The organism is Vibrio qinghaiensis, assembly GCF_002257545.1.
Lineage (GTDB): Bacteria > Pseudomonadota > Gammaproteobacteria > Enterobacterales > Vibrionaceae > Vibrio > Vibrio ordalii.
On sequence record NZ_CP022741.1, the window covers coordinates 345,615 to 402,921 of the forward strand.

52 protein-coding genes, 9 tRNA genes and 1 pseudogene (2 of these 62 only partly in view) are annotated in these 57,307 nt (G+C 44.7%); 18 read left to right on the top strand and 44 right to left on the bottom strand.

The annotated features are described in order from the left end of the window. The 3 genes in view from pdxA to lptD are tightly spaced (at most 54 nt apart) and all read right to left on the bottom strand, a layout consistent with a single transcriptional unit that may run on beyond the window. Nucleotides 1–511, bottom strand: partial view of a 4-hydroxythreonine-4-phosphate dehydrogenase PdxA gene (pdxA, locus tag CCZ37_RS01720; RefSeq protein ID WP_094499596.1) — the 5' portion only. The gene continues 482 nt to the left of window position 1, outside the view; the window shows 511 of its 993 coding nt (coding positions 1–511); the start codon lies at nucleotides 509–511; its stop codon lies off the left edge, out of view. Further along, the gene (gene surA / locus CCZ37_RS01725; protein WP_094499597.1) at nucleotides 501–1,796 is read right to left on the bottom strand and encodes a peptidylprolyl isomerase SurA; all 1,296 of its coding nucleotides are present in this window, start codon (nucleotides 1,794–1,796) and stop codon (nucleotides 501–503) included. The genes pdxA and surA overlap by 11 nt, the downstream gene beginning before the upstream one ends. 54 nt (nucleotides 1,797–1,850) lie before the next feature. Continuing rightward, entirely contained in the window at nucleotides 1,851–4,208 is a 2,358-nt protein-coding gene (gene lptD / locus CCZ37_RS01730) for an LPS assembly protein LptD (protein WP_094499598.1), read from the bottom strand. Nucleotides 4,209–4,357: 149 nt separating this feature from the next. Between lptD and djlA the strand changes: the two genes are divergently transcribed. Beyond that, on the top strand, nucleotides 4,358–5,212 hold the full coding sequence (gene djlA, locus CCZ37_RS01735) for a co-chaperone DjlA (RefSeq protein ID WP_010320632.1): 855 nt from the start codon (nucleotides 4,358–4,360) through the stop codon (nucleotides 5,210–5,212). Between the two features lie 121 nt (nucleotides 5,213–5,333). Here djlA and CCZ37_RS01740 read toward each other — a convergent pair. From CCZ37_RS01740 to mutY, 12 genes are all read right to left on the bottom strand, one after another. Further along, nucleotides 5,334–5,409, bottom strand: a tRNA-Asn gene (locus CCZ37_RS01740). Between the two features lie 31 nt (nucleotides 5,410–5,440). Then, a tRNA-Thr gene (locus CCZ37_RS01745) sits at nucleotides 5,441–5,516 on the bottom strand. Nucleotides 5,517–5,550: 34 nt separating this feature from the next. After that, nucleotides 5,551–5,626: transfer RNA gene (locus tag CCZ37_RS01750), tRNA-Asn, on the bottom strand. Nucleotides 5,627–5,641: 15 nt separating this feature from the next. Then, nucleotides 5,642–5,717 (bottom strand) — tRNA-Thr (locus CCZ37_RS01755). Between the two features lie 55 nt (nucleotides 5,718–5,772). After that, nucleotides 5,773–5,848 (bottom strand) — tRNA-Phe (locus CCZ37_RS01760). A gap of 401 nt (nucleotides 5,849–6,249) precedes the next feature. Further along, nucleotides 6,250–6,325, bottom strand: a tRNA-Asn gene (locus CCZ37_RS01765). A 36-nt stretch (nucleotides 6,326–6,361) separates the two neighbouring features. Next, a tRNA-Phe gene (locus tag CCZ37_RS01770) sits at nucleotides 6,362–6,437 on the bottom strand. Nucleotides 6,438–6,443: 6 nt separating this feature from the next. Beyond that, a tRNA-Thr gene (locus CCZ37_RS01775) sits at nucleotides 6,444–6,519 on the bottom strand. Between the two features lie 55 nt (nucleotides 6,520–6,574). Beyond that, nucleotides 6,575–6,650, bottom strand: a tRNA-Phe gene (locus CCZ37_RS01780). A 106-nt stretch (nucleotides 6,651–6,756) separates the two neighbouring features. Next, entirely contained in the window at nucleotides 6,757–7,887 is a 1,131-nt protein-coding gene (mltC, locus tag CCZ37_RS01785; RefSeq protein WP_094499599.1) for a membrane-bound lytic murein transglycosylase MltC, read from the bottom strand. Nucleotides 7,888–7,965: 78 nt separating this feature from the next. Further along, the gene (locus CCZ37_RS01790; protein ID WP_010320634.1) at nucleotides 7,966–8,238 is read right to left on the bottom strand and encodes an oxidative damage protection protein; all 273 of its coding nucleotides are present in this window, start codon (nucleotides 8,236–8,238) and stop codon (nucleotides 7,966–7,968) included. A gap of 21 nt (nucleotides 8,239–8,259) precedes the next feature. Continuing rightward, on the bottom strand, nucleotides 8,260–9,315 hold the full coding sequence (mutY, locus tag CCZ37_RS01795) for an A/G-specific adenine glycosylase (protein ID WP_094499600.1): 1,056 nt from the start codon (nucleotides 9,313–9,315) through the stop codon (nucleotides 8,260–8,262). A 175-nt stretch (nucleotides 9,316–9,490) separates the two neighbouring features. Here mutY and trmB point away from each other — a divergent pair, with 175 nt between their 5' ends. Both trmB and glsB read left to right on the top strand, forming a co-directional pair. Further along, the gene (trmB, locus tag CCZ37_RS01800; RefSeq protein WP_026027213.1) at nucleotides 9,491–10,210 is read left to right on the top strand and encodes a tRNA (guanosine(46)-N7)-methyltransferase TrmB; all 720 of its coding nucleotides are present in this window, start codon (nucleotides 9,491–9,493) and stop codon (nucleotides 10,208–10,210) included. Nucleotides 10,211–10,353: 143 nt separating this feature from the next. Next, on the top strand, nucleotides 10,354–11,274 hold the full coding sequence (gene glsB / locus CCZ37_RS01805; RefSeq protein ID WP_094499601.1) for a glutaminase B: 921 nt from the start codon (nucleotides 10,354–10,356) through the stop codon (nucleotides 11,272–11,274). Nucleotides 11,275–11,357: 83 nt separating this feature from the next. Here glsB and hemW read toward each other — a convergent pair whose 3' ends face one another. The 7 genes from hemW to CCZ37_RS01840 form a co-directional block, all read right to left on the bottom strand. Then, a complete protein-coding gene (hemW, locus tag CCZ37_RS01810) occupies nucleotides 11,358–12,515 on the bottom strand; it encodes a radical SAM family heme chaperone HemW (RefSeq protein ID WP_094499602.1) in 1,158 nt (385 codons plus the stop codon). Further along, nucleotides 12,515–13,114 (bottom strand): XTP/dITP diphosphatase, encoded by a 600-nt coding sequence (locus CCZ37_RS01815; RefSeq protein ID WP_094499603.1) that lies wholly within the window; start codon nucleotides 13,112–13,114, stop codon nucleotides 12,515–12,517. Before CCZ37_RS01815 ends, hemW begins: the two co-directional genes overlap by 1 nt. Nucleotides 13,115–13,126: 12 nt before the next feature. Continuing rightward, nucleotides 13,127–13,558, bottom strand: a complete 432-nt coding sequence (locus CCZ37_RS01820; RefSeq protein ID WP_094166176.1) for a DUF4426 domain-containing protein — start codon at nucleotides 13,556–13,558, stop codon at nucleotides 13,127–13,129. Between the two features lie 42 nt (nucleotides 13,559–13,600). Further along, nucleotides 13,601–13,891, bottom strand: coding sequence for a DUF167 family protein YggU (gene yggU, locus CCZ37_RS01825; protein WP_010320642.1), 291 nt, complete (start codon nucleotides 13,889–13,891; stop codon nucleotides 13,601–13,603). Next, on the bottom strand, nucleotides 13,891–14,448 hold the full coding sequence (locus tag CCZ37_RS01830; protein ID WP_010320643.1) for a YggT family protein: 558 nt from the start codon (nucleotides 14,446–14,448) through the stop codon (nucleotides 13,891–13,893). Before CCZ37_RS01830 ends, yggU begins: the two co-directional genes overlap by 1 nt. 70 nt (nucleotides 14,449–14,518) lie before the next feature. Beyond that, nucleotides 14,519–15,337 carry a pyrroline-5-carboxylate reductase gene (proC, locus tag CCZ37_RS01835; protein ID WP_094499604.1) on the bottom strand — a complete coding sequence of 273 codons (819 nt, stop codon included), beginning with the start codon at nucleotides 15,335–15,337 and terminating at the stop codon, nucleotides 14,519–14,521. Nucleotides 15,338–15,398: 61 nt separating this feature from the next. After that, nucleotides 15,399–16,100 (bottom strand): YggS family pyridoxal phosphate-dependent enzyme, encoded by a 702-nt coding sequence (locus CCZ37_RS01840; protein WP_094499605.1) that lies wholly within the window; start codon nucleotides 16,098–16,100, stop codon nucleotides 15,399–15,401. Nucleotides 16,101–16,125: 25 nt separating this feature from the next. On the opposite strand from CCZ37_RS01840, the gene CCZ37_RS01845 reads away from it, so the two are divergent. Next, entirely contained in the window at nucleotides 16,126–17,163 is a 1,038-nt protein-coding gene (locus tag CCZ37_RS01845) for a type IV pilus twitching motility protein PilT (RefSeq protein ID WP_010320646.1), read from the top strand. Between the two features lie 10 nt (nucleotides 17,164–17,173). Next, on the top strand, nucleotides 17,174–18,280 hold the full coding sequence (locus CCZ37_RS01850; RefSeq protein ID WP_094499606.1) for a PilT/PilU family type 4a pilus ATPase: 1,107 nt from the start codon (nucleotides 17,174–17,176) through the stop codon (nucleotides 18,278–18,280). A gap of 68 nt (nucleotides 18,281–18,348) precedes the next feature. On the opposite strand, the gene ruvX is transcribed toward CCZ37_RS01850, so the two are convergent. The 7 genes from ruvX to metK form a co-directional block, all read right to left on the bottom strand. Next, nucleotides 18,349–18,777, bottom strand: a complete 429-nt coding sequence (gene ruvX, locus CCZ37_RS01855) for a Holliday junction resolvase RuvX (RefSeq protein ID WP_010320648.1) — start codon at nucleotides 18,775–18,777, stop codon at nucleotides 18,349–18,351. 82 nt (nucleotides 18,778–18,859) lie between these two features. Further along, nucleotides 18,860–19,423 carry a YqgE/AlgH family protein gene (locus CCZ37_RS01860; protein ID WP_010320649.1) on the bottom strand — a complete coding sequence of 188 codons (564 nt, stop codon included), beginning with the start codon at nucleotides 19,421–19,423 and terminating at the stop codon, nucleotides 18,860–18,862. Between the two features lie 46 nt (nucleotides 19,424–19,469). Beyond that, nucleotides 19,470–20,423, bottom strand: a complete 954-nt coding sequence (gene gshB, locus CCZ37_RS01865; RefSeq protein WP_040122940.1) for a glutathione synthase — start codon at nucleotides 20,421–20,423, stop codon at nucleotides 19,470–19,472. Between the two features lie 13 nt (nucleotides 20,424–20,436). After that, a complete protein-coding gene (rsmE, locus tag CCZ37_RS01870) occupies nucleotides 20,437–21,168 on the bottom strand; it encodes a 16S rRNA (uracil(1498)-N(3))-methyltransferase (RefSeq protein ID WP_094499607.1) in 732 nt (243 codons plus the stop codon). Between the two features lie 108 nt (nucleotides 21,169–21,276). After that, a complete protein-coding gene (endA, locus tag CCZ37_RS01875) occupies nucleotides 21,277–21,984 on the bottom strand; it encodes a deoxyribonuclease I (protein WP_013857813.1) in 708 nt (235 codons plus the stop codon). 133 nt (nucleotides 21,985–22,117) lie between these two features. Continuing rightward, nucleotides 22,118–22,618, bottom strand: a complete 501-nt coding sequence (locus tag CCZ37_RS01880; protein ID WP_094499608.1) for a SprT family zinc-dependent metalloprotease — start codon at nucleotides 22,616–22,618, stop codon at nucleotides 22,118–22,120. A 67-nt stretch (nucleotides 22,619–22,685) separates the two neighbouring features. Continuing rightward, nucleotides 22,686–23,840, bottom strand: coding sequence for a methionine adenosyltransferase (metK, locus tag CCZ37_RS01885; RefSeq protein ID WP_010320654.1), 1,155 nt, complete (start codon nucleotides 23,838–23,840; stop codon nucleotides 22,686–22,688). Nucleotides 23,841–24,169: 329 nt separating this feature from the next. Between metK and tkt the strand changes: the two genes are divergently transcribed. Continuing rightward, nucleotides 24,170–26,179, top strand: coding sequence for a transketolase (gene tkt, locus CCZ37_RS01890; protein ID WP_094499609.1), 2,010 nt, complete (start codon nucleotides 24,170–24,172; stop codon nucleotides 26,177–26,179). Between the two features lie 103 nt (nucleotides 26,180–26,282). Here the strand turns inward: tkt and CCZ37_RS01895 are convergent, their stop codons facing one another. Further along, nucleotides 26,283–28,535: a TonB-dependent receptor domain-containing protein gene (locus CCZ37_RS01895; protein ID WP_094499610.1), complete on the bottom strand. Its 2,253-nt coding sequence runs from the start codon at nucleotides 28,533–28,535 to the stop codon at nucleotides 26,283–26,285. 314 nt (nucleotides 28,536–28,849) lie between these two features. Here CCZ37_RS01895 and CCZ37_RS01900 point away from each other — a divergent pair, with 314 nt between their 5' ends. The 3 genes from CCZ37_RS01900 (at nucleotide 28,850) to herA (ending at nucleotide 32,889) form a co-directional block, all read left to right on the top strand. After that, on the top strand, nucleotides 28,850–29,362 hold the full coding sequence (locus CCZ37_RS01900; protein WP_000213748.1) for an RNA methyltransferase: 513 nt from the start codon (nucleotides 28,850–28,852) through the stop codon (nucleotides 29,360–29,362). Between the two features lie 429 nt (nucleotides 29,363–29,791). After that, on the top strand, nucleotides 29,792–31,057 hold the full coding sequence (locus CCZ37_RS01905) for an SIR2 family anti-phage-associated protein (protein WP_094499611.1): 1,266 nt from the start codon (nucleotides 29,792–29,794) through the stop codon (nucleotides 31,055–31,057). After that, a complete protein-coding gene (gene herA, locus CCZ37_RS01910; RefSeq protein ID WP_094499612.1) occupies nucleotides 31,054–32,889 on the top strand; it encodes an anti-phage-associated helicase HerA in 1,836 nt (611 codons plus the stop codon). Before CCZ37_RS01905 ends, herA begins: the two co-directional genes overlap by 4 nt. A 174-nt stretch (nucleotides 32,890–33,063) precedes the next feature. Here the strand turns inward: herA and CCZ37_RS01915 are convergent. From CCZ37_RS01915 to CCZ37_RS01940, 7 genes and pseudogenes are all read right to left on the bottom strand, one after another. Beyond that, nucleotides 33,064–33,231, bottom strand: a pseudogene (locus tag CCZ37_RS01915) (AbrB family transcriptional regulator); the annotation flags it as partial. Nucleotides 33,232–33,256: 25 nt separating this feature from the next. Then, nucleotides 33,257–34,789 carry an IS66 family transposase gene (gene tnpC, locus CCZ37_RS01920; RefSeq protein ID WP_094499613.1) on the bottom strand — a complete coding sequence of 511 codons (1,533 nt, stop codon included), beginning with the start codon at nucleotides 34,787–34,789 and terminating at the stop codon, nucleotides 33,257–33,259. 59 nt (nucleotides 34,790–34,848) lie between these two features. Next, on the bottom strand, nucleotides 34,849–35,202 hold the full coding sequence (gene tnpB / locus CCZ37_RS01925) for an IS66 family insertion sequence element accessory protein TnpB (protein ID WP_094499614.1): 354 nt from the start codon (nucleotides 35,200–35,202) through the stop codon (nucleotides 34,849–34,851). Then, nucleotides 35,199–35,519 (bottom strand): IS66 family insertion sequence element accessory protein TnpA, encoded by a 321-nt coding sequence (tnpA, locus tag CCZ37_RS01930; RefSeq protein ID WP_094499615.1) that lies wholly within the window; start codon nucleotides 35,517–35,519, stop codon nucleotides 35,199–35,201. Before tnpA ends, tnpB begins: the two co-directional genes overlap by 4 nt. Before the next feature lie 215 nt (nucleotides 35,520–35,734). After that, complete coding sequence (locus CCZ37_RS01935) at nucleotides 35,735–36,322, bottom strand: Fic/DOC family protein (protein ID WP_094499616.1); 588 nt, start codon at nucleotides 36,320–36,322, stop codon at nucleotides 35,735–35,737. Continuing rightward, nucleotides 36,312–36,467: a hypothetical protein gene (locus CCZ37_RS18995; protein ID WP_167372366.1), complete on the bottom strand. Its 156-nt coding sequence runs from the start codon at nucleotides 36,465–36,467 to the stop codon at nucleotides 36,312–36,314. Before CCZ37_RS18995 ends, CCZ37_RS01935 begins: the two co-directional genes overlap by 11 nt. Nucleotides 36,468–36,698: 231 nt before the next feature. After that, on the bottom strand, nucleotides 36,699–37,739 hold the full coding sequence (locus CCZ37_RS01940) for an AbrB family transcriptional regulator (protein ID WP_094499617.1): 1,041 nt from the start codon (nucleotides 37,737–37,739) through the stop codon (nucleotides 36,699–36,701). Nucleotides 37,740–38,061: 322 nt separating this feature from the next. On the opposite strand from CCZ37_RS01940, the gene epd reads away from it, so the two are divergent. From epd to mscS, 4 genes are all read left to right on the top strand, one after another. After that, complete coding sequence (epd, locus tag CCZ37_RS01945) at nucleotides 38,062–39,087, top strand: erythrose-4-phosphate dehydrogenase (protein WP_010320748.1); 1,026 nt, start codon at nucleotides 38,062–38,064, stop codon at nucleotides 39,085–39,087. A gap of 148 nt (nucleotides 39,088–39,235) precedes the next feature. Then, the gene (locus CCZ37_RS01950) at nucleotides 39,236–40,399 is read left to right on the top strand and encodes a phosphoglycerate kinase (protein WP_047688188.1); all 1,164 of its coding nucleotides are present in this window, start codon (nucleotides 39,236–39,238) and stop codon (nucleotides 40,397–40,399) included. A 153-nt stretch (nucleotides 40,400–40,552) separates the two neighbouring features. Then, on the top strand, nucleotides 40,553–41,629 hold the full coding sequence (fbaA, locus tag CCZ37_RS01960) for a class II fructose-bisphosphate aldolase (protein WP_010320746.1): 1,077 nt from the start codon (nucleotides 40,553–40,555) through the stop codon (nucleotides 41,627–41,629). A 296-nt stretch (nucleotides 41,630–41,925) separates the two neighbouring features. Beyond that, nucleotides 41,926–42,789 (top strand): small-conductance mechanosensitive channel MscS, encoded by an 864-nt coding sequence (gene mscS / locus CCZ37_RS01965; RefSeq protein WP_010320745.1) that lies wholly within the window; start codon nucleotides 41,926–41,928, stop codon nucleotides 42,787–42,789. A gap of 72 nt (nucleotides 42,790–42,861) precedes the next feature. Here the strand turns inward: mscS and CCZ37_RS01970 are convergent, their stop codons facing one another. After that, nucleotides 42,862–43,494 (bottom strand): LysE/ArgO family amino acid transporter, encoded by a 633-nt coding sequence (locus CCZ37_RS01970; protein WP_094499618.1) that lies wholly within the window; start codon nucleotides 43,492–43,494, stop codon nucleotides 42,862–42,864. Nucleotides 43,495–43,616: 122 nt separating this feature from the next. Between CCZ37_RS01970 and CCZ37_RS01975 the strand changes: the two genes are divergently transcribed. The 3 genes from CCZ37_RS01975 (at nucleotide 43,617) to CCZ37_RS01985 (ending at nucleotide 47,339) form a co-directional block, all read left to right on the top strand. Further along, the gene (locus CCZ37_RS01975) at nucleotides 43,617–44,513 is read left to right on the top strand and encodes a LysR family transcriptional regulator ArgP (RefSeq protein WP_029626876.1); all 897 of its coding nucleotides are present in this window, start codon (nucleotides 43,617–43,619) and stop codon (nucleotides 44,511–44,513) included. Between the two features lie 102 nt (nucleotides 44,514–44,615). Beyond that, nucleotides 44,616–45,308, top strand: a complete 693-nt coding sequence (locus tag CCZ37_RS01980; protein ID WP_010318402.1) for an oxidative stress defense protein — start codon at nucleotides 44,616–44,618, stop codon at nucleotides 45,306–45,308. A 165-nt stretch (nucleotides 45,309–45,473) separates the two neighbouring features. Continuing rightward, nucleotides 45,474–47,339: a sensor domain-containing diguanylate cyclase gene (locus CCZ37_RS01985; RefSeq protein WP_094499619.1), complete on the top strand. Its 1,866-nt coding sequence runs from the start codon at nucleotides 45,474–45,476 to the stop codon at nucleotides 47,337–47,339. A gap of 393 nt (nucleotides 47,340–47,732) precedes the next feature. Here CCZ37_RS01985 and pykF read toward each other — a convergent pair whose 3' ends face one another. Further along, the gene (gene pykF, locus CCZ37_RS01995) at nucleotides 47,733–49,145 is read right to left on the bottom strand and encodes a pyruvate kinase PykF (protein WP_026027602.1); all 1,413 of its coding nucleotides are present in this window, start codon (nucleotides 49,143–49,145) and stop codon (nucleotides 47,733–47,735) included. Between the two features lie 424 nt (nucleotides 49,146–49,569). Between pykF and CCZ37_RS02000 the strand changes: the two genes are divergently transcribed. Then, on the top strand, nucleotides 49,570–50,331 hold the full coding sequence (locus CCZ37_RS02000; RefSeq protein ID WP_010318405.1) for a DeoR/GlpR family DNA-binding transcription regulator: 762 nt from the start codon (nucleotides 49,570–49,572) through the stop codon (nucleotides 50,329–50,331). Nucleotides 50,332–50,416: 85 nt separating this feature from the next. Beyond that, the gene (gene glmS / locus CCZ37_RS02005; protein ID WP_094499620.1) at nucleotides 50,417–52,249 is read left to right on the top strand and encodes a glutamine--fructose-6-phosphate transaminase (isomerizing); all 1,833 of its coding nucleotides are present in this window, start codon (nucleotides 50,417–50,419) and stop codon (nucleotides 52,247–52,249) included. A gap of 371 nt (nucleotides 52,250–52,620) precedes the next feature. Here the strand turns inward: glmS and CCZ37_RS02010 are convergent, their stop codons facing one another. The 5 genes from CCZ37_RS02010 to arfB form a co-directional block, all read right to left on the bottom strand. Beyond that, the gene (locus tag CCZ37_RS02010; protein ID WP_094499621.1) at nucleotides 52,621–53,973 is read right to left on the bottom strand and encodes a Fic family protein; all 1,353 of its coding nucleotides are present in this window, start codon (nucleotides 53,971–53,973) and stop codon (nucleotides 52,621–52,623) included. Nucleotides 53,974–54,368: 395 nt separating this feature from the next. After that, on the bottom strand, nucleotides 54,369–54,668 hold the full coding sequence (locus CCZ37_RS02015; RefSeq protein WP_094499622.1) for a type II toxin-antitoxin system RelE/ParE family toxin: 300 nt from the start codon (nucleotides 54,666–54,668) through the stop codon (nucleotides 54,369–54,371). A gap of 8 nt (nucleotides 54,669–54,676) precedes the next feature. After that, nucleotides 54,677–54,919: a type II toxin-antitoxin system Phd/YefM family antitoxin gene (locus CCZ37_RS02020; RefSeq protein WP_010318194.1), complete on the bottom strand. Its 243-nt coding sequence runs from the start codon at nucleotides 54,917–54,919 to the stop codon at nucleotides 54,677–54,679. 154 nt (nucleotides 54,920–55,073) lie between these two features. Continuing rightward, nucleotides 55,074–56,825, bottom strand: coding sequence for a lysophospholipid acyltransferase family protein (locus CCZ37_RS02025; RefSeq protein ID WP_094499623.1), 1,752 nt, complete (start codon nucleotides 56,823–56,825; stop codon nucleotides 55,074–55,076). Nucleotides 56,826–57,204: 379 nt separating this feature from the next. After that, nucleotides 57,205–57,307, bottom strand: the end of a protein-coding gene (arfB, locus tag CCZ37_RS02030; protein WP_010318196.1) for an alternative ribosome rescue aminoacyl-tRNA hydrolase ArfB. It continues 311 nt past the right edge of the window; 103 of the gene's 414 nt are visible here — the last part of the coding sequence; its start codon lies beyond the right edge, outside the window; it ends in the stop codon at nucleotides 57,205–57,207.

Below are 57,307 nucleotides of genomic sequence, written 5' to 3' on the forward strand. Positions count from 1 at the left end.
CATGAGCTAGTGGAATATGTGTTGTCGCTAGTGCGACTCTCAGCCCTTCTGTTGCAAGCATCATAACCACAAGTGGGGTATTGGACTGTTCAGCAAAAAACTCAGTGTGGCCACTAAATGTCACGCCAGCTCGATTTATCACCCCCTTATGCACGGGGCCGGTGACAATAGCATCAAATTCATTATTCATACAGCCTAAAGCGGCTCTTTCTAATGTATTTAATACATAATGACCATTGGCCTCATCCAATTTTCCGGTTATGACCGGAGCACCGAGCGGAATATGATTCACTACTAACCGCCCCGCTTGCTGTGGTTTTGGTGCAGAGGTGACTAAGTAGTCTTCCAATATAACGTCAATATTGAGCTCTTTAGCGCGCTCTGCAAGCAAGCTTTTGTCTGCGCATACCACTAGTTGATGTGCCCAATCTTCTTTCGACAAAGCCAGCACTAAATCTGGGCCAATGCCAGCGGGTTCACCTGCCGTGACAACAATACGTTTAATTGTCATCTTGCTCATCCTTTAATACTTCGACAAAGGCACTGGCACGCATCTCTTGTAGCCAAGCACTCGCTTCTTCATTAAATTTACGATTGAAAAGAATGCGATAAGCTTTGTTTTTCAGTGCTGAATCGGTACGGTCGACTTCACGGCGATCAAGTACTTCGACAATGTGCCAACCATGAACGGTTTTGAAGGGTTCGCTGATTTGCCCAACCGATAATGTTTCGATTTGATGTTGAAACTCTGGCACGTACAGATCTGGTGTTTGATAACCCAGTTCACCATTTTGCGCCGCAGAGCCGGGGTCTTGGCTGTATTGCTGCGCAAGTTCGCCAAAGCTCGCTTCACCAGCCTTAATGCGACGAATGAAGTCATTGAGCTCTTTTTGTACGCCGTCATCACTTAAAATAACGGTCGGTTTAATCAATATATGACGGGCATTAACTTCTGTGACTGCGACGGTTTCTAACCCTTTGACATCATCAATTTTAAGAATGTGGAAACCGACGCCACTGCGAAATGGCCCAATAATAGAGCCTTTGTTTTGCATTTTGATTTGGTCGGCAAAAATTGTCGGCATTTCTTCTTTGCGCATCCAGCCCCAATCACCACCTTGCAGTGCTTTCGGACCTTTTGAATAGGTGTAAGCCATGGTGCTGAAATCCGCGCCTTGGTTGAGTTTTTCGACTAAGGTTTTGGCTTGTTGTTCTACTGCCGTTTTATCTTGAGTGTCGTCAACGCGCAGTTGGATATGGCTGATTTTATATTGCACCGTTGCATTGGTTTCTTGCGCAAGAATATTAGCTAAGTTGTCCACTTCGTCCGGTAAGATATTGATCCGGCGACGAACCAAAGCATTACGTGCTTCACTTGAGGCAATTTCATTACGCACTTGTTCACGAAATTCCGCGTAAGTCAGCCCTTCTGCGGTCACAGAGGCGTTGAGCTGTTCGAGGGTTTGATTATTGTTTTTCGCAATCTCAGCGATCGCATCATTGAGCCGATTATCGTCAATGCGTACACCAATACGTTGTGCTTCTTGTTGCTGAATGGTGTCAATAATCAATTTTTCAACCACTTGCTCACGCAGCACAGTCTCTTCTGGTAGCGTTTGGCTATTTTTCTTTGCATTAATGGTCAAGGTTTTTAATGCACCATCAATATCACTCTGTAAAATAACGCCACTATTGACGATGACGGCGACGCGATCGAGCTCAACAGGAGCAGCAGATGCGGTGTTTAGGCTTAATGTTGCCATCAAGCCAATCAGTGTGTGTTTCCACGATTTCATTTGTAGTCCTATCAAAATGAGCAAGGGCCTTGGCTTGAGCGAAGGCCAAATAAATTAGTTGTTTAGGAAAAATGGACGACCATAACCCAATGCATTTCCAGCGCTGTCTACACCCGTCATTCCGGAACCTGCGCCAATCGTGGTGCCAAAACCGACAATACCAAAGTTTAAACTAAAGTTATTTTCGTAAAGTGGTGTCGCATCCGGGTCCGTTGCAAAATTACCATTCCATCTTCGCAATTGATTACTGTATGTAAAACCGATGTACCAGCAGTCAGAGGTGTAGCTTAGGTTAGCGAGCCACTCTAGATTATTATCTGTGGTTAAATCGTAGAAGTACTGTCCGCTGGCATTCCACTTTTTGGAGATTTGATATCCGGCCAGTAAACCCGCTTGAGAGATCCCATCTTCGGTTATCCCGCTAGTACTAAAGTCAACGGTATTTTCTATATAGTCTTTAGTAACATAGCGATAGTTAGTTTGAATGTATCCAGAACCCACTCGGTACTCTAGGGTACTGTTGGCCAGTTGCATCGTATTGCTATCAATGTCGTACTGAACTCCGCCGTGGTAGAACAGAAAATCGCCATAGTTGAAGTCCATTTCGACGGCCCAAGCCGAGTAGTTGGAGCTACTGTCTGAATTTTCAGTCTCATTGGGTGAGGAGTTCTTGAGATTTTTTTTGAGATAAAATATCTGACCAAAAGAGATGTTTAAACGCTCTTTATACTGATCATCGAAAAACCGTGAAGAGGCGCCGTAGCTGATTTGATTTGCTGGGGCAATATAATCGACACCACTGTACTTACGGCTGCGGAATAAACCATAGTAATCGGTTTGCAGTAATGTAGTGTCATATAGCCCGATGCTGCGCTGATCTTCTCTCGGTACATATAAGTATTGAATTTGCGGTTCAAGTGTTTGCGTATAATTATCAAACAGAACCGTATCTCTCTCTAGCACCAAACCAGCATGAGTTCTAAATTCCGGAATGATGCGTGAAACGTTCTCTTTCAGGTCTTTATTATTACCCGAACTGAGCTCAACCCCGCTAAGATCTTGTTGGTAATAGGTTCCTAGAATGCGCGCTTCGGTTGTCCAAGTTCCCCAAGTGTTGCTAATAGGGATGGTAAATCCAGGCTCAATGTGCGCTCTGGTTGCTGCAGGTTTTCCTTTTGCATCGGTTTCAAAACGCGATAGATGGCTCACCATATCAAAGTTCAAATAGGGCAATACTTCGGGAGCGTAGTAATTAAACGCAATCTGTGGCATCAGGCGATAAGGTTGGTTGATGCTGGTTTTATCTTCAGTAAGCAGTTGAAAGTCACGAACCAGTATCGATGAGTCCCAATTGAGGGTCCGGTAGGTGGCTTTTCCTTGTTGGATAAGCTGACCATCTTCTCGGTTACCTATGCCGGAATCCACATCACTAAAATAACTAACGTCACTGACCTGAGAGTAATCAATCTCAAACTTCCAAGCTTGGTTGAAAATACCACTGTGTTGGTATTGGAAGCCCCAACGGTCTCCTTTCTCTAGGTATTTCTGATCATCAGGTAAATATTCAGATTTAATGTTACCTACGCCAAAATCATTCAGATAACGGAATTCACTGTTTAATTGAGTTCCGCGTTCTTGCATATATTTGACGGTTGTTTTTAGGTCATAGTTTGGCGCTAAGTTCCAATAAATAGGCACTTGGGCTTCAAAACCATCGCTAGAGCCGTAAGAAACGGTAGGGTATAAAAATCCCGTTTTTCGTGTGTCGCCAATCGGCACCGTAAGAAATGGCAGATAAAAGATCGGAATATTTTGAATTTCGAAGCGTGGATTATAAAAAGTGGCTTGCTCTTCATTTTGGTCGATATCAATACTGGATGCTTTCATTCGCCATGCATTGTCGCCTTCAGGGCAAGAGGTAATCGAGCCATCTTCAATCTCATAAACGGCTTTACCCGTTTTGGAAATATACACAGCTTCACCACGGCCAGGTTCACACAAAAATTGATATTTTGTGTTCTCTAATGTCATTAAATCTGTGTTGAGGTTGTTGGTTGCTTTGTCAGAAATGGTCTTTACTTGACCGTCACTGAAGTTGACATTACCTTGCGCAACCACAATATTGTCTTTTTGGTGTAGGGTCACGGTATCAGCCAGAATACGCTTTTTCCCTTGAACAACGACCACATTGCCTGAGTAGTTTGCGCGTTCACCGTTCACGGCTTCTAGCGTATCAGCCTCGATATTAATCGGTTGCTGACCATTTTCTACTTCAGGTTGGTTGATCAAACATTGATCTATAGCGGGCATTTCCTGCACACTATTGTCTAACATAGCTTCTGCTTGAGTCTGTGGCACAAAAAGAGCTGCGCTAATTGAAGCGGCTAACAAGGTGCGGGAAAAACATGACATCGAGTTGTACTATCCTGTTTGAACTTGATTGATTCGGAAGATGGATGGCCGAATGTAAAATAAAACGTTTCTTATCATAAAGGAAATTGAAGCTCCCGGCACTATCAGACCGCTTTACTCCTGAAAAATTCATAGATTGAGAGCACATAATGCATATTTTTGGCAAAATTCTTGGCGCTTTTTTTGGCTTCTTATTTGGAGGACCGTTTGGCGCATTTTTTGGTTTGTTTCTCGGGCATCAGTTTGATAAAGCTCGTCGTTTGAATCAGGCAGGGTTTAAAACTGGCTCATTTGGTTCAGGGCCAAGCCAAACTGAACGACAAGACGAATTTTTTAAAGCGGCTTTCGCTGTCATGGGCCATGTCGCTAAAGCGAAAGGGCAAGTCACCAAAGAGGAGATTCAGCTAGCTACCATCATGATGGGGCGTATGAACTTACATGGTGAGCAACGTAAAGCGGCTCAAGATGCATTTCGTGAAGGGAAGGAGAGTGGCTTTCCTTTAGAGGAAGTGTTGGAGCGTGTGCGCCTTTCGACGGGTGGACGCTTTGACTTGTTGCAATTTTTCCTCGAATTGCAAATATCAGCCGCGTTTGCCGATGGGGATGTTCACCCTAGCGAGCGCAATGTACTGCACAAAATCGCTCGCAGTTTAGGTTTCTCATCCGATCAACTGGAAAGACGTCTGCGTATGCAAGAAGCGGCTTTTCGTTTTCAACAAGGCGGAGGTTTTGGTGGGCAACAGCAAGGTTATCAGCAATCGGGGCAGTGGCAGCAAGCATCACAAGCTTCTCGACTCTCGGATGCCTACGATGTGTTAGGTGTGAGTGAAGATGCGGATGCTAAAGAGATTAAACGTGCCTATCGCAAATTGATGAATGAACATCACCCAGATAAATTGATGGCCAAAGGCTTACCACCAGAGATGATGAACGTTGCGAAAGAAAAATCGCAAGAGATCCAAAATGCGTACGATTTGATTAAGAAAGAGAAGGGTTTTAAGTAACCGACTATCGTGAATTACCGCGAATGTTCCAATCGATTGAGCTGGTGAAAACTGGCTCTTTTTATTATGAGCATACGCAAGACACAAAAAAAGCCAAGTTTGAAAACTTGGCTTTAGAAAGTGGCTCCCCCTGCAAGACTTGAACTTGCGACATACGGATTAACAGTCCGCCGTTCTACCGACTGAACTAAGGGGGAACAGAATATTTGCTTATCTTATGCAGATAAATGGTGCCGACTACCGGAATCGAACTGGTGACCTACTGATTACAAGTCAGTTGCTCTACCTACTGAGCTAAGTCGGCGCCGAATCAATAAGCAGTGCTCATTGATGAAAAGTGGCTCCCCCTGCAAGACTTGAACTTGCGACATACGGATTAACAGTCCGCCGTTCTACCGACTGAACTAAGGGGGAACAGGTTTTAAAGAATGGTGCCGACTACCGGAGTCGAACTGGTGACCTACTGATTACAAGTCAGTTGCTCTACCTACTGAGCTAAGTCGGCACATTTTTATCTTTAAATTTATTGTCTGTGCTAGGCACCAACAATTTAGAAACTGTGGTGCCCGGAGGCGGAATCGAACCACCGACACGAGGATTTTCAATCCTCTGCTCTACCGACTGAGCTATCCGGGCGACGGGGTGTATTAAAAGGTTTTTCGCATTTAACGTCAACAGTAAAATGCAAAAAAAATGTCGTTTGTTGTTTTTCTATACTTAGTGACTCGTTTTTGCCCATTTTCGTTAAAAATTAGTGTCAGATTAGATAGTGAAAGAAGCGTTGAAAAGAAAATAGGAGCTTTGAATGGAGCAAATAGCGAATAAAAGCGCGTTGAAAAACACACGTTTATCCGTTTGGTTACACTAAAGGAGCAAACTCACCGAACTTGTTTTAGTTTTTGACGGAAAATGGACCTATTCATAACTTAATCGTTGTAGAGGTAATCGTTGTAGAGGTAATCGCTGTAGAGGTAGAAGGGGTTGGATAAATATGACAGGCAATAAAAAAGCCAAGTCGTTAGACTTGGCTTTAAAAGTGGCTCCCCCTGCAAGACTTGAACTTGCGACATACGGATTAACAGTCCGCCGTTCTACCGACTGAACTAAGGGGGAATTATCTGTGTAAGTCTAAGACTTCGCACCAAATAATGGTGCCTCGAGGCGGAATCGAACCACCGACACGAGGATTTTCAATCCTCTGCTCTACCGACTGAGCTATCGAGGCAATAAATGGTGCCGACTACCGGAATCGAACTGGTGACCTACTGATTACAAGTCAGTTGCTCTACCTACTGAGCTAAGTCGGCGCACTTTATTTATTGCTTGCTGCTACTTTAACAAAAGCACCAACAATTTAATTTGTGGTGCCCGGAGGCGGAATCGAACCACCGACACGAGGATTTTCAATCCTCTGCTCTACCGACTGAGCTATCCGGGCAACGGAGCGCTATTAAACGGATTTTCCCTTCAATCGTCAACTGCTTTTTGGAAATTTTTTGAAAAAACGGTTTGTTTGCTGCGAATTTAGACAAAGCTGCGCTTTTTTATCCACCTGAGTTAAATTCCTTTTTGAATTTTGTTACTTTTTCTAAGTACCTTCTCGATTCAGCATTAGGGTGTTTTTGGGTCAGCGCCCAATAGACTTGATTGGGTTGCAGTGAATTTAAGTCCCTCATCGCTCGTTTCCTATCTTTGCTAAAGGTATTGAGTACTCCTCCTGTACCGCCGTTGTAGGCCGAAATCATACTGTATTCGAGCGACGTTGGATGGCTGACTTCTTTGAGGTAGCGGTTTTTCAGAATATAAAAATAGGCCGTTCCCGTATCAATATTTTTTTCTGGATCAAACAGATATTCAGGGCTGGGCTCACCAGATTTATTTTTGACCAGTTTAAAGACATCTCGACCTGCGGTTTTAGGAACCACTTGCATCAGGCCATACGCATTGGCCCAACTGACGGCGTAGGGGTTAAAGCTACTTTCCGTTTTTATGATCGCGTAGATCAGATCTTCGGGAATGTTATATTTTTTCGAGGCTCGGTGCACGATGTCGGCGTATTTATAACCTCGTTTAGAGGCATGATCCGCTACCATAGGAATTTCCACATAGTAGGCTTTTTTGAAATCAACGTTCTTAATTTTTAATTTATTTTCAATAAGATAATCAGCAAATCGATTCGCGCGCCAACCCCACTGGATCGGTTGTTTATCTTGATCAAGCACTTGGTTGTACAAAAATGGCTGACCATTCAATTCGATATTTTGTGAAGAGAAAAGGTCAACGTGTGCGGGATCATCAGGCGTGAGCAAGGTGGTAATAATGGCATTGCGCAGATGTTTTTTGGGGTCAGTTGGGGAAACTGTTTCGATAATGATAGTTCCCGCAGAGAAATTAACTTCAGAGCGACTCAGGTAATTATCAATATATTTCACATAGTTGCTTTTACCGGCTACTTTGATTTCTTTAGTGCCCCAACGTTTCTCAATGTTGCCAGAAAAACTGCTGATTAGCGTGTCTAAGGCGGCGGTATCTTTGACAAATTGCCCAGGTAGTTGCGCTAAGTTTTTGGCAAAACGGTTGGTCGTCTCATAGTCGACGCTGTAGATGCGTTCAACTAATTCTCGGCTACAACCTGCAAGTAGCATTGCAATAAAAAAGTAAGTCAGCTTTCTCATTATCTTCCTAATACAAAAATGACATCAGAGCGTTTACTATGATGTCATTGATTATCCTCGAAATAAATAAGGTATCTCTTATTTGCTTGGTGGCGTGTAACCTTCGATATGGACCTCTTTTCCTTCAAATAGGAAGTTGGTCATTTCGGTTTCCAGTAATTTACGATGTTCAGGGTCCATCATATTGAGTTTTTTCTCGTTGATCAGCATGGTTTGCTTATGCTGCCATTGTGCCCAAGCCTCTTTTGAGATGTTGTCAAAAATACGTTTACCCAATTCACCTGGGTACAGTTGAAAATCCAAACCGTCGGCTTCTTTATTTAGTCGAGCACAAAATACAGTGCGGCTCATGGTCACTTCCTCTTCGGTGTTTTAAGGGTTAATTTCAAATGGAAGGCTTTCTAGCAACTGTTTTACAGGAGCGGCTAAGCCGATTTGTTTCGGTTGGGCTAAGTTATACCAAAGACCTTTGCTTGCTTCCATGATGATGTTCGGTTGTTGAGATAACTCCACCAAGATCGGTGTGATCTCTAGATGATAATGGCTAAACGTGTGGCGAAAAGCGATGAGTGGGCGAATAGAGTCGATAGTGCTCTCTTTGATGGCTCTGTGATCAAGTTGATCTTCGATGGCGCTATTAGGGTTTTCAGGAAAGCAAAACAACCCCCCCCAAATGCCACTTTGAGGGCGCTGTTCTAACCATACTTGATGGTTATGGTGCAGCATCACAAACCAAGTCTGTTTGGTTGGTTTGTCTGTTTTTGGTTTTTTGCCCGGATAATCGAGTGGGTTATTTTGTTTATTGGCGATGCAAAAAGATTCAACTGGGCAGAGTGTACATTTCGGTTTGCTACGTGTGCAGACCATCGCCCCCATATCCATCATGGCTTGGTTATATTTATCAACATCTTGCGCTGGCGTATTTTGTTCGGCATGTTGCCATAATTGAGTTTCAACTTTTTTTTGCCCCGGCCAGCCTTCGACAGCAAAACAGCGGGCTAAAGTTCGCTTTACGTTACCATCTAAAATGGCGTGCGGCTGCTTATAAACCGAAGAAAGCACCGCCGCAGCGGTTGAGCGGCCAATACCCGGTAGAGCATTCATCTGTTCGATATCAAGGGGAAACTCACCGCCATATTCGCTGGCCACTATTTTGGCTGCTTTGTGTAGATTGCGCGCACGCGCGTAATAACCAAGGCCGGTCCATAGGTGCAGTACCTCGTCTTGTTCTGCATTGGCCAAATCAATCACGGTTGGAAAGCGTTGTATGAAGCGTTCGAAATAAGGGATCACCGTGGCGACTTGAGTTTGTTGGAGCATAATTTCCGACAGCCAAACGCTGTAGGCCGTTTTGTTTTGTTGCCACGGCAAATGTTTGCGCCCATAGGCGTCATACCATTTTAAAATGGCGTTAGCGAAAGGTGTCACGACAGGCTCTTTGGTTTATAGTTTTAGTGGAGCAAAATTGCACCACATAAATGTGACGTTGTAAAACGGACAAATTGTGTGGATTTATCCAACAAGTTTATTTCGATAACACTTGCACCGAGAATAATTCTTTGGATAATCCCCGCTTTGATTAATCAATGTGCAGGCAAGATCAATGAGTGAAGTAACCACCAACGAATATACCGAAGAAGGCAAAATACTGCGTCGAATCCGTAGTTTCGTTCGTCGTGAGGGTCGATTAACCAAAGGCCAAGAAGCGGCAATGAATGAATGTTGGCCAACAATGGGTATTGATTTCCAACCACAATTGCTCGATTGGGCGGCGGTTTTTGGTAACGATAACCCGGTGGTTTTAGAAATCGGTTTTGGTATGGGCGCTTCATTAGTTGAAATGGCTAAAAATGCACCGCAAAAAAACTTCTTTGGCATTGAAGTGCATAGCCCAGGTGTTGGCGCCTGTTTGTCGGCTGCTCGTGATGCTGGCGTGACTAATTTACGCGTGATGTGCCATGATGCAGTGGAAGTGTTTGAACACATGATCCCTGATGGTAGCCTGCATACACTGCAACTGTTCTTCCCTGATCCTTGGCACAAAAAACGTCACCACAAGCGCCGTATTGTGCAGTTAGAATTTGCGGAAATGGTGCGTCAAAAACTAAAAATGGAAGAGGGCATCTTTCATATGGCGACCGATTGGGAAAACTACGCTGAGCATATGATTGAAGTGATGAATCAAGCGCCGGGCTTTGCCAATATTGCCGCAGAAGGTGACTATATTCCTCGTCCAGAAGAGCGTCCTTTGACTAAATTTGAAGCGCGTGGTCACCGTTTAGGTCATGGTGTGTGGGATATAAAATATAAACGCACCGCGTAACGACTCACTTTTGTTGCTGCAACAAAATTAGCGATTAAAGAAAAGCCAACATTGTTATAATGTTGGCTTTTTCGGCCTTAGCGCCCTACGAAAATCATTATAAAAATAGAGAAAAACATTTCTCACCCGAGGTAAGGTCACCCATGAAGCTAACACCCAATCTACTTGCTGATATTTTGTGTGAGGTTCGCCCACTGATCGGCAAAGGAAAAGTCGCCGATTACATTCCTGCTTTAGCCAAAGTACCGAATAACAAGCTGGCGATCGCGGTTTACACCAATCAAGGTGAAGTGATTTCGGCTGGAGATGCCACGGAAGGATTCTCAATTCAATCCATCTCTAAAGCCTTGAGCTTAACGCTCGCTATGATGCTCTATAAACCAGAAGAGCTATGGCTTCGTGTCGGAAAAGAGCCTTCAGGCCAAGCGTTTAATTCAATGATCCAGCTTGAAATGGAGCAGGGCATTCCGCGTAACCCTTTTATCAATGCTGGAGCTATTGTGGTGGCAGATATGCTGCATAGCCGTTTATCAGCCCCTCGGCAGCGCTTGCTGGAGTTTGTACGTCAGTTGTCGGGTGAGGAGGGCATCGTATACGACAAAGTGGTGGCGGCTTCAGAAATGATGCACAGCGATCGCAATGCCGCCATCGCCTATTTGATGCGCTCGTTTGGTAATTTCAATAATGACGTTATCCCGGTACTGCACAACTATTTTCACGCTTGTTCACTTAAAATGAGCTGTGTTCAATTAGCAAAAACCTTCAGTTATCTGGCAAATAAAGGGGTGTCCGTGCATACCAAGGAAGCGATAGTAACGCCAACACAAAGCAAGCAGATCAATGCCTTATTGGCGACTTGCGGTTTGTATGATGGCGCAGGAGAGTTCGCTTATCGGGTTGGCATGCCGGGTAAATCGGGCGTAGGTGGCGGTATTATTGCGGTTGTTCCTGGGGAGATGACGATTGCGGTTTGGTCGCCAGAGCTTGATGCGTCAGGTAATTCTTTAGCGGGCACTAGGATGTTAGAACTCTTGGCTGAGCGTATTGGTCGCTCTATCTTTTAAGTTCAATATTCTCTGACAGCCCGTGCTTTTGGCAAAAGATTGGCTACCGATTCGGTTAGCCAATCTTTGTTGGGTTTATCTTTTTAGTCGTCAGCCATAAAGGCTTCGAGCAAGTCATTAAGAAACAGTTTTCCTTTTTCTGTGATTTGCCAGTGATTTTCGGTTTGCGTTAAATAGTGTTCGGCTAGTGCCCAATCTATCGTTGGCTGAATCACGCTTAAACTTAATCCAGTTGTTTCAACAAAGTCTTGTTTCGGACAAGCTTCCATCAAGCGAAAGCGGTTCATGAAGAATTCAAAAGGGCGATCCGCAGCGGCGACTTCAAATTCGTCATCCAAGTAGGGTTTGAGTAAATTGAGATAGCCACGCGGATGCTTCACCTTAGTGGTACGCACAATACGTCCGTCACTAAAGCTGAGTTTGCCATGCGCGCCACAACCAATCCCCAGATAATCACCAAAGCGCCAGTAATTTAAGTTGTGTTGGCATTGATAGCCGGGTTTGCTATAGCCAGAAATTTCATACTGCACGTACCCAGCGGCGGCCAATTTTTGGTGACCCAACTCGAAAATATCCCACAGTGCGTCATCATCTGGCAAAGTAGGCGGTTTAAAGTAGAAAACCGTATTAGGTTCAATGGTCAGTTGATACCAAGAAAGATGAGGTGGGTTTAGTGCAATCGCTTTGTCTAAATCGGCCAGCGCTTGTTCACAGTTTTGATCGGGTAAGCCATGCATCAAATCTAAGTTGAAGCTGTTTAAGCCAATTTGATGAGCTAATTGAGCGGCATTAATCGCCTCTTGCTGACCGTGAATTCGCCCTAAACGTGCCAGTTTTTGTGGCTCAAAACTTTGTACACCAATCGAGATGCGCGTCACCCCTGCTTGTCGATATCCAACAAAACGGTCAGCCTCTACCGTGCCCGGGTTGGCCTCCATGGTGATTTCAATCCCATGCTTAAACGCAATACGCGCTTCAATGCCTTGCAGCAGGCGAGCAATACCTTCAGCAGAAAAAAGACTCGGTGTACCACCGCCAATAAAAATGGAATGCAATGGGCGAGGATGGTCTGCAAGGCGGTATTTGGCGATATCGGTATCGAGATCCTCCAATAGCGCATCAATGTATTCACGTTCAGGAATATCGTGCTTTAGCGCGTGAGAGTTAAAATCACAATAGGGGCATTTTTGTACGCACCACGGGATGTGCACGTACAAACTCAGCGCGGGTGGTTGCAACATTATGAATTTTGCTCGCTTAAGGTTTTAAATAGCATTTTTAGCGCTTTGCCACGATGTGAAAGCTGCTTTTTACGTGCAGGTAGCAGTTCAGCTGAAGCGCAGTTATCTTCAGGGACAAAGAAGATCGGATCATAACCAAAACCGTTACTGCCGTGAGCTTGGTGCAAGATGCGACCTTGCCACGTACCATGGCAGACAAGTGGTGTTGGGTCATTTTCGTGACGCATGAAAACCAGCACGCAATGAAAACGAGCGGTGCGTTGTTCGTCTGGTACACCTTCCATCGCCGCTAATAATTTTTCTAGGTTTTGTTGGTCACTGGCATTTTCACCCGCGTAGCGCGCCGAGTAAATTCCCGGAGCACCTTGCAGATAATCCACTTCTAATCCTGAATCATCGGCAATCGCCGGTAAGCCAGTGATTTTGGCAGCATGTCGTGCTTTGATGATCGCATTTTCAATAAAGGTGGTGCCAGTCTCTGCGGCTTCTGGGACGTTTAATTCTGTTTGCGCCACCACATCAAAACCGAAATCAACCAGCAGATCAGCCATTTCGCGCACTTTGCCTTGGTTTCCTGTGGCTAATACTATTTTTTTCATTGCACTATTTCTCTATTCTTCGACGTAGAATTTTTGGGTGAATTTAAGCTTACCGGTGCCTTTTAAGCCCGCATCAACCTCAATGTCAAAACTCAAATTCTCTTCATTGGTAATGGGGAATTCAGCGAGGTAATAAATCGCGTTGCCCTCTTTGAATTGTTTAAATTCAAGTTCACGTACCTGACCGATTAGGTTTTTTGCGTTGCCTTTGAGTTTCGCCTCTATAGCTGGTTTACCTAAGGCCGAGTTATCTAATACGCTGATGTTTAAAATAGCCGAGTAACCATTACGTTTTAACTGATAACTGCGCGCCACTTGTGGCGTTAAAAATGTTGAGTTGAAAGCTGAGTAGTGCACTTCAACATTCTTGATGGTTTGAAACTGCTCGGCGAGTGTGGGTAGCGAAATAAAGGCTATAACAAACGCTATCATCCATTTACGCATGTGGTGCTCCTTATAAAACAGAGTGGGCTAAATAAAAAGCCATCACAAGATGGCTTCAATCGGCTGTGGTATCACTTGAGGTGAATGAATTCGGACTTGTTTATGGCGTCCCAATTCCCCTTTTTCTATCTCGATTAAACCTTTGGCGACTTTAAATTGTTTAGCCAAAAATTGGGTTAAATGCGCGTTGGCTTTGCCATCAACAGGCGGGGCGGTGATGGCAATTTTGAGCTCTTCACCATGCAAGCCGACGATACTATCGCGGCTTGCTTTGGGTTGGATATAGAGCTTGAGGATCAGATCCTCTCCCTCTTGCCAAACAGCAGATGACATTACAACTGATACCATACTGGGCCAATAAAATCGCCCATTAGGAAGTTAGCAAACTGCAGCACAATAAACAGCACTAATACACTTAAATCAAAACCACCCATCGCTGGTAGGATACGGCGGATCGGCGCAAGCATCGGCTCGGTTAATTGATGAAATACGTATTCAATCGGGCTGCGGCCTTGGCTAACCCAACTTAGAATAGCGCGGATCAACAGCACCCAGAACAGCAAACCGCCAGCGGCTTTGACTAACGAGAGTAAGCCTAAGAATAAAAAGTAGACGCTAAAACTAACCGCACCACCTGATGCCACCAGCATTAAGGCAATAAATTTCAATACGCACAGCACGTACGCAAAGAGAACCGTGGCCAAATCTAGGCTACCAATGGATGGAATCGCTCGGCGCAGTGGGCCAACCACAGGTTGCGTTGCTTTGACGATAAACTGGGAGAATGGGTTATAGAAATCGGCACGCGCTGCTTGTAACCAAATGCGTAAAATTACGACCATGATGTACAGATCAAACAGGGTGGAGATCAAAAAACTCATTGAATTCATAACTAGCCCTTAATATGAGTAGAGTGTCGTTTACGCTTTTGCGCTATAGCTTAGTGAAACGCCACTAGGATTAAAACAGTTTTTCCATTTCTTGTGCACGACTCACGGCCGCTTGCATCGCTTTTGCAACGATATTGGCAAGTTGATGCTCGTTAAAGGTGCCAATCGCCTCGGCGGTGGTGCCACCTTTGGAAGTCACTTGTTCACGCAATGTCGAGAGTTCAATCTCAGGGTTTGCCACCACCATTTCGGCTGCGCCTAACGCCGCTTGTTGTACTAACAAACGGGCCGTTTCTTTATCAAAGCCTTGAGCGATGGCTTCATTTTGCATCGCTTCCATAAACAAAAAGAAGTAGGCAGGCGCACTGCCTGCGGCGGCGATGACACCATTAATGGCGGGCTCGTTTTCAACCCAGCACACTTCACCAACGGCTTGTAGCAATTGTGCGGTAAAGCGTTTGTCTTGCTCTGATACGCTTGGAGCGGCAAATAGACCGCTCATGCCTCGATTGATCAGCGAAGGTGTATTGGGCATGGCGCGTACTAGTTGCAGTTCGGTCGCCAGCATCTCATTAAGGCGCGCCGCAGCAACACCTGCTGCAATGGAGATCACCAACTTATTTCTAAAATCAATGGATTGCAAAGGTTGACAGACACTGGCCATCAACTGCGGTTTGACCGCCAGTACCACCACATCGGCTTGCTGCGCTGCGGCAAGATTATCGCTGGTGGTGTGAATGCCATACGCACTTTCCAGTGGTTTGCGTCTTGTTTCTGACGGTGCGGTCGCGGTAATTCTATCAGCTGGATAACCGCTGGCGACTAAGCCTGCAATAATTGCTTTGGCCATATTGCCTGCACCGATAAAAGTGATGTTTCTCTGCTGCATCTGCTGACCTCTAATTGCTTGTCGCTGATTGATTATTATGTGGTTGATAGATAAGCCAGTGCTAAGCGTAATCACGCGCACCAAAAATAGCGGTGCCGATCCTCACCATAGTGCTACCCGCTTCAATCGCCGCTTGCATGTCGCCACTCATGCCCATTGAGAGCGTATCTAACCCTGAAAAACGTTCAGACAATTGCGCTTGTAAGCTCGCCAGTTTTTGAAATGCGGCAAGTTGCGCAGCGTAATTGGGCACATTCTCAGGAATAGACATCAATCCTCTTAACGTGAGGTTAGGTAGCGCGGATATCAACTCTGCCAACTCAACTATTTCGTGTTCATTAATGCCTGATTTTGAGCTTTCGCCGCTGGTGTTGACTTGAATCAAGACCTGTAGTGGTGGCATGCCCACTGGGCGTTGATCATTTAAACGCTGGGCAATTTTACTTCGATCCACCGTATGCACCCAAGTAAAGTTCTCGGCCACAATGCGCGATTTATTGGACTGAATTGGGCCGATAAAGTGCCATTCTAAATCCAGTTCGGAGTGCAAGGTATTGAAGTACTGAGCTTTATCTGCGCCTTCTTGCACATAGTTTTCACCAAATAAACGTTGCCCAGCGCGCGCCGCTTCTAGAATCGCTTCGACAGGTTTGGTTTTACTGACCGCTAAAAGTTGCACTCTCTCTCGAGCGCGTCCACACTTTTGTTGTGCACTTTCAATTTGTGAAGTGATCTGTTCAATATTTTGTTGAATACTACTCATAGCCTGACTTTATTAAGGAAATTAAATGGATATCGCTGAGCTACTGGATTTTAGTGTAAAGCACAACGCTTCGGATCTACATCTATCTGCAGGTGTTCCACCTATGGTACGGATAGATGGTGAAGTAAGAAAGCTCGGAGTGCCTGCTTTTACTCATGCTGACGTGCATCGTTTGATTTTTGAGATCATGAACGATGCTCAGCGTAGTGAATTTGAAGAGAAACTGGAAGTGGATTTCTCATTTGAGCTGCCTAATGTAGGGCGTTTTCGTGTCAATGCTTTCCATCAATCTCGTGGCTGCTCTGCGGTTTTCCGGACGATTCCTACGGTGATCCCAACCTTGGAAGATCTGCAAACACCTGACATTTTTAATAAAATCGCCAATTATGAGAAAGGATTGGTGCTGGTGACCGGGCCAACAGGGTCGGGTAAATCGACCACGCTGGCAGCAATGGTTGATTACATTAATTCCCATCACAACAAACACATTTTAACCATTGAAGACCCCATTGAGTTTGTGCATAGCAACAATAAATGTTTGGTTAACCAACGCGAAGTGCACCGAGATACCCACAGCTTTAAAGCGGCGCTACGCTCGGCGCTGCGCGAAGATCCGGATGTAATTTTAGTCGGTGAGCTGCGCGATCAAGAAACCATCAGCTTAGCGTTAACCGCGGCTGAAACCGGGCATTTAGTGTTTGGCACGTTACATACCAGCTCTGCGGCGAAAACTATCGACCGGATCATTGATGTGTTTCCCGGTAGTGATAAAGAGATGGTTCGTTCAATGCTCTCTGAATCATTGCGAGCCGTGATTGCGCAAAAGTTGCTAAAACGTTTAGGTGGGGGCCGCGTCGCGTGTCATGAAATTATGCTTGCCACTCCAGCTATTCGTAACTTGATCCGCGAGGATAAGGTTGCGCAGATGTACTCCATCATCCAAACGGGTGCGGCGCATGGCATGCAAACCATGGAACAGAATTCCAAACAGTTGATTGCGCAAGGCATTGTCGATCAAGAAGAAGTGCAGAAAAAACTGGAAGTCAATTCATCACCATTTTAAGAGAGAGCTCATGGAACTGAACCAATGTCTTGAGGGTATGTTGACTCAAAAAGCTTCCGACTTGTACCTCACCGTAGGAGCGCCAGTGTTATTTCGCGTCGATGGTGAGTTAAGAGCTCACGGCGAAAAGTTATCCCAAACGCAGGTGCTGGCGTTGTTAGATGCCATGATGGATGAGGATCGCCGCCGTGAATTTCAACGCACACGTGAAGCCAATTTTGCAGTGGTGAGAAAGATAGGCCGCTTTCGTGTCAGTGCTTTTTTCCAGCGCGAGCTGCCCGGTGCAGTGATCCGCCGCATTGAAACTCATATTCCCACCTTTGAAGAATTAAAGTTACCGGGCGTGTTGCAAGATCTTTCGATTGCAAAGCGTGGGCTGGTGCTGGTGGTTGGCGCGACGGGGTCGGGCAAATCGACCACCATGGCGGCCATGACGGGTTATCGTAACTCGCACCGAACTGGGCATATTTTAACGGTGGAAGACCCGATTGAGTTTGTGCATGAGCATCAGCGTTGTATTGTGACCCAGCGAGAAGTGGGGTTGGATACCGAGAGTTACGAAGTAGCGCTAAAAAATTCGCTACGCCAAGCTCCTGATATGATTTTAATTGGTGAGATCCGTTCACGTGAAACGATGGAATATGCGATGACCTTTGCCGAAACCGGTCATTTATGTATGGCAACGCTGCATGCTAACAATGCTAACCAAGCGCTTGAACGAATTTTGCATTTGGTCCCTAAAGAGCAAAAAGAGCAGTTTTTATTTGATCTGTCGATGAACCTCAGAGGTGTCGTTGGGCAACAGTTGCTCCGCGATAAAAATGGCAAGGGACGACATGGTGTGTTTGAGATTTTACTCAATAGTCCTCGAATTTCCGATTTGATCCGCCGCGGTGATCTGCACGAGTTGAAAGCGACGATGGGCAAATCACAAGAAGTGGGGATGCAGACTTTTGACCAAGCACTGTATCAACTGGTTGTTGATGAGAAAATCAGTGAACAAGATGCACTGCACAGCGCCGACTCCGCCAATGATTTACGTTTAATGTTAAAAATAAAGCGTGGCGAAGGGCTCAGCAGTGGCACATTGGATAACGTGCAGATTGATATGGAATAGTCGCAGTTCAAGACGAACAATCCCGAACTCGATTCGGGATTGTGTTGCACCGCTGTATTAAAGTTAAGTTACGCGCCCCATTGCGCTTCAAACCAGCTCTCTAAGATCACTACAGCTGATTGGCAATCGACATTGCCTTTGCTCAGTGCTTTGTAGCCGCCCATGGCAAATAAGTCGGCGCGCGCTTCTCGGGTTGAAAGCCGTTCGTCATGCATCTCAACGGGTAAGCCAAAGCGCCCGTGTAAACGCTGCGCAAATTTTTTGGCTCGCGGAGTAATGGTTTCCAACGCTTTGCCGTGCAAATCTGTTGGTAGCCCTACCACCAATAAATGGGGTTGCCACTCTTTGATCTGCTTTTCGATCTCTTGCCAATGTGGAATTCCGTCATTGGCTTTAAAGGCTTTAAGTGGCGATGCGGTGCCTGTAACTTCTTGGCCAATCGCACTGCCGATGCTTTTGGTGCCAAAGTCAAAAGCCATAATGGTTCTGGATGTCATAATCAGTATCTTGCATGGTGTAACGAAGGCTCTAAAAAGGCGCGTAGCCTAGTTAGAGCCGTAAAGGTTAGAGCCGTAAAAGTTAAGCATGCCCAGCTTGCGCTGAGAGTTGGATGGGATCAATACCGAATTTTTTAATCGCCTGATTCCACTTATCGTGAATGGGCGTATTAAAGATAACCTCTGGATCGGCCTCAATGGTTAACCAAGAATTTTCAGCCAGCTCTAACTCAAGCTGACCGGGCTCCCAGCCTGAATAACCCAGAGCCACAAGATAGTGACTTGGTTCGGCATCCGTGCCCAGTACCGCTAAAATATCTTTCGATGTGGTGACGGCAATGTCATCGCTCATACGGATGCTGGATTCATAATGATCTTTCGGTCGATGTAGAATAAACCCACGATCTTCAGAAACAGGACCGCCATTCAATACGGGCCTTTTTAGGCTATCAAGTTGAAGCTTCGGGTAGCTTGGCTCAACATCGACTTGGTTTAACATGCCGCCCACAGTGATATCAATCGGCACATTAATCATCAAGCCCATCGCCCCATCTTCATTGTGTTCACAGATGTAAATAACACTGTGCTTGAAGTAAGGGTCTCTCATACTTGGCATGGCAACTAAAAAATGATTTGTAAGATTCATACTGCCTCCAACCTATCGCAAATTACTGGGCAAGAGTTTGCCCAGTTCAGCATGACTTGTTGATTCGACGCTCAATCGCGTCCATCAACTTACCGGTAATTGAGATATCAAAGGCGGCCTCTATTTCACGAATACACGTAGGGCTCGTCACGTTGATCTCAGTGAGCTTGTCGCCAATAACGTCAAGTCCGACAAAGATTAAGCCTTTTTCTTTCAATGTTGGAGCAATGGTTTGAGCAATTTTCTTATCGGTTTCGCTCAGTGGACGCGCTTCACCACGGCCACCCGCTGCCAAATTGCCACGGGTTTCACCTTGTGCCGGAATTCGCGCTAGGCAGTAAGGCATTGGTTCACCATCGACCACTAAAATACGTTTATCACCGTTGCTGATGTCAGGTACAAAAGTTTGCGCCATACAGTAGTTTTGGCCGTGGTTAGTTAATGTTTCGATAATGACGGATACGTTTGGATCTCCCTCTTTAACGCGGAAGATAGATGCTCCGCCCATACCGTCTAACGGTTTTAAAATCACATCACCATGTTGCGCGCGGAAGGCTTTAATTTTTTCCGCTTTACGCGTCACTATGGTGGTTGGCGTTAGTTCAGGGAACCATGCCGTAAACAGTTTCTCATTGCAGTCACGTAAGCTTTGCGGCTTATTGACGATTAATGTTCCTGCTTCTTCTGCTCGTTCTAGAATGTAGGTTGCGTAGATATATTCAGTATCAAACGGCGGATCTTTACGCATCAACACTGCATCGAGATCAGCCAGTGGAATAGTTTGCTCAGATAAAAACTCATACCAACCGTTCGGATCTTCTTTTAATGTCACCACTTTGGTATCGGCAAAAGCGACACCTTGATCTAAGTGTAGATCATTCATCTCCATATAGTGGATTTCATAACCACGACGCTGCGCTTCTAGCAACATGGCAAAGCTGGAATCTTTTTTGATGTTAATGGACGAGATAGGGTCCATGACGATACCAAGTTTAATCATTGTTTTTCTCCGGTTAGCCAAGATCGCCAAAGCGAACTTGAAGAGCAGTAATAGCCGTTAAGGCCGCAGTTTCAGTACGCAGTACGCGTGGGCCTAGCAAGGTTTCTTCAAAATGGTACTGTTCAGTCATGCTAATTTCTGATTCTGATAAGCCTCCTTCAGGGCCAATCAACAAACGGACTTTATTGATAGGTTGAGGTAGGGTATTAATCGAATACTTCGCACGTGGATGTAAGTTGAGCTTGAGTGCATCACTGGGTTCGGCACACCACTCTTGCAACTGCATAATTGGGCGGATCAGCGGCACAATATTGCGGCCGCACTGCTCACAAGCGCTGATTGCAATTTTTTGCCACTGTTCAAGTTTTTTCTCAAAACGTTTGGCATCTAATTTCACGCCGCAACGTTCAGAAATCAAAGGCGTGATGGTATTGATGCCAAGTTCGACCGATTTTTGAATGGTGAACTCCATTTTGTCTCCACGCGAGATCACCTGCCCAAGGTGTAAATTAAGAGGCGATTCACAGCTGCTTTCGACTCTTTTCAACACATTGACCAGTACATTTTTTTTGCTGACCTCGGTAATTTCCGCTGGGAATTCCGCGCCACTGCCATCAAAAAGCAGTACTTCTTGGCCCGCTTGCATGCGTAGCACCCGGCCAATATGCCCAGCCGCATCATCATTGAGAGCAATAATGGCTGAGGGTTGAAGAGGAGTCGGATGATAAATTCTAGGGATACGCATGGATAGTTCCTACCTGACGTTGAATAGCCATTAACATGGATGCTTTACACTGAAAAAACAAGAGGCAAGGGCGAGTTTCAATCACGAAAATGGCCCACAAAAAGTACCTTATGAACGGCACTGTTGCTGTACAAATGGGTTGTGGTTGCCTTGAACTTTGGCAATTCGCTGATCGCGTTTGCATTCCCACTCATCGGCTGGGTATTGGCGATTCCAAGCCTGCATTAGTTGTGTTTGGGATTTGGATAACTGAAAGCCATAGTTCTGGCTCATGTACAGATAGGTACGAGCAATTGAGCCACGTGCTCTATCGGGTGGCATGACTTTGCGTTGTTTAAAATCGACCTGCATTTCACAACGGCCATAGCTTTCACCTTCTACGCCATTCCACTGACTGAAATTGTAGTTTGAACGGTCGCCGTTGACTTCGCCAATCGCCGGCGTCAGGTTGTGGAGGTCAGCTTCCATCGAACGAAAAATAGTATCATTTTTGGTGCAATTTTTACGCCCACCTTGTTGCCAGCACTGACGCTGGTGGCCAAATTGCCAAGCCGGGACGACGTGTTCCCATTCAATGCGGCTGGCGCGAGTTTGCTGTTTGCGAACTTGGTAACCACAAGCTTGTAAGTCGGGCGTGCCTTTCTTACCTTGCCATGCTATGTCACAACCGCAGTAAAAGCTCACTGGATGATCATGATAGATTTTCAATGCTTCTTTTTTAGCTTGAGAAAAGGAAGCGGGAGGCGCAGCTAGGGCACAAAACGAGAACAGAGCTAAGCTGCTATTCACAAGCAATAAGCGAAAATAGGACATCATTTAGACTGATATAAGTATGGTTTTTATAAGTCTAACACTCAGATTAAAGAATAATAAATGATGTTTTTGTTGTTAATTGCAGATGAGTGTAATCACACCGCTGTGGATTCAACTAGCAGCAACCAAAGTTTATTTAGGAAAGCTGCACGCCAGTAAAATGGAGCGTTTGTGCACAGTGTTGGCAGCGGTAGGTGGCTTGATTGCGCATCACTTTATTGTGGCGACGGACAGTGAGCGGGTAATGTGCACAGGCGCAGTGATATTCAAAGGTTTTACCTTGCACTGAAGAGACTTCAAAGCGATGAGTGGTATTGGCTGGTAAATGAAACACTTGATTCATCACAGCCTGCCACTCTTTACCGTGTGGAGGAACGCGACCATAGCGCTGGTAGGTAATTAGGTGGGCGATTTCATGTGGGATCACTTCATCGAGAAAGGCGCGTTGATTTTCAGCAAACAGCACTGGATTCAGTCTGATTTCCCAACGTTGTAAATAAGCCTTACCTGCCGCCTTTCCCCGCAACTGATAGTTGATACTCGGCATAGGGAAGTCGTGTTGAAAATAGTGACGAGCGGTTGTGATGCACTGCTTTGCTTTTACTTGCGCACGGTAATGTAGCTCAAAATTAGGCACAGATTCATTCCTAGAAAAAAGCCCTTGCGAATGAGCAAGGGCTTACAAATTTAAACTAGGTTGAAAATTACTTCAAGCCAGCAAAGTCACGCAGGATGGCGGCTTTGTCAGTCGCTTCCCAAGGAAACTCTTCACGGCCGAAGTGACCGTAAGCGGCAGTTTTCTTGTAGATCGGTTGCAGTAAATTGAGCATTTCTTGTAGGCCGTATGGGCGTAGGTCGAAGTGCTGGCGTACCGCTTCAATGATGATCTCTTGGGATACTTTCTCAGTACCAAAGGTTTCGACCATGATTGAGGTTGGATCCGCAATACCAATCGCGTATGACAACTGAATTTCACAACGATCAGCAAGGCCAGCCGCCACGATATTTTTCGCCACATAACGCGCCGCGTAAGCTGCACTACGGTCTACTTTTGATGGATCTTTACCAGAGAATGCACCACCACCGTGACGCGCTGCGCCGCCGTAGGTATCAACGATGATCTTACGACCAGTTAAACCACAGTCGCCCATTGGGCCGCCAATCACAAAACGACCGGTTGGGTTGATGAAGAATTTGGTCTCTTTGCTAAGCCACTCGGCTGGCAACACAGGCTTAATGATCTCTTCCATGACGCCTTCGCGTAGGTCAGCTGTCGAGATAGAGTCGCAATGTTGCGTTGAAAGAACGACGGCATCAATTCCAACAATTTTACCTTGGTCATATTGGAAGGTAACTTGAGATTTTGCATCAGGACGTAGCCAAGAAAGCGTGCCATTTTTACGCACTTCTGCTTGTTTTTGCATCAAGCGGTGAGCGTAGGTGATCGGTGCTGGCATCAGGATTTCAGTTTCGTTGGTCGCGTAACCGAACATAATACCTTGGTCACCGGCGCCTTGTTCTTTAGGATCGGCCTTATCAACACCTTGGTTGATATCAGGTGACTGTTTACCAATGGTATTCAAAACAGCGCAAGAATTGGCATCGAAACCCATCTCTGAGTTGACGTAACCAATTTCACGAACGGTTTGGCGAGTAAGTTCTTCAATGTCCACCCATGCAGAGGTCGTGATTTCACCACCAACCATGACCATGCCGGTTTTCACGTAAGTTTCACAAGCAACACGCGCTTTGATGTCTTGTTCTAGAATCGCATCCAAAACCGCATCAGAAATTTGGTCTGCAATTTTATCTGGATGGCCTTCTGAAACGGATTCAGAAGTAAACAGGTGCTTAGCCATGGGAGCTCCACTTTTATTCGTTGGACTATGGCAAGCTTTGCTCACCATCGTTATTCATTAGTTTATGTAGGTGTTTCTACATCTAGACGTCTATTCTAGTTTTGAATAGTCGAATTACAAGTTATTTTTACGCCTGTCTGTAAACCAAACGTTTGCTTAAATTTAGATGAAAAATTGGAGTTTGGTTTTTTATCCTAAAAATAAGCGCCAAAGAGCACTATTCCTCCAGTAAAACGTTTGCAGTGAGAAAAGTGCTTTGAGAGAATAGCCGCGCTATTTTCAGCCCATTTCCGTTAATTTGGATTCGCTTAATGCACTCAGGAGCAGACATGTCTTCCCATAACCTTGTTTCTAATAAAGAACTCGCCAATGCCATCCGTGCTCTTAGTATGGACGGTGTTCAACAAGCTAACTCTGGTCACCCTGGTGCACCGATGGGTATGGCCGATATCGCTGAAGTTCTTTGGCGTGGCCACTTAAACCATAACCCACAAAACCCACAATGGGCTGACCGCGACCGTTTTGTGCTGTCGAACGGCCACGGCTCAATGCTGATTTACTCTTTGTTGCACCTGAGCGGTTACGCGCTGTCGATTGATGATTTGAAAAACTTCCGTCAATTGCACTCAAAAACACCGGGTCACCCAGAATACGGTTACGCGCCGGGCATTGAAACCACCACGGGTCCACTAGGCCAAGGTATTACCAATGCGGTCGGCATGGCGATGGCTGAAAAAGCACTGGCGGCGCAGTTCAACAAACCGGGTCACGACATCGTTGACCACTTCACTTATGTGTTCATGGGTGATGGCTGTTTGATGGAAGGCATCTCGCACGAGGCGTGTTCTCTTGCAGGTACGCTAGGTCTTGGCAAACTGATTGCGTTTTGGGATGACAACGGCATCTCTATCGATGGTCATGTGGAAGGCTGGTTCTCTGATGACACGCCAAAACGTTTTGAAGCGTACGGCTGGCATGTTATTGCTGCGGTTGATGGCCATAACGCTGAAGCGATTAATGCCGCGATTGAGGCTGCGAAAGCAGACCCTCGTCCAACCTTGATTTGCACCAAAACCATCATCGGTTTTGGCTCGCCAAACAAAGCGGGCTCACACGACTGTCACGGTGCCCCTTTAGGCGCTGAGGAAATCAAAGCGGCGCGTGAATTCCTGGGTTGGCCGCACGCACCTTTCCACATCCCTGCCGACATTTACGCGCAGTGGGATGCCAAAGAAGCTGGCCAAGCAAAAGAAACCGCTTGGAACGCCAAGTTTGAAGCTTACGCCGCCGCTTACCCAGCCGAAGCCGCTGAGTTCAAACGCCGCGTAAACGGCGAGTTGCCAGCAGAATGGGAAGCGAAAGCGAGTCAAATTATTGCGGACCTTCAAGCCAACCCAGCCAATATTGCGTCACGTAAAGCGTCACAAAATGCGCTGGAAGCGTTTGGTAAAATGCTGCCAGAATTTATGGGCGGCTCGGCGGACTTAGCACCGTCTAACCTCACCATGTGGTCGGGCTCTCAATCGCTCACGGCGGAAGACTTCTCGGGTAACTACATTCACTACGGTGTACGTGAATTCGGTATGACGGCCATCATGAATGGTATCGCGCTGCACGGTGGCTTCGTTCCTTACGGCGCAACCTTCCTGATGTTTATGGAATACGCACGTAACGCAATGCGCATGGCGGCTCTGATGAAGATTCAGAACATCCAAGTGTACACGCACGATTCTATCGGCTTGGGCGAAGATGGCCCAACCCACCAACCAGTTGAGCAAATCGCATCGCTACGTCTAACACCAAACATGAGCACATGGCGTCCGTGTGACCAAGTGGAATCAGCTGTCGCATGGAAATTGGCGATTGAGCGTAAAGATGGCCCATCAGCGCTGATTTTCTCTCGTCAAAACCTCGCGCAGCAGCCACGCAGCGAAACGCAAGTTGCCGATATCACGAAAGGTGGTTACATCCTAAAAGAGTGCGCTGGTCAGCCTGAGCTTATCCTTATCGCGACGGGTTCTGAAGTTGAACTCGCAGTGAAAGCCGCTGAGCAGCTAAGCGCAGAAGGTAAGAAAGTACGCGTGGTTTCGATGCCATCAACCGATGCATTCGACAAACAAGACGCCGCCTACCGCGAAGCGGTACTACCAGCGGCCGTGACTAAGCGTATCGCTATTGAAGCGGGTATCGCGGATTTCTGGTACAAGTACGTTGGTTTTGGCGGCAAGATCATCGGTATGACGACGTTTGGCGAATCAGCACCCGCAGACCAACTGTTCAAGATGTTTGGTTTCACCGTTGACAATGTGGTGAACACAGCGAAAGAACTGCTGGCGTAATTGAAAGCGGCTCTTTTCTTTGTTAAGCAAAGAAAAATAGACGATAAAAAAATCCCGCTACGGCGGGATTTTTGTTTTATAGCACGAAACTTAAACGATTCGATTAGTAAGAGATTTCAAATCCGAGTGTAATGGTTCGCCCCGGATCAGGCATGCTGACCACAGAACCCGGACGCACTTGATAACGATCGGTCACGTTGTTGATCGCAAAGAACAGCTGCGTGTTGGCATTCAACTCGTACTGTGAATAGAGATCAATCGTGTAATCGGACGGGATTTCAAGGATCGGATTGGCCGCCGTGCCCGCCAACCAATCACTAGGGTTTGATTTGCCCGAGTGATAAGAAACTTTTACCCCAGAATCGAGCGTGTCGTTGAAGAATTTCGTGCCCACATTTAGGTACAAATTCTGCTTTGGCGGAATCCGCGTTGGGGTTAATCCCCATGCAAATCCAAGCGAATTACAGGTATCACTCTCCGCGTATTGCGCTTGTTGAACTGAACAAATCTTTGTCTCGCTGTACAAGGTCGCCGCGAAGTGGGTGTACAACCAAGCATATTGGTAATGGGCATCCAACTCCCAACCAGAGAGTTGCAACTTATCATAATTGGTGAAGGTAAAGTTCGCCTGCCATTCAGACATACCCGGGGTTTTCGCCAATTGTCCACCTGAAATGAAGTCTTTAATACTGTTGCGGAAATAGGACACCGACAGATTCAAACGATCATCCTGCAGCAAACTGTCCGACGCCATAAATTGCACGCCAACCTCATTGTTCCACGCTTGTTCTGGTTTGATCGGGTTGTATGGGTTATAGCTGAACACCTCATTTGATAGCGTCGTTTCATACAAGCTCGGCATACGATAAGTGCGTGAGGATTTCAAAAACAGCTGAGTGCTGGGTGTTAAGGCGTAGGTGAACTCACTGAGCAGATCGAGCTTCTCCTTGTAGTCTAACTGCTGCTTGGTTTGATAATCGGTTGACTTGGCATTGTGCAGATTGAGGCCAAGCTGAACTTTCAACGGCGAGTAATCGATATCCGCATTTACAAACAGGTTCTGCGCCGTGCGTTTTCCGTGGCGGGAAGTCACCGTCTTGGTAAAACGGGTTTGCCCATCGTCTTCGGGAGATAAGCGCTCATTTTGCTGAGCCAAACCATAATTCAGCCTGACTGGCCACTGAGTCAGTAAGGTTTCATTGGTCAGGCTCAGACCAGAGCGATCGTTGTGATATGCATGAAAATATTGCTCCGCATTGGTTCCTAGCGCCCAAAGTCCATTGTATTGCGCCAGATCAGCCTCGGTGTACCAAAAGTTAGCATTCAAATTGAGCCAAGGATGATCCGGTTGATAATAGTAATTGGCGCTGTAGGTATTCACTTTGGCGGTTCCTAGCCCCCACTGCGGCATTCTGTCTTTGCCATCGGGGTATGGGTTTCCTTCCCAATCTTCTGAGGATTTGTACCAATACGCCATCAGCACTTCACCCGCTTTTTGCACATGGTGACGGTAATTAAAATCGGCATTGTGTGCCGTGCCAGTGTCGCTCGCGAGTTTGAACAGCCAAGAGTCACTCTCAAAACTGGTATTGACGACTTCTTGCCCTTGCCCAACAACAGGCTCTTGATACTCCTCATAACCTTTCTTGCCAGCGAAGTGATTGCCTTTTGAACGCTTACTGTACGCCAGTACCGTATTGAACGATTCGGCCTGATAACCCAATCCAAGCATAAGTGAACCGTGTTTAAATGCAGAATGCTCACCTCGCTCATCAAGCGCGTATTGGCTTTGTACCGAATAATCACCCGAAACATCAGGCGTCCGGTTATGGTTATTGGCGCGTGCTTTCAGTACCACACCGAAGGCTTGATCATCTTTGATAATGTCTTTGATACCCAAGGTCGTGGCATTCACCACACCGCCCACCGCGCCACTGGCATAAGGTGAACTCTCAATGGTCGCCCCTTTATTGACGGTCAATGAACTGAGCAAATCGGTATCAATATAAGTGCGATCACTCACCCCTTGATAGCCACGAGAGGTGTGAGTGGATTGCAAACTCCCATCAATAAAGATCGGCACACGCCCCTCGCCCTGCACACCACGGATGCCAATATCCAATGCCCCCGCTTCGTTGTGCATGTTATTACTCTGTACACTCGTGATGCCGGAGAAAATATCCGCGTTGGCAATGCCGCGCACTTTATCTAAATCAGAACGAGTACGTTGATCGGTGGGAATCGATTGACCATGAACCGTAACGGTTTCATCGACAGTTTGCCCGGTATTCTCTTGTGCTTGAATGACACTACTCAAAACGACAGGAAGAAGAGTGAACAAAGGTTTCAACTGCATAATTTGATCCTTGTCAAAAATAAAGCACGGATACTGATGCAATTGATAATCATTATCAACAATTTATGGCAAAGTTTTTAGTGACCTTGCTCCCACAAACATTCACGCGATCAATTATTTGCGCACTATTTACTCTGATTTGAGCCTTTTATCGTCGCCGAACAAAAGCACTATTAGCAATCGATTGCTTAAGGAATTTCCCTAAGTACAGGCTCAGATTGAGCGATCAACAGGCTTTTCTCTCGTGTTAGACAACATCGCACTATTCGTAAGCCAAGCTCAACTCAAAGCAACACAGAAGGAGAACCACCGCAATGACCACCTCTTCCACCGTAATTATTGGATTGCACAACCCGAAAAGCCCAACCAACGTCGGCGCAGTAATGCGTGCTGCTGGCTGCTACAACGCCACTCAAGTGCGTTACAACGGTACGCGTTATGCTCGCGCCGTGAAATTTCAGACCGACACTCAAAATAGCCATGAACGTATTGGATTGGTCGAGATGGACGACCTCACCGCGGGATTGGATAGTGAAGTCAAAATCGTCTGTGTCGAGCTGGCGGTAGGTGCAACCGCGCTGCCTCACTTTACCCATCCAGAACAAGCGATTTATCTGTTTGGCCCCGAAGATGGTTCGCTGCCGCAAGAGGTGGTCGATCAAGCGCATCATGTGGTTTACGTGCCCACCCACGGCTGTATGAACCTCGCCGCCACCGTCAATGTTGTGTTGTATGACCGTTTAGCCAAAAGCCTCGGTGAGATTGACGATCAAGCACAAGTGATCGCCAATCGAGATAATAAAAATCGGTTGAAGGTGAAAAGCTAAACCGCGTTCACTTTTTACGTTAGCGAAAATGCTTTATGCCCCTCCCACTTCTAGGGGGAGGATGGGAGGGGGTATTTCACACCAGCCTTACTCAACTGTGTGCAAACTTTACATCAGTGATAACTAAAATACCCCACCCTAACCCTCCCCTAGAAGGGGAGGGAACTGGATTTGTGGTCATTTGGATTTTGTGGCTGATTGTGAATTGATAACACGTTTATGGACAAAAGTGAGTTAGGGCAACCGCTTCAACTCACTTGTAAAGCATAAGAATGTTTAACGACCGACCTTGCAAACCTACACACTCATCCCATGTGTAGAAAGTTCAATAAGATACTTGTCCTCAGCTCACTTGACTGCGTGATTCATTGTTTTTATACACATAAAGTTGCACAATATTCTCAGTGTGTTTTATTTGAGAATAATTAAATGAGTAACTTTATCTATCAAGGTGGAATTGCAATTTCTGAGGATGACTTTAAAAGTCATCTAGGCTCTTTATGCCAATTAGAAAACATTGGTGTCCTTCTTGGTGCTGGTGCATCCGTAGGATGTGGCGGTATGACAATGGAAGGAGTATGGCTTGATGCAATAGACTGTTCGCCTGATCTACTCGATGAATTACTTACTTTTAATCTCATAACTCAAAAAAATATTAATAATAAAGATGTAAATGTGGAGCAACTTTTAGATCAAGTAACTCAATATTTATCGGTATACAAAAAGACAACACCATTAAACATCGGAACAGATTTTGAGTCCCCACCAGTGGGTAAGCTTCAGAAAATCCTTCTTTGCTTATATCAATCAGTAACTAAAGCTGCATTACTGGTAAAGCAAGAATCTTTTGGTGATGAAAAATTAGGATCTCAAGATAAGTTCAAATATCACAGAGAACTGCTTGAAAAATTAATTTCAAATCGCCAGCCAGGTCAAGCAGCTCCGATGCTTTTCACCACCAACTATGATCTTTCATTAGAGTGGGCAGCCGAAGAAATAGGCATCCAACTTGTCAATGGTTTTTCTGGACTTCATACGAGAACTTTCCAACCCCAAAATTTTGATTTGAGCTTCAGAAACGTTAATGCAAAAGGTGAAGCCAGATTTGGACATTATCATGCTTACTTGCATAAATTACATGGCTCACTGTCATGGATTCAAGAGCATAACAGTGACATTAAAGAAATCCCCTCTGCTCTGGCTAAAAGTCGCTATATTGATCCATTGCTAAATGGAGAGCCTGTTTATGACAAGCAATTCTTAATTTATCCAGGTGCGAATAAGTACCACCATACAATCGGCTTTGTATATGGCGAGATGTTTCGTCGGTTTAGTGAGTTCTTATCAAAGCCTCAAACAGCTATCATCATCAACGGATATGGTTTTGGTGACTACCATATCAATCGGATAATTCTAGGTGCACTACTAAACCCATCTTTACATATTGTTATTTTTTATCCTGAACTTGATAAAATCTCGGTAGATGCCGAAGGTTTAAGCGAATCTCAAAAGTGTATTAAAAAGCTCAAATCACTGTCATTGAATCAAATTACAATTGTTGGTGGAGGCTCATCTGCTTACTTCGATTCATTTGTTAAATACATCCCGAAACCAGTTTTATTCCCTCGAGATACTTCAACGCAAGATCTCGTAGCTGCGATCAATGATTTAGTTCAAAGTGGAAATCAGATATGAGCATTGAGACTATTGATTCTATTGGGTATGTGGTTGCTCTTGAGGGAACGAAAATTCGCGTTAACTTACTGGAAGGACATAAAGGTCAATTAGCATCTCACCGACGCGGTATAAGTTCTGTTTCTCAGCCAGGTGATTTAATTGGATTAGATGCAGGTACTACTCTTGTGATTGCCAGAGTTACAGACATGGCATTTGTTGATCCTGATAAAGCCCACTCTTCTAATGTGGGGACGATGAATGTAATTGATACCCCTTTAAGGCAACTCATAGCGTATTCCATCGGCTATGTATGTCAGAATGGTGATAATCGAAAATTTATTTCTGAGAGTTGGAAATTACCTACGTTAGGTGCGAAAGCTATTCCACTATCGAGCGACTACCTAGAAAGTATCTATGGTGTGAATGAAGATGAAAAGAATTCTACTGTTGAGCTAGGTCGAGATTCTAGAACCAAAACAACGAAAATTAATGTAGGTATCAACTCGCTACTTTCTAGACATCTTGCCGTGCTAGGCAGTACAGGTTATGGAAAATCAAATTTCAATGCTTTGTTGTCACAAAGAATTCGTGGAAAATTCAAAAGTTCTAGAATCGTTATATTCGATATAAATGGTGAATATGCTGATGCTTTTATTGGGCAAACGCGAGTTAAGGAGACAATCTTAGGAAGTGTTCCATCTTCTCCCGCTAAATTATTCCCGCCTTTAGCCGTACCACCTCCGCCCCTCGAGATTTTTGACGGTAAACACCCTGTTTATCATCGAATCCCCTATCAAGCATTTGGCTATGCTGGATTAATCAAGTTACTCAGACCAAGCGATAAAACGCAACTTCCTGCACTACGAAATGCATTGAAATCACTCCATATGGTTTGTGCTGGTAACAATGGCACTATACTTACAGGAGAAACCATACCACCTTCAACCACAACAACTTGGTTCGAATTGGTTGATGATTGTAGGCAAGATGGACAAGAACAATTAAGTAAATGGTTGCAAAAACTAAGAAGCAACTCTCTTGGGTATTTTTCAATATGGCCTCCTTTTAAAGCGCTAGCTAACCTTGTTGCAGAGTTTGGCTGCCAAGCTTTCATGCCTAACGGTACAAGTAAAAGGGATGCTTTTAGTTATGGCAACGTATTGCCATTGGTTAAGATTATTCAACAACTTGTAGATGACCCACGCTTTAATAATGTAGTTAATCTATCTGGTGGACAAGCTATCAACAATCCTGCAAGTATGTGGCAAGAGGAAGTTGAAAAAGAAGTCGATTATATTTTTGGTAAGAAAGCGGGGGAAGCGCAAGATTGGGATGTTCATATCATTAATTTAAAGAACATTGCAGACGACCATGCCCCAATGATCTTAGGTTCACTTTTAGAAATGTACTCAGATGTGTTATTTAAAAGAGGGCAAGACAACAATTACCCCACGATGCTTCTTTTGGAAGAAGCCCACCACTACCTTAGAGACCCTTTCGCTGAAGAGGGAACTCAGCTTAAGGCATACGAAAGACTTGCAAAAGAAGGGCGTAAATTTAATTGCTCTTTGCTAGTGAGTACACAGAGGCCATCAGAGTTATCTTCAACTGTTCTCGCCATGTGCTCTAACTGGATCTCTCTGCGTTTGACTAACGAGCGGGACATCAATGCATTAAGATATGCAATAGAAAACGGCAATGAACATACACTTAGTGAAATTTCAGGTTTGCCTAGAGGTGATGCTATCGGTTTCGGTTCAGCTTTCAATATCCCAATTCGATTCTCCATTGATGAAGCTGTACCTAAACCAAAATCTTCGGATGCTGCATTTGCGTCAATATGGTCGTAAGTATCTCAATTGGAATATTGGCTGTAGTTGCCAGACTTAATAACAAGTCAAAATTGATTAGCATTTGTATGGCACATTAAAACTAAAAACTCGTAGTAGTTATATCGACCTAAAACGTTTTGGGGCAATTCTAAGCTAACCACATCCGCTAGCTCTTACTCAAGAATTCCCCCATCACCTCCCCCTCAACTCCTCTAACTGCTTTTTCAGCATGGCGGGCAGTGAGTAGAGCAACAACAGGCGCAGAGCGTGGTTAATCATCACAAACGCAGGCTCCATTCCGAGCAGTAAGGCGACAGCGGTCATGGCTTCTACACTGCCGGGAACCCAAGAAAGCAGTATGCGCCCCATGATCCCACGGGGCGTTTTAGTATGAGAAGTTCCAAGGAAGCAGTGAGTTGATATCAGGCTCTGGCTTTGCCAGTTCTTTCATACATTTGACCATGTAATCGTAGAGTATCAGTCCGTTCGCTTTCGCCGTCTCGATGATGCTATACAGCAAAGCACTCGCATCAGCACCAAGCGGATTCGTCGAGAATAACCAATTTTTTCTGCCAATGACCAGCGATTTGATTGCGCGTTCCGCTCGGTTGTTGTCGATAGATAAATGCCCATCTTCAACATAGCGTATCAGCTTAGGCCACTGACCCAAGGTGTACTTGATGGCTTTACCAAGAGGACTCGATTCGATGACTTTCTGCGTGGTTAACCAGTCATAGAAGTCATCCAACATCGGTTTAGCCTGCGCTTGTCTTTCTGCCCAACGCTCTTCAACCGAAGCCAGTTTTAATCGAGATTCAAGTGCGTACAACTTTTGGATTTTGGCTAACGCCACATCCGCTTTACCTGTTTTACCCTTGCCCTGAAGCTTCTTCGCTTCCATGAACTTACGACGTGCATGAGCGAAGCAACCGACATTAGTGACGTTGCTTAATCCATCATAAGCCGCGTAACCATCACTTTGCAGATAGCCTGAGTAATCACCCAAGAAGTTCACGGGGCACACTCTCGCGCGACTGTTTTGATAGTCGAACAAGACGATATTTTTCATGTCAGGGAGTTTAGCTTCAGGGGAGTCGGCTCCCGAGCAGTACAACCACATGTAACATTGCTTGTCTTCCTTGAGCACATTGAGCGGCGTTTCATCGGCCTGAACCACCACTTGTTCGAGTAAGTGAGCCTTCAGTGCCTGATAAAGCGGTTTGAACTTTTCACTCACCTGGATTACCCACCTGGCCATGGTCGTTCTCGATAACTCGATACCTGATTGGGTGAACAAGGTTTCCTGACGATACAGCGGAAGCGCATACTGATATTTGCCTAAAATAATGTTGGCAAGCAGACTTTCGGTAGCGAAGCTTTTGGGGATGATACTTATCGGTGCGGGTTGTTGGTGAATGTGGCTTTTTTCAGCCTGTTGTTCACACTGACGACAGGCGTATTTCGGGCGAACGACTTCCAATACTTTTAGGACGGCGGGCGTGAACTCCAGCTTTTCACTGCGGTCTTCGCCGATTTTATGCAGAGCGTGTTGGCAGCATGAGCACTGCTTGTCGTGCTCATCTAGGTCAAGTACGAGTGTTTCACGCGGTAAGTCTTTAGGCAGCGGTTGACGTTTACCACGACGTTTAATGGTCGTCGTTGTGGTGGTGATAACCTCATCTTCCGCTTTCGCCGCTTCACATTCCGCTTCATTGAAGAGGTCACCTTGCGCTTCATTATAAGGCTTTAACGCTTCCGAGCGTTTGGCGAATTGACGGTCAAGGGCCAGTTTAAACTGTTCAATTAAGGATTGGCGCTCTTGTTGCCACTCTTTTTTCTCCGACATCAACGCTTTCACCATAGCTTGAAGCTCGGCGATGTCTTGGCTTTCTGGGTTAATATCGGGCGTCTTTTTCATGGCATTGATTATACTAAAAACACCACGTCAAGGCTTGGTATAACTGACTTTTATCGAGATTAACTCATTGTAAAATTGTCTATTTTTATCGGTTTATGGCCGATTATCGTGAAGCCAGATAACAGTCTATCTAAGTCAAATTGAGTCAGGGTGTAGACCTGTTTTTTCTCTTGAGTGGGCCATTTGAATTTGGCTTTTTCGAGCCGTTTGTACCACAGGGCGAAGCCCGTTTTATCCCAGTACAACACTTTGACTTTGTCGCGTTGTTTATTGGTAAACAGGAAAAGTGCGCCTGTACCTAGCGGCAAATCGGTTTCGGACTCGATAATCGCCGCTAGGCCATTGATGGATTTTCTAAAGTCCACGAACTCTCGATACAGGTAAACATTCGGGGCGCTCAACATTCGTTTCATGACAGTGCTCCGATTAACTCTGCCAGATACGAGGCAGGTGTACCCTGTGGAATGCTGAGTTCAGCGTCATTAATAAATAATGTCATGTTGGCGACGGGTGTTTGAGTTACTTGGTAGCGAGTCGTTTTTTCAACGACTTCAGCTTTGATAAAGCCACCAGTTTGAGATTGCCCAAAGCACTGCAATTGTTGACGCTTTGCATAAAAGGTCGAAAGACTCAGACTATGGCGCTCGCAGAAAACACGCTGGGATAGTTGACTGGATTGGTATTTTTCAAACAAGGTTTGCCATTCTTGGTTGGTGCGTCGTTTTGCCATTTCAGATCTCCTTGAGGTTGGAGATTTGATCTTATGGCGGACTGAGGTTGATTAGAATGCGGTGTTTATGATGCGCTTACAACTTTTTGTAGGGCAATTGCACATTAACAAGATATGAATGAGTAATAGCACTAAGCAGAAATGGGGCATTTTTGAGTTGAAAAGGGCTAGCTTTAACAGTTGCCTGAGCGGACTTTGGGTAGATAGAAGGGTCTTTAACTGATTGCCATATCAAAAATAAGCTCTAGAAATGATACGTCACCAAGATATCCTTGTACGTTGGCTTCAATCCATTGTTCTTTTGAAATCTCAGGCCAATCAAGTTCATATCCAGCCACAAAAACAAGCTCTTCAAAGAAAAACCGTGTGGCCCTACCATTTCCTTCTCGAAAAGGATGGATGATATTAATTTCACAAAAAATATCTGCGACTAGTCGAATAAATTCAATACGATCTGAGCATTCACGAAGTTGGGGGATACGTTCTAGCTGCCGTATAAGCTCTCTTTCAATAAAAGAGCAATGGCAAAAGCGCGTGTTGCCTTTACTGATATCAACATCACGTTCTTCTCCAGCCCATCCATACAGATCCTGAAAAAGCACCCAATGAAGATGTCTAAAGTGTCCTATATCGAAGTCTTCTAAATCTGAGACAAGACTCGAATATTCGATATATCGATGTTCAGAGAATGCGACTTCAGCTTCATCCAGTTTTTCGCTGTCACGAATATTAAGTAAATTTATAAGTGTATTAGAGTGAGGATAGCAATAATGATCCTGAGCGACTCCGTACTTATCTCGCATATTGCCGTTTTAACGCTTCCAGTGATTGAGGTTTACTTTTTGCAGTAAGCCCTTCATAAGACGTGCTGACTTTAAAGTTTTTCGCTTTAGGGACAAATTGACGATTAGTCTTGGAGCTGTTCGCTTCAGCCTTGACGTGTTTCATAAGCTTACTCTACTAAGGGGTCTGACATTATCATTTTAACTGCCAACCTACTAACTATCAAACTTAATTGGCCAAACAGTCTTGAATTGAATGTTTGAAGTCAAATTGAATAACTTTTTATAGGGCAAACTCGCATTAACAGGATGTGAATGAGTCACTACTCTAAATGGTTTCGGGGCAACTCTGAACTAACCCCATCCACTAGCTAGCTCTTACTCAAAAATTCCCCCATCACCTCCCTCTCAACTCCTCTAACTGCTTTTTCAGCATGGCGGGCAGTGAATAGAGCAACAACAGGCGCAGAGCGTGGTTAATCATCACAAACGCAGGCTCCATGCCGAGCAGTAAGGCGACGGCGGTCATGGCTTCTACACTGCCGGGAACCCAAGAAAGCAGCAGCACGACCCATGATTTATCGATCAAAATAGAAAAGACGCCGGAGACCGCCAGCGCGACCAAAAGGCCAATCATGGTGACCATCACCCCTGCGCGCGAATACGCCATGGCTTCGCGCAGTGTGGTATCGGCAATGCGTGAGCCGATCAAAATGCCGAGTAAAGCGGTGGCGAATATCACCATCCATTTCGGCAGTTGCATATCAATGCCGGTGGCAAAGCCATTAAAGCTGGCGGTGATGAGTAACGCAGCCAACATATAAGGCGCAGGAATGCCGAGTAAGGTGGAAGCTTTACCGAGTAGCAAACTCATCAGCGCCAGAGCCAAGAAAATAAGCCAAGCGTAAACAGTCAAGCTGCCGTCTACGGATGCGCTATCCGGCGCGCTGTTGGAGATCAACAGTGCCAACAAAGTGAGGATCATCAGGCGCACAGAATGGGAATAGACCACTTTGGCGGAAGGCTTTTCGCTTGATTCGCTGATCAGCAAAATCGCAGCCATGGCACCCGGTACGGCACCGAGTAGAGATTCAAACGGCGTCCAACCCTCTTTTTTGGTGAGCCACAAATAGCTACTGATGATTTGCAGCGTTAAACAGCACACCAAACCCACGATCACCGGCAAGGTTAAGCTGGTGCCTAGCTCGCTCAAACTGATGGTCGCGCCGACACTGATCCCAAGCACGACTTGCACAAACAGCAGCAGCCACGGCGGGGTATGAAGGGTCAGCCAACGCTTCTTGTGCAGCACAATAACCAAACCCGCGGCAATAAACATTTCAGAAAGTGGGATGGAGAGTAGCGCCCCCGTACCCGCAGCAACTGCGGCGACAAGCAAGATTTGAATAAAGAGTGTGAAAGCAGTGCTTGCGAACATCATCCTTTTCCTTTTCCTTTTCATCATGTGGCAAAAACCACGACATCGAAGACGGCGAGCTAACGCCTCTGCGTGGAGAGTTAGTGTTGATGGTTGTTGGGTTGGCACAGGAAAACAGAGCGTATGATATTTCTTTTTGTCGGAATAGGTTAGTAGTAACGCTAGAAATCCCTCTCCAATTGAGCAGAACGGGCGATTAAGCGGTTTATCGCGCCTATCCGCTGATGTTGAGCGTTATCATTTATTGCAGTGGATCACCGTGCCAAATCACTGAGTATCGGTTACTATTTCCAACCAATCAGGGCGAGATAGGCGAGATAAGATGCTGAGGGTAGCAATCAATGGCTTTGGGCGTATCGGGCGCAACGTGCTGCGTGCGATATATGAAAGTGGAAAAAGTCAGCAGATAAAAGTGGTGGCGGTCAACGAGCTGGCGCTACCTGATGCGATGGCGCACCTACTGCAATACGACACTACTCATGGTCGATTTGGTAAAAAGATCACCAATGATCAAGAGCATATCTATGTTCATCACGGGTTGGGTGAGCATGACTCGATTCGAATTTTGCACCTTAGTGAAATCAAACTTCTGCCATGGCGTGATTTAGGCGTTGATATTGTGCTCGACTGCACGGGTGTGTACGGCTCAAAAGCCGATGGTTTGGAGCACATTGAGGCAGGCGCAAAGAAGGTACTCTTTTCACATCCCGGCTCACATGATCTGGATAATACAATCATTTATGGGGTCAACCATGAGACGCTAACCGCAGAACACCGCATTGTGTCAAACGGATCCTGTACCACCAACTGCATTGTACCGATTATTAAAGTGCTTGATGAAGCGTTTGGTATCGATTCAGGAACCATTACCACCATTCACTCGTCAATGAATGATCAACAAGTGATCGATGCCTACCACACCGATTTGCGTCGAACACGTTCCGCAAGCCAATCCATCATTCCAGTGGACACCAAGTTGCACAAAGGAATTGAAAGGATCTTTCCGAAATTTTCTAACAAATTTGAAGCGATATCAGTGCGCGTACCGACAGTTAATGTCACCGCGATGGATTTGAGCGTCACAATTAATACGAATGTGAAAGTTAATGACGTAAATCAAACCATTGTTAACGCATCTCAGTGTACATTACGTGGCATTGTTGACTATACTGAAGCTCCGCTTGTTTCCATCGACTTTAACCACGATCCCCATAGTGCGATTGTTGATGGTTCACAAACAAGAGTGAGCAACGGGCAGCTTGTTAAAATGCTCGTTTGGTGTGATAACGAATGGGGCTTTGCGAATCGCATGCTGGATACGGCACTCGCAATGCAAGCATCCGAGTAGTAGCAGGATGATGGAGATTTATTTATTTTCAGTCTTGAAATAAATAACTCAAATCTCCATATCGATAACCAGTTTGAAGAATTTATAGGCTCGGCAAGGTTGCCGGGTTTCCAAAAACTTTATTTATTAATATTTGAGAGGACAAACCATGTCTGTAATCAAGATGACCGACCTGGACCTAGCAGGTAAACGCGTATTTATCCGTGCTGACCTAAACGTACCAGTTAAAGATGGCAAAGTAACTTCTGATGCACGTATTCTTGCATCGCTACCAACAATTCAGCACTGCCTAGCGGCGGGCGCTAAAGTGATGGTTACTTCTCACCTAGGTCGTCCAACTGAAGGCGAATACGCGGAAGAGTTCTCTCTACTACCAGTGGTTAATTACCTAAACGACGCGCTAGATTGCGAAGTGAAACTGGCAAAAGATTACCTAGATGGCCTAGAGCTAAACGCAGGTGAGCTTGTTGTTCTAGAAAACGTTCGCTTCAACAAAGGCGAGAAAAAGAACGAAGAAGAGCTATCTAAAAAATACGCCGCTCTTTGCGACGTATTTGTGATGGATGCATTTGGTACGGCTCACCGTGCACAAGCCTCAACTCACGGCATTGGTATGCAAGCACCTATCGCTTGTGCTGGTCCACTATTGGCAGCAGAACTTGAAGCACTAGGCAAAGCCATGGATAACCCAGAGCGTCCATTAGTGGCTATCGTTGGTGGCTCAAAAGTGTCTACTAAACTAACGGTTCTAGAATCGCTATCTAAAATTGCTGACCAACTGGTTGTTGGTGGTGGTATTGCCAATACTTTCATTGCAGCAGCAGGCCACAACGTAGGTAAGTCTCTATATGAAGCAGACTTGCTTGAAACGGCTAAAAAGTTGATGAAAGAGTGTTCTATTCCAGTAGCAACAGATGTTGCTTGTGCAAAAGCCTTTGATGAAAACGCAGCAGCGGAAATCAAAAACGTGGCGGATGTTCAAGATGACGATATGATTTTCGACCTAGGTCCAGACTCAACCGCGCAACTGGCTGAAATCATCGCTAACGCAAAAACCATTCTATGGAACGGTCCTGTTGGCGTATTTGAATTCAAAAACTTCGAAGCAGGTACAAAAGGTATCTCTGAAGCGATTGCGAAATCTGCAGGTTTCTCAGTGGCTGGTGGTGGTGACACACTAGCGGCAATCGACAAGTTCGGTATCAAAGCGGATGTATCTTACATCTCTACCGGTGGCGGTGCGTTCCTTGAGTTTGTTGAAGGTAAAGTACTACCAGCGGTTGAAATGCTAGAAGCACGCGCGAAAGCTTAATGACGAATGAAAGCGGGAGTGATTCCCGCTTTCTTGTTTGCTGCACGTGCGTTTTTATTCTGCTAGAATGACGCCAGTTGTGAGCAAACGTTTGCAAGAATTTAAACTTAACTGTTTTATTTTTAAAACGATAGAAAAAATAGGATCAAATCCATGTCTAAGATCTTCGATTTCGTAAAACCAGGCGTAATTTCTGGCGATGACGTACAGAAAGTATTTGAAGTTGCAAAACAAAATAACTTTGCACTTCCAGCAGTAAACGTAGTAAACACTGACTCAATCAATGCGGTACTTGAAGCTGCATCTAAAGTTAAAGCGCCAGTGGTTGTTCAGTTCTCTAACGGTGGCGCGGCTTTCTTTGCTGGTAAAGGCGTTAAACTTGAAGGTCAAGGTGCACAAATCCTAGGTGCAGTTGCTGGCGCGAAATACGTTCACGCTGTAGCAGAAACTTACGGTGTGCCGGTTATTCTTCACACTGACCACGCTGCGAAGAAACTACTTCCTTGGATCGACGGTCTACTAGACGCAGGCGAAGAGTTCTTCGCTCAAACTGGTAAGCCTCTATTCTCTTCACATATGCTAGATCTTTCTGAAGAGTCTCTAGAAGAGAACGTTGAAACTTGTGCGAAATACCTAGAGCGTATGGCTAAAATGGGTATGACTATCGAGATCGAACTCGGTTGTACTGGTGGTGAAGAAGACGGCGTTGACAACTCAGACATGGATTCATCTGAGCTGTACACTTCTCCTGAAGACGTAGCTTACGCTTACGAGAAATTGAGCGCAGTGAGCCACCGTTTCACTATCGCCGCTTCTTTCGGTAACGTGCACGGTGTTTACCAAGCGGGTAACGTGGTACTGACTCCAACTATCCTACGTGATTCACAAGCGTATGTTTCTGAGAAATTTGGCCTTCCAGCGAACTCTCTAAACTTCGTATTCCACGGTGGTTCTGGTTCTTCTGAAGCCGAGATCAAAGAGTCAATCAGCTATGGTGTTATCAAAATGAACATCGATACTGATACTCAGTGGGCAACTTGGGACGGTATCCGTCAGTACGAAGCAGCAAACCATGATTACCTACAAGGTCAAATTGGTAACCCTACGGGTGAATCTGCGCCAAACAAGAAATACTACGATCCACGCGTATGGCTACGTGCTGGTCAAGCATCGATGGTTGCTCGTTTAGAGAAAGCTTTCGCTGACCTTAATGCGATCGACGTACTATAATTTCACTTATCTGAACTAAGTGATGAACCCGCTCAATGAGCGGGTTTTTTTATGGCGAAATTCAGCCAAAATGACTGGCGAATTGTTTAAATATTGCTTAACCTCTAACAAGTTCATATTAACACTTACGGGTAACTATTTGTTTTATCAGTATTTACATAAAGCTGACTTTGCAAAATAACCAAAGTGAGATATTGTGCCAAAAAAATGACGGTTTATTGTCAGTCGTTTTTTTGTCTTTGATGTTCAGTGGTAACAACAACATTTAAAATGATTTTATAAAGAGGAAATGCAATATGTCAGGTGAATCAATGGGCATCGAAGCTCCATTAGTGGACAGTCTAGCGCAAGCTAATGCTTGGCTAACCAATAATTCAGATCTTTTGATCCAGTACGGCGTCAATATTATTTCGGCTATCCTGATTCTGTTTATTGGTAACATCATAGTGAAAGCTGTGGCTGGAAGCGTTGCCAAGGCTCTGAAAAAGAAAGACATGGACAAAGCAGTTGTTGAGTTTGTTCATGGTTTAGTCCGCTATACGCTATTTGTGGTGGTATTAATTGCCGCTTTAGGACGCATTGGTGTACAAACAGCGTCTGTTGTGGCCATTATTGGTGCGGCTGGATTGGCGGTTGGTTTGGCGCTACAAGGATCCCTATCAAACTTCGCGGCGGGCGTGTTGATTGTGGCATTCCGTCCATTCAAATCCGGTGATTACGTCGAAGTGAGTGGTACCGCTGGATCGGTTGAATCGATTCAAATTTTTTCAACAGTACTGCGCACGCCTGACAATAAAATGGTGATTGTGCCTAATGGTTCGATCATCAGTGGCCCAATTGTCAACTATTCACGCCATGATACTCGTCGTATTGATTTGGTGATTGGTGTTTCTTATAAGTCCAATCTGCAAAAGACCAAAGAAGTGCTGGCTAAAGTGATCGCAGCAGAGCCTCGTTTGTTGCAAGATCCAGCGCCAACGATTGGTGTCGTTGCTTTGGCTGAGTCTTCAGTCAATTTTGTGGTTCGCCCTTGGGTGAAAACGGCCGATTATTGGGCTGTTTATTTTGATTTGTTGCAAGCCATCAAAGAAGAGTTGGATAAAGAAGGTATTGAGATCCCATTCCCACAAATGGATGTTCATCTGAATAAAGTGAATTAATTCATTTTCAATCAAGTGAAAAGGGCATGAAATGATTATTCAGTTCATGCCCTTTCTTTTTGTTGGTTACACTTACATCAGATATTGAATTGCCAGCCCTTTTGCAAGGATAAAGGCGATGCTAAACATCATTGCAGCCACGGCCATATCTATTCCTTTCTTCACGTTAGGCTTTGAGAGCGTTGGCCCCAGTTTCGCAGCACCAATTGATAAAGAATAAAACCATACAAAAGAGGCCATCATGGTTCCTAGCGCAAACGCGATGCGATCATGGCCTTCAAACTGACCCCCAATCGATCCCAAAATTACAACCGTATCTAAATATAAATGTGGGTTAAGCACAGTAACGGCCAATGCGCCCAAAATAACCGTCCGTTTACCACGTGCGATCACCTCTCCATCCGATTCATTAGTGCTTGTTGAAGTGAAGGCACTCCTTAAAGAAAGAAATCCATAAAATGAGAGAAAAGCAACGCCACCTAAGGTAACCGAGGTCAGTAAGACTTCGTTACTTGAGAGTAGGGCACCGCCACCAAATATACCCAGAGAAATAAACATCACATCCAGTAGACTACAGATGGTCGCTGTCGTTAAGTGGTGGTTGCGCTTAATTCCTTGGTTTAGCACATAGGCATTTTGTGCACCAATAGGAATAATCATCGTTGCACCTAAGCCAAAACCTTGTAGCAAAATCCACACATTCACAGCTCACCTCATCGTAATGATTCAATACAGTGAGCGCACAATAGCGAGAGTATAAAAATAAGTATAATTAATGATTTTAATATTATATTAGTAATGCTAATAATCATAAAAAGGGGCGTTGGATGAGAGGGCTAGATTACAAATGGATTGAGGCATTAGATGCGGTACTGCAACAAGGAAGCTTTGAGCGAGCCGCTGAAAATCTCTATATTTCACAATCGGCTATTTCACAAAGGATCAAGCAATTAGAGAGATTTATTGCCCAACCGGTCCTGATTCGAGAGCAGCCACCAAGGCCAACGCTGGTGGGAAAAAAATTGCTAGGGCTGTATCGTAGGGTGTGTTTGCTTGAAAATGAACTGGTGCCTGAATTGATGAATGAGGAGAATACGCGGCCCGTTTCAATAGCTATTGCCACTAATGCGGACAGTTTGGCCACTTGGTTACTTCCTGCGTTATCGAATACGATGAAAACGCGGCAAGTTGAGTTAAACCTGACGGTTTTCGGTGAGTCACGTACCATTGAAAAAATTAAAAATGGCGAAGTAGCTGGCGCAATAAGCTTAGAATCGCAAGCCATTCCTGGTTGCCATGCTGACTACTTAGGCCGAATGGACTATGTGTGTGTTGCCAGCCCGGAGTTTTATCAGCGTTATTTCTCTCAAGGTGTGAACTTTCATACCTTAAAAAAAGCACCAGCGGTATCGTATGATCAGTATGATGATCTGCATAAAAAGTATTTGCATGATCACTTTAATGTGCCAAGAGATGCGGTCATAAACCATACAGTAGGTAGCTCAGAAGCTTTTGTGAAATTAGCCCTATCAGGAGCGGCATATTGTTTGATCCCTCGTTTACAAATCGCCCGAGAACTTGAAATGGGTACTTTGATTGAAATCACGCCAGGTTTTATCTTAACCAACCGTATTTATTGGCATCATTGGCAGTTAGAAACGGGAATATTGCAGGAGATTTCTCAGGCCATTGTTCAATATGCTCGTCATGTGTTGCCGCAATGACAAAAGTTCAACGTCAAAGTTGTGTCATTTCATAAGCTATTAACTGTGCTTATATTGAGTATCGCCTATGATGTATTCACCCATTTGAGTAAGGTAACTCCCATGAAATTAATAACCAATGTTGCGCTATTATCTGGATTGTTTAGTTTTGCGTCTGTGGCGCAGGAAATGAATTTCCCTCATCTTTCAACAACAGGTTACGGTGAAGTGATTGCCGTGCCTGATATGGCTGAGTTTTCAGTCAAAGTGGTTGAATCGACACTTACCGCTGAGCAGGCAAAAAGTGCGGTCGACAAAGTGGTGGAAGCATTTGCGGCACGTCTGAAAGAATCTGGCGTTACTGCCCAGCAAATATCGAGTTCAAATCTCTATCTTGCGCCCCAATACCATTATCCTAAGTCGGGCAAGCCTGAGTTAGTGGGCTACCAAGCGACGAGAAGTGTGACGGTGAACGTTGGCGATCTCAGCCTACTTAATCAATACCTTGATATTGCTCTTGGTGAAGGTATAAACCAAGTCGACAATATTCAACTTAAAGTTCGGAATCAAGAGCAATACCAGCAACAAGCTCGGTTAGCGGCGATTCAAGATGCGAATGCCAAAGCACTATCATTGGCAGAAGGATTTAAGTTGAAATTAGGTGATGTGTGGCAGATCGACTATAACTCGCCCGGCGTGCAGCCGATTATGATGCGTGCTATGGCAATGGATGCAAAATCTGAATCCAACAGCTATCAAGATTCGATACTGACTATTCGCGATAGAGTGGAAGTTGTTTATCAATTGAACAACTAATTTCCCTCCGAAGCTACTGATTAATTGGTCAATTTAAATTGAATTGAAATGAGTGGTTACTTCCATAAATTGATTGTTTTGTTAATAGGTAGCTTTTTGTTTTGTCTATTTTTTAAGATGCTATAATCCGCTCATCATTATTTAGGGTTAATATTTAGACAAGTCATGAGATACACAAAAATAATCAGCCTTCTTCTCATCACTTGTTTCTTATTCTGCGTAATAGTGACAGGGTATTACTATCAGCGTTATCAAGAAGTGAAGAAGAACGCAACGCAGAGTACGGTGGTGGAGGCATTTGATCAACTTAATGAGAGTGAGCATCAATATCGGGGCTTGAAAGCTCAAGTCGGTTCCATTATTGATTTACTTAGTCGCAGCCAAAGTTTGTATGAATTTATTTTTTCTCCTTCAGAACCTAACCAACAGCGTCTTGAAAAAATCTGGTCTTCTGTTACTGAAAAACAGACATGGTATAGCTCAATTGCACTTTTAGACGTATCCGGGCATGAACAACTTCGGATTCATTATTCTGCGACTAATCATTTGGCTTCTAGTGTAAAAGCGCAGCAAGACAGAACTCATCATGACTACATTGCTTTTGCAGAAAAGCTCTCAGAGGGAGAGGTAGGTGTATGGGGCATTACATTGGCAGATGCTCCGAGTGCAGCGGCTATACAGCCGATGCTATGTGTGATCACGCCAGTTACCGTATTAGGGGAGCGAAAAGGCTATTTGGTTCTCAATGTTGATATTTGGTCACAATCTTCGCGCTTAACTCATGCGCGTGATCCACAGTTAACTCCCGAGCTTATCGGCGACTCCGGTTTCTACTTGTCTTCTAGCGATAAAACCAAATTATTTGGAGATTTATTACCCTCTAACCAGCACGTAAATCTGGCACTTCAATTACCGAAAACCTGGCAACAGATGCAGCTTAAGCCTTCTGGGTACGTGCAAGAAAATAACAAGATGACTGTATATACAACCCTTAAGTTTGCCTCACTGAAACCCGTCTTTTTAATTATTCAATTCACCGATGAGCAATTGGATGAGCGAGCGCAGCGTGACGTCAATGACTTAATCAAAGAAGCTTTCTTTGTTGTTGTAGTCATTCTTATTTTTGCGCTTCCTACGGTTTCCATGGCGTTGCATTACCATCATCGACGTATTGAAAGCAAACTGGCAAGAGCGGCCTTGAATGGTATGTCTGCAGTGATGATCTCAGACAGAAAGCATCAAGTGATGATGGTTAATGGCGAATTTGAGAAAATCACCGGCCTTTCTATTGACGAGATAAAAGGCAGTAACGCATTAAAGTTATTGCTCAGTCCAAATGGTATGGAGTTTATGCTCGAAGTACTTGAAGAGGTATCGCAGCAACATTTCTGGGAAGGTGAAGTAGAAATGGTCAATACGCAAGGTGAGACGCTAACCGCCATCATGAGAATTCAAGCGATTAAAGAGGCGACTAAAGTCAGTTATTATATTACGTCTTTAGTCGATATTACTCAGCACAAAGAGCTTGAAAACCGATTACGAGAATTGAGCGAAAAAGACGCGTTAACTCAGCTATGGAATCGCCGTAAATTTGAAGCAGAATTGCAGCACCACACACAACTCGTTCAACGTTACCCTAAAAGTCATCAGGTTTGCCTTGTCTTAATTGATATTGATTACTTTAAACGAGTGAATGATGAACAAGGGCATGATGAAGGGGATCGCGTCATCATTAAAGTCGGCGAGATTTTGAGCCAAACATTACGCACTACGGACTTTTTGGCGCGTATTGGCGGTGAAGAGTTTGCGATTATTATGCCGCATACTTCTGTCGAAGAGGCGGAGATTGTCTTGAACCGCTTACGAGTCGCAGTAGAGGTAGAGCAAAGCCTTACCGTGACCATCAGTGCTGGTTTTACTGACTTAACTGCAGATGGTAAACGCTCGTATAAATACGCTGACATTGCGTTATATGAGGCAAAAACCTTAGGGCGAAATCGAGTTTCATTATGCTCGAGTAGCGATATATAGCCTAGTTTCACATTTTTCACGACATTAGACTAAAGTCTTATCAATAAACCAAAGTAGGCTAAACTAAAAGGTAAGTAAACGGCTTAATGCTGGCTTGTTTGCTCTACTGTTGATGGGAAGTGAGAGTTTCATTGATTCAATTGAATGAAAGAGATGGAAATCATACGCTTCGGTCGAGTGAGGCACTGTATGTATACCCATTTTCTAGTGAGGCTAACTGTGGGGTGTTTGGCGGTACTAGGTGTTCAGCTTAGCGCACTCTATTTTTTACCTATGGTTTTGCTGCTTAATACACACCATAAAGAGTTTTTTGGTTGGTAAACTCAGCGTAAATAGCGGAAATAAAAAAATCGGGGCTCGCCCCGATTTTTCTGTTTCTAGCTTACGTTTCTATTATAGAACGTGAACAGAAGCTGTGTTGGTTGTACCTGAAGCGACAAGAGCACCAGAAACCATCACTACGATATCACCCTTCTTACCTAGACCAGAAGCGAGTGCAATCTCTTTACCATTGATGTAGAACGCATCAGTGCTGTCGATAGTATCAACAACAACCGGTGTTACACCTTTAGTTAGAACGAGTTGAGCGGCCGTTTTCTTGTTAGTGGTTACCGCAATGATGTTCGCTGTTGGGAAGTACTTACGCACTGAACGAGCTGATTTACCCGCTTCAGTTGCGACCACGATAAGTGGAGCCGCCAATTTCTCAGCAGTATCTACCGCACCTTTACATACCGCTTCAGTAATGCGTAGGCGTGGGCTGTCTAAACGAGAACCCAACTCAGCTTGTAGAACGCGGTCTGTACGAGCACAGATTTGCGCCATGATGGTGACCGCTTCAACAGGGTACTTACCTTTTGCTGTTTCGCCAGAAAGCATCACTGCATCAGTACCATCCATTACCGCGTTGGCTACGTCGCCAGCTTCTGCGCGAGTTGGACGTGGGTTCTTGATCATTGAATCAAGCATTTGAGTTGCTGTGATAACCACTTTACGTGCGCGGTTACATTTTTCGATCATCATCTTCTGTGCAAAGATAACTTCTTCCGCAGGGATCTCAACACCTAGGTCGCCACGAGCAACCATGATACCGTCAGAAAGCTCAAGAATTTCGTCGAAGTTATCAACGCCTTCTTGGTTTTCAATTTTAGAGATAATTTGGATATCTGCGCCGCCGTTTGCTGTTAGCAGTTCGCGGATTTCACGTACGTCGTCAGCTTTACGAATGAAAGAAGCTGCAACAAAATCAACGCCTTGCTCACAACCAAATTTAAGGTCTGCTTTATCTTTTTCAGAAAGAGCTGGAAGGTTCACTGAAACGTTAGGAAGGTTAACACCTTTGTTTTCACCTAACGCGCCGTTGTTCAGCACTTTACATTTCACTTCAGTTTCTGTGGTTGCAATCACTTCCATTTCAATCAGGCCGTCATCAACCAAAATTTTGTTACCTACAGTAAGGTCTTTAGCAAAACCTAAGTAAGTCACGGCAACTTTATCTTTGTTACCTACAACGGTTGCATCCGTAGTGAAAGTGAAATCCTGGCCAGCCACGAGATCAACGTCATCACCATTTTCTAGTTTGATGGTACGGATTTCAGGACCTTTAGTGTCTAAAAGGATCGCAAGCTGTTTACCAGTGTTTTCCATTACTTTACGGAAGTTCGCAATACGAGTGCCGTGTTCGACGAAGTCACCGTGAGAGAAGTTCAAACGCATAACGTTCATGCCAGCATTCACTAGCTCAGTAAGCTTCTCTACAGATTCAGTTTTAGGGCCAATCGTACATACGATTTTGGTCTTTTTCATGGAAGGTTCTCTCCGGTAAATATGATTACAATTTGAAGTTGGTTGAGTGTTCTAGCGTCATCACAAGCGGCAATTTTTCTTATCTATTACCCAACAATATTGATGTGATTTTGTGACGTTAGAGCTGAAAGTCTTTCAACAGTTTAGTCATTTTATGACCAAGCATTGTCGATTTTATAGCGTTATTTTGCCACTTATTGACTTTAAATCGGCTAAGTTGCAAAAGAATAACAGTCAATTCTGTAATTTTTTTTCTTTTCGGCGCGAATTCTACCACCTAATGAGTTCAATATCACTGCCTAAGAATTGTCTTAGGACAAGGTTTTAGCGTGAATTATTAAATTTTTAGATCGAAATAAATAGACAATAAAGTTTCGGTTCGACTAATATTGCTTTCGATTCGTAATGTTGAAGAAAAATATAAATGTCGAAACGAAATACACAACTGAGAAGGCACACCATCGCTAACCTTGTGAATGAACAGGGTGAGGTCAGTGTTGATGCACTCTCTGCTCAGTTTGAAACCTCAGAGGTGACGATTAGAAAGGATTTGGCCTCTTTAGAGAAAAACGGTCAACTCTTACGCCGTTACGGTGGTGCGATTGCACTGCCTAAAGAGGTGGTCAATGATGAGTTTAGCCCTAAAGTTTCGAATCGAAAGATAAAGTTGGCTAAAGCAGCGGCTAAGTTAATTCGAGACCACAATCGCATCGTTATTGACTGTGGTAGTACTACGGCAGCATTGATTCAGCAACTGAATGATAAACGCGGTTTGGTGGTGATGACCAACTCATTGCATGTGGCGAACGCCCTTAATGAACTAGAAAGCGAACCGACACTATTAATGACGGGCGGTACTTGGGATGCCCATTCCGAGTCTTTTCAGGGCAAAGTGGCCGAGTCGGTACTGCGCTCTTACGATTTTGACCAACTGTTTATTGGCGCTGACGGTATTGATCTTGAACGTGGCACCACCACCTTCAATGAACTGATTGGCCTAAGCAAAGTGATGGCCGAAGTCTCACGAGAAGTGATCGTGATGATCGAATCAGACAAAGTTGGTCGAAAAATTCCCAACCTTGAGCTCGCTTGGGAGGATATCGACGTGTTAATGACCGATAATGAGCTAACAGCTCAAGATGCAGCATTGATTGAATCGCACCAAGTGCGAGTGATCCGAGCCTAGTTAACCCTATTCAACCATTCCTAAATAAAGGCCTTCGCTTGCGGTTTTAGGGATGAAGCATAAATCTAAAATGGAGTAAAACCTTATGTGTGGAATCGTAGGTGCAGTAGCACAACGAGATGTGGCTGAAATTTTAGTGGAAGGACTACGCCGCTTGGAATACCGCGGTTATGATTCAGCTGGCGTTGCTGTGGTGGATAGTGCGAGTCAATTAACGCGCGTTCGTCGTTTAGGCAAAGTGCAAGAGCTAGCCGATGCAGTCGAAAAGCAGCATGTGGCCGGAGGCACAGGCATTGCGCACACGCGCTGGGCGACACACGGAGAACCTTCCGAAATTAATGCTCACCCACACATGTCGGGCGATATTGCGGTTGTGCATAACGGCATTATCGAAAACCATGAAACGCTACGTGACGCTCTGCGTGAACGCGGCTACCTTTTTGAATCGCAAACCGATACCGAAGTCATTGCTCACCTTGTTGAGTGGGAACTGCGCACGGCCAGTTCACTGCTTGAAGCGGTGCAAAAAACCGTTAAACAACTCGATGGTGCTTACGGTACTGTGGTACTTGATCGCAAAGATCCAAGCCGTGTTGTGGTTGCTCGCTCTGGTAGCCCGATCGTGATCGGTTTTGGTGTCGGTGAGAATTTCTTAGCTTCAGACCAATTAGCTTTGCTGAATGTTACACGCCGCTTTATGTATCTTGAAGAGGGTGATGTTGCGGAAGTTACACGCCGCGATGTGACAGTTTTTGCTGCAAACGGCGAAGAAGTGACGCGTGAAATTAGCGAATCTAACGCAGAGCATGACGCTGGCGATAAAGGTAAATATCGTCATTTCATGCAAAAAGAGATCTTTGAACAGCCAACGGCATTGATTAACACCATGGAAGGCCGTATCACCAAAGACAGCGTAGTGACAGAAAGCATTGGTGTGAACGCTGCCGAAATTCTTAGCCAAGTAGAACACGTACAAATCGTCGCTTGCGGAACATCGTACAACGCAGGCATGACAGCGCGTTACTGGTTTGAAGCATTGGCAGGCGTGAGTTGCGATGTGGAAATTGCCTCTGAATTTCGCTATCGCAAATTTGTGACTCGTCCAAATAGTTTGTTGATCACGCTTTCTCAATCCGGTGAAACAGCAGATACCTTAGCCGCTTTGCGCTTAGCGAAAGAAAAGGGCTATATGGCGGTGATGACTATTTGTAACGTGGCGGGTTCTTCACTGGTTCGTGAATCTGATTTCGCATTCATGACTCGCGCCGGAACAGAAATTGGTGTGGCGTCAACCAAAGCCTTCACTACTCAACTTGCAACCTTGCTAATGTTAGTGACCGCTCTTGGTAAACAAAAGCAGTGCATTAATAAAGAAAAAGAGGCGGAAATTGTTGAAGCTCTGCATGCACTGCCTGCACAAATTAATGCCGCCCTTGCCTATGAAAAGCAGATTGAAGCACTGGCTGAAGATTTCGCAGATAAACACCACACTCTATTCTTGGGCCGTGGTGAGTTTTATCCTATCGCGCTTGAAGCGTCATTAAAGCTGAAGGAAATCTCTTACATTCATGCTGAAGCATACGCGGCGGGTGAATTAAAGCACGGCCCATTAGCGCTGATTGATGCTGATATGCCCGTTGTCGTGGTTGCGCCAAATAACGAGCTGTTAGAGAAGCTAAAATCGAACATTGAAGAAGTGCGTGCTCGTGGCGGTTTGCTGTATGTGTTTGCCGATCAAGACGCAGGCTTTGCGGCTGATGAAACAATGAAAATCATCACCATGCCACACGTGAGTGAAATTACCGCGCCGATCTACTACACCATTCCAATGCAGCTTCTTTCTTACTATGTTGCTTTAATCAAAGGTACGGATGTCGACCAACCTCGTAACCTTGCCAAAGCGGTCACAGTTGAGTGATACAAGGTGGTGAGAGTGCATATTGTCGGAAGACGATAAAGTTTGATCGTTTTTCTTTGCTCAAACACTTGGCCGAGGTGATGTAAATAAGCGACTCGGCACAAACCCGCTTCTGCCACTAAATGCTTCAAAGTAGAAGCTCATAACGCTTTTGTTCCTCCCCCTTTTAGGGGGAGGGAATCAGTTTTGTGAGCGTTGGGAGTAAGCCATTTATGATAATCGATGTGGTTTGTTAAAACAGTTTTTGTCCCCTTTCCTTGTTTCAACTGATTCGACACATACTTCACCAAAGCGATATTTGACTTATTTTTCTTTATCTAACTGTTTGGCCAACTTTACCAATTCACTACAGTGAACATATCTAAGAGTTCCTAGCTTATTTTAAGTCTATCTTTTAGATTCCTAGGCGATAGGTACTTATACTGTCTACTACCTTTCTCTTTGTTTTTAATCAGAAGATTTAGGTCTACCAACTTATCCAAGTAACCTCTTGAAGCCGCTGCTGTAACGTTAAATTCCACCTGCCATTCCTTAACCGTAAATTCACGACCAGCATCTTCAAGCGCTTTCTTAATAATCGTAATATGTGGGTGTCTAAATTGACTAAAGTACGGAGATTTATGAAGATCTAGGCGAGTCTTCTCAATTTCTTCAATCTTTTTCTGTATGAATGTTGTAAAGCTTTCTAACGCCCTAATGATGATCCCCATATTGAAATCAATGAAGTGTGTTAAGTCAAACTCATCTACTTCAGTTTTAACGAATGCTCGAGCGTACCTATTCATCGATCCTTTGAGTAATGATGATATTGAGATGAACTCAAAGTTGCCATAACCACTTTTCAGCATGAACCAATAGAACAATGCTCTCGCCGTTCTACCATTTCCATCTGAAAACGGGTGAATGTAGCCAATCATGAAATGTAAGATAATTGCCTTAACCATTGGGTGGATGAACTCGGCACCTTCATGTTCTTCATTGGCAAAATCACATAGGTTTTGAAGTAGCTGTCTGACCTTTTTTGCGTCAGGAGCTTGGTGAATTAGCTCACCATCAACAACACTTCTTACAGCTATTGCATCCTCACGAATCATGCCAGCTACATGATCATTCTCAATTACTTCTAGAGTGGCCACATGATTAAATTGTTGGATGAGTTCGATACTTAACTGCTCATCAATCGATTCTTTGGCAAACTTCATAAGCCGATAATTGTTGATGATCATCTTCTCAGAGAAGTCTCTAGGTTCACGGCCTGAAGATAATAGTTCTTTAGCTACAGGTCTCGTAGTAGCTGCACCTTCCATTTGAGCGCTTGATATAGACTCTTCCATGATAAGGCTAGTAGTTAAGTATCGATGAGAGTCATTATCTTGAAGCTTTAAATGCTTTAACGTAGATAAACGCTCAATCTTGTGAATCTTATGGACTAACGAAGAAATGCTATATAAGGCTAGAGCTATCTCACCTTTGGGTTTATAAACAAAAAGCTTATCAATAACTTCAAGGTTTCTTTTTAACTTTAGCAGATGCCACGCAGATTCTTTATGATCCTTTAGTTGAGGGGTCCTAGTAATGAATTCATCCCAAGATAAATAATCGCCCTTAGAATTAAAGCCACAGAGCTTAGGGCTAACCTTTGACCATAGATCTTGTGGTAACCGAGAAAGTTCGTTTTCTCTAGCTTCTGGTGGCACTTCAATTCCAAATACTTTCTTTTTCATACAACAAACCAAATTTATTATTTTCTATGTTTACGACTATTAAACATAAACAAGACTACAGCAAGTGAAATCTATAGGGTGTTGGATAGCTCATGCGGTTATGTTGCTTTTTATTTTAAAAATCACATTAAAGATAGTTTTTAATTTTGTATGTTTATCTGCAATTTTTCTAGTGGTTAGCGTAGCTAATGTTGGAATGTTATAGGGATCACCTCCCCTAAAAGGAGGAGGTATAAACAACCCGAACGACAGGGTTAAAGCGCGTGATGGGTCTGGTAATAGTGCAGAGTCATGGTGTCGGTTAATAAACGACGCGCACTTTCACTGTAATCTGGGGAATGTGTTAGTTTTCCAATCAAAATTGCATCCTAACTCAATATGCTAGGGTGTGATAATTATCGCAGATGGTTTTGTGGCAATTGCGATTGTCCAAGGACTGCAACGACCAAAATAAAACTGTTTTCCTTGGTAAAGTAAGCCGTATGCTTGCCTATAGGGAAGTAAAAACCATTTTGATATGAATCGTTGCAGCTTCTGCCTACCGCTGGGTTGTCAGCGAGCATCTGAAACCCAGTAAGAAGAGTGTCTTTGTATGCGTTCCACTGCATCTCGGAAAAGTTTGTAACGGTATAATTTTTGATTTTATGTAAATGAGCCTGTGCTAATTTACTTAGTTTATATTCACTATTGTGCATATTTTTGCTTACAACGCGTTTAGGAAGTTTTCACCGTTAACTACATTGCCTTGGGCTAAGTCTGCTTTTGCGGACTCAAAACAATGTTTTATGTAATCGGCTTTCATGACTTCAAGTTCTTCATAGTCTCTAATCGACATCACAACAACGGCATCTTTATTGTTTTTACTAATTTTAACTGGCTCACGTTGAGCGTTTAAAAGCAGTTCACCGAAATTACGTTTGGCATCATTTGCTGTTAATGTGTACATGGTTAAGCTCCAAGTCTGTAAGTGCAGTAATATTATAGAGTATCGAGCTAAATGTGCAATTTGATTAAATCGTGCGATTGGTGCAAGAAGTAAACTAACAAGAGGGATCACCTCCTCCTAAAAGGAGGAGGTATAAACAACCGGAACCACAGGGTTAAAGTGCGTGATGGGTGAGGTATTCGTATGCTTCCTTGGTGCCCATGTAGCGGCTTAAGCTGCGCACCGGAACGTTGCGTAAATCGACCACAACTAAACCATCGAGTGCATCATTAAAGTCAGGATCTACGTTAAAACTGACTAACTTGCCATTTAAACCGAGGTATTGACGCAGTAGCACCGGTACGCTTTTTCCTTCATCTAACCGAGCAATCACTTTGGAAAGCAGTTGTAAATCAGCCAATGCGCTCAGCAAACTCGCATTCCAAGGCGCTTGTTGGGCCGGGAGTGGGTTACTTGCTTCTACCAAATGGGCGTGTTGGGCCTGGTAATAGTGCAGAGTCATGGTGTCGGTTAATAAACGGCGCGCACTTTCACTGTAATCATTGCTGATACTGACGGGGCCAAAAAGGTGCGTATAGTGCGGATTTCGATGCACATAGGTTGCGATTCCCTTCCAAAGCAGCAGTAGCGGAGCCATGCTTTTTTGATAATCGATATCGACAACTGAACGTCCCATTTCAATCGCATTGTCCATAGTATTGAGAAAGCGTTGGTCATACTGAAATAGCGTCCGGGAGTACAAACCTGCAATACCGCTTTTGGCTACAATGCGATCAACTAAGCCTAAGCGGTAAGCTCCGACCAATTTTTGCGCTGCGCGATCCCAAATGAATAGATGTAGGTAGTTGCGATCGTATTGATCGATATCGAGCGCCGTGCCTGTGCCTTCACCTACGAGCCTGAAATTGTGCTCTCGCACTCGTCCTATTTCGTGCAGTAACGAGGGGATGTTTTCTGCGCTGGTGCAGTACACATCGAATTCGTTATGCCTTAATAGATGATCAGAAAAAGAAAGCTGCTCAATATCGTGTAATAAAGCGCTTAAGGCGAGTCGTGGCTCGATTGGTGGCAATGTTTCATCACTGGTTTTATTGCGCTTGGCCGGGCTGATGTGACTTAAAAGATAGGTGTTGAGTCTTAAATAGTTGACCAGTGTTTCATCACACAGATGTTGGATTTCTTTATGATTGATCGCATCTCCGATAGCAATTTCGATACGCTGATGCTTTTTATTGAGCAGTTCACGGCCCAACATTAATGTTCTTAATAGCGGGTGGATTTTTCCAGCCATGTAAAAGCGTTTCGAATTTTGCCCGTTGATGAACACAGGTAATGCCGTTGCTTGATGCTTTTGTATCAGTCGGCTGACTGAACGGCTCCACTGTTTGTCTTCCAGTCTCTGAGTTTTACTATCAACCAGTTGTGACACTTCACCTGCTGGAAACATCAATAGTAGCCCACCTTGAGCAAGGTGTTTATTGGCGGCTCTCAAGGCTTGCATATTCGCTTTTTGCGCTGCTTTGCCTTCAAAAACATCTACACCAATAAACAGCGAATCTAACTCTGGTACGGTTTTTAAATAGTGATTGGCCAATATCTGCACGTCAGAGCGAATTGAAAGCAGCATCTCAGCCAGAATAACGCCTTCCACACAACCAAGTGGGTGATTTGCAACAACGACTGTCGCGCCTTGAGCGGGCACTTGAGCTAATGATCCTTTCACCACTTGATAGTCAATACCCAATACCTCTAACGTAAAACGCAAAAATGTTGCGGTATCACAATGGGGTGGGCGTTGTGCATAAAACTTATCTAAACGAGTAAGGCCTGTAGCCCACTCAGTGAAGTGTTCACCTAGTCCAAACGGGGTTTTTCTGGGTAATTTAAAAGGGCTTATCGTGAGCATAGCAACCTCGCATTTTATGCTTTGTGCTTATGCTAGAGAGGGAAGATGACAATCTGGCTGCGATTAAGTGAGTAATTGATGGCTCTTTTTTTACAGTTTAATGAAATCCGTCTCAAATTGGAGATGAACTAGAATCTTGGATGCAACAATGATTTTTTAGCAACAATAAATCATTTTCTGCTCACAAAATGAACTGATTTTGTTTTGGTGCTGCTTATTTGGTGTTAGCTTATAGGGGCGGTACAAAATATAAAGATGTCAATTGAACCTTTGTTTTGCTGATCTGGAATAAACGGGAGCTTCTTGCTCCCGTTGCTGTTTCTAGCGCGAGAGTGTCATCCTTATCCCTTTTCTTTATCTTTGCTTCCCATCTGTTCACTTAAAAAGAAACTTTACCGCGCAGTGATTTATTAGCCGCGATTCGTTTTTTCTCGTCAACTCGCCGACGTTGAGAGCTTTTTGTCGGTTTGGTTGCCCGGCGT

Excerpts from the sequence above, each read along its gene's own strand:
- CCZ37_RS18995 (WP_167372366.1), bottom strand. The coding sequence starts at position 36,467 with ATGAAACACGTCAAGGCTGAAGCGAACAGCTCCAAGACTAATCGTCAA.
- gshB (WP_040122940.1), bottom strand. The coding sequence starts at position 20,423 with ATGATTAAACTTGGTATCGTCATGGACCCTATCTCGTCCATTAACATC.
- pykF (WP_026027602.1), bottom strand. The coding sequence starts at position 49,145 with ATGAAAAAGACCAAAATCGTATGTACGATTGGCCCTAAAACTGAATCT.
- CCZ37_RS01815 (WP_094499603.1), bottom strand. The coding sequence starts at position 13,114 with ATGAAAAAAATAGTATTAGCCACAGGAAACCAAGGCAAAGTGCGCGAA.
- CCZ37_RS01850 (WP_094499606.1), top strand. The coding sequence starts at position 17,174 with ATGGAACTGAACCAATGTCTTGAGGGTATGTTGACTCAAAAAGCTTCC.
- tnpA (WP_094499615.1), bottom strand. The coding sequence starts at position 35,519 with ATGGCAAAACGACGCACCAACCAAGAATGGCAAACCTTGTTTGAAAAA.
- CCZ37_RS01940 (WP_094499617.1), bottom strand. The coding sequence starts at position 37,739 with ATGTTCGCAAGCACTGCTTTCACACTCTTTATTCAAATCTTGCTTGTC.
- tnpB (WP_094499614.1), bottom strand. The coding sequence starts at position 35,202 with ATGAAACGAATGTTGAGCGCCCCGAATGTTTACCTGTATCGAGAGTTC.
- CCZ37_RS02025 (WP_094499623.1), bottom strand. The coding sequence starts at position 56,825 with ATGCTCACGATAAGCCCTTTTAAATTACCCAGAAAAACCCCGTTTGGA.
- fbaA (WP_010320746.1), top strand. The coding sequence starts at position 40,553 with ATGTCTAAGATCTTCGATTTCGTAAAACCAGGCGTAATTTCTGGCGAT.
- CCZ37_RS02000 (WP_010318405.1), top strand. The coding sequence starts at position 49,570 with ATGTCGAAACGAAATACACAACTGAGAAGGCACACCATCGCTAACCTT.
- surA (WP_094499597.1), bottom strand. The coding sequence starts at position 1,796 with ATGAAATCGTGGAAACACACACTGATTGGCTTGATGGCAACATTAAGC.
- CCZ37_RS01830 (WP_010320643.1), bottom strand. The coding sequence starts at position 14,448 with ATGAATTCAATGAGTTTTTTGATCTCCACCCTGTTTGATCTGTACATC.
- lptD (WP_094499598.1), bottom strand. The coding sequence starts at position 4,208 with ATGTCATGTTTTTCCCGCACCTTGTTAGCCGCTTCAATTAGCGCAGCT.
- CCZ37_RS01985 (WP_094499619.1), top strand. The coding sequence starts at position 45,474 with ATGAGATACACAAAAATAATCAGCCTTCTTCTCATCACTTGTTTCTTA.
- herA (WP_094499612.1), top strand. The coding sequence starts at position 31,054 with ATGAGCATTGAGACTATTGATTCTATTGGGTATGTGGTTGCTCTTGAG.
- CCZ37_RS01900 (WP_000213748.1), top strand. The coding sequence starts at position 28,850 with ATGACCACCTCTTCCACCGTAATTATTGGATTGCACAACCCGAAAAGC.
- metK (WP_010320654.1), bottom strand. The coding sequence starts at position 23,840 with ATGGCTAAGCACCTGTTTACTTCTGAATCCGTTTCAGAAGGCCATCCA.
- CCZ37_RS02010 (WP_094499621.1), bottom strand. The coding sequence starts at position 53,973 with ATGAAAAAGAAAGTATTTGGAATTGAAGTGCCACCAGAAGCTAGAGAA.
- yggU (WP_010320642.1), bottom strand. The coding sequence starts at position 13,891 with ATGTCATCTGCTGTTTGGCAAGAGGGAGAGGATCTGATCCTCAAGCTC.
- CCZ37_RS01975 (WP_029626876.1), top strand. The coding sequence starts at position 43,617 with ATGAGAGGGCTAGATTACAAATGGATTGAGGCATTAGATGCGGTACTG.
- CCZ37_RS01845 (WP_010320646.1), top strand. The coding sequence starts at position 16,126 with ATGGATATCGCTGAGCTACTGGATTTTAGTGTAAAGCACAACGCTTCG.
- CCZ37_RS01820 (WP_094166176.1), bottom strand. The coding sequence starts at position 13,558 with ATGCGTAAATGGATGATAGCGTTTGTTATAGCCTTTATTTCGCTACCC.
- CCZ37_RS02015 (WP_094499622.1), bottom strand. The coding sequence starts at position 54,668 with ATGCACAATAGTGAATATAAACTAAGTAAATTAGCACAGGCTCATTTA.
- ruvX (WP_010320648.1), bottom strand. The coding sequence starts at position 18,777 with ATGACATCCAGAACCATTATGGCTTTTGACTTTGGCACCAAAAGCATC.
- tkt (WP_094499609.1), top strand. The coding sequence starts at position 24,170 with ATGTCTTCCCATAACCTTGTTTCTAATAAAGAACTCGCCAATGCCATC.
- hemW (WP_094499602.1), bottom strand. The coding sequence starts at position 12,515 with ATGTTGCAACCACCCGCGCTGAGTTTGTACGTGCACATCCCGTGGTGC.
- mltC (WP_094499599.1), bottom strand. The coding sequence starts at position 7,887 with ATGAGAAAGCTGACTTACTTTTTTATTGCAATGCTACTTGCAGGTTGT.
- tnpC (WP_094499613.1), bottom strand. The coding sequence starts at position 34,789 with ATGAAAAAGACGCCCGATATTAACCCAGAAAGCCAAGACATCGCCGAG.
- glmS (WP_094499620.1), top strand. The coding sequence starts at position 50,417 with ATGTGTGGAATCGTAGGTGCAGTAGCACAACGAGATGTGGCTGAAATT.
- rsmE (WP_094499607.1), bottom strand. The coding sequence starts at position 21,168 with ATGCGTATCCCTAGAATTTATCATCCGACTCCTCTTCAACCCTCAGCC.
- glsB (WP_094499601.1), top strand. The coding sequence starts at position 10,354 with ATGAAGCTAACACCCAATCTACTTGCTGATATTTTGTGTGAGGTTCGC.
- CCZ37_RS01935 (WP_094499616.1), bottom strand. The coding sequence starts at position 36,322 with ATGCGAGATAAGTACGGAGTCGCTCAGGATCATTATTGCTATCCTCAC.
- CCZ37_RS01895 (WP_094499610.1), bottom strand. The coding sequence starts at position 28,535 with ATGCAGTTGAAACCTTTGTTCACTCTTCTTCCTGTCGTTTTGAGTAGT.
- endA (WP_013857813.1), bottom strand. The coding sequence starts at position 21,984 with ATGATGTCCTATTTTCGCTTATTGCTTGTGAATAGCAGCTTAGCTCTG.
- proC (WP_094499604.1), bottom strand. The coding sequence starts at position 15,337 with ATGCAGCAGAGAAACATCACTTTTATCGGTGCAGGCAATATGGCCAAA.
- CCZ37_RS01860 (WP_010320649.1), bottom strand. The coding sequence starts at position 19,423 with ATGAATCTTACAAATCATTTTTTAGTTGCCATGCCAAGTATGAGAGAC.
- epd (WP_010320748.1), top strand. The coding sequence starts at position 38,062 with ATGCTGAGGGTAGCAATCAATGGCTTTGGGCGTATCGGGCGCAACGTG.
- trmB (WP_026027213.1), top strand. The coding sequence starts at position 9,491 with ATGAGTGAAGTAACCACCAACGAATATACCGAAGAAGGCAAAATACTG.
- CCZ37_RS01980 (WP_010318402.1), top strand. The coding sequence starts at position 44,616 with ATGAAATTAATAACCAATGTTGCGCTATTATCTGGATTGTTTAGTTTT.
- CCZ37_RS01840 (WP_094499605.1), bottom strand. The coding sequence starts at position 16,100 with ATGAGTAGTATTCAACAAAATATTGAACAGATCACTTCACAAATTGAA.
- CCZ37_RS01950 (WP_047688188.1), top strand. The coding sequence starts at position 39,236 with ATGTCTGTAATCAAGATGACCGACCTGGACCTAGCAGGTAAACGCGTA.
- CCZ37_RS01790 (WP_010320634.1), bottom strand. The coding sequence starts at position 8,238 with ATGAGCCGCACTGTATTTTGTGCTCGACTAAATAAAGAAGCCGACGGT.
- djlA (WP_010320632.1), top strand. The coding sequence starts at position 4,358 with ATGCATATTTTTGGCAAAATTCTTGGCGCTTTTTTTGGCTTCTTATTT.
- mscS (WP_010320745.1), top strand. The coding sequence starts at position 41,926 with ATGTCAGGTGAATCAATGGGCATCGAAGCTCCATTAGTGGACAGTCTA.
- CCZ37_RS02020 (WP_010318194.1), bottom strand. The coding sequence starts at position 54,919 with ATGTACACATTAACAGCAAATGATGCCAAACGTAATTTCGGTGAACTG.
- CCZ37_RS01905 (WP_094499611.1), top strand. The coding sequence starts at position 29,792 with ATGAGTAACTTTATCTATCAAGGTGGAATTGCAATTTCTGAGGATGAC.